Genomic DNA, 57,671 nt, shown 5'->3' on the forward strand with positions numbered 1-57,671 from the left:
AAAAAGATATCGCAGTATTGGAAGAATACGGCGTTCCCTACCGTTTGCTCAGTAACCCCCAACAATGCCTTGATTACGAACCCGCATTAAAACATATCGCCCCCAAACTGGCAGGCGCTTTACATCTGCCTAACGACGGTACGGGCGACTGCCATCTGTTTACCCGCAACCTTACCGAATTATGCCGTAGCAAAGGCGTTGCATTCGAGTTCGGACAAAGCATCGGGCGCATCGAACACAACGACAAACAAATAACCGCCGTTTATGCAGGCGGACGCCGCTTCGAGGCCGAGCGTTATGTGTGCGCGTTGGGCAGTTTCAGCCGCCCCGTATTGGCAGACTTGGGTTTGGATTTACCGGTTTATCCTGTCAAAGGCTACTCGCTTACCATTCCGATTACGGATCCCGATGCCTCCCCCGTTTCTACCGTATTGGACGAAACTTACAAAGTTGCCCTTACCCGCTTTGACAACCGTATCCGCGTAGGCGGTATGGCGGAGCTTTCAGGCTATAAAATCAAGCTAGACCCCAAACGGCGCGAAACACTCGAGCTGGTTGTTAACGACCTCTATCCTAACGGCGGCGATTTAAGTAAAGCTTCATTCTGGAGCGGGCTACGTCCGATGACACCCGACAGCACCCCGATTATCGGTGCCACCCGTTTTGACAACCTGTTTACCAATACCGGCCACGGTACGCTGGGCTGGACAATGGCGCTCGGCTCAGGCAAGCTCGCCGCCGATTTGGTTTCCGGCACCTCCCCGGAAATCCGTTACGACGATTTGGGTATGGCACGCTACACCCGCTAAAAATACCTAAAAAATTTTTCAGACGGCATGAACGGATTCAAAAAAACAACTGTTCCGCCTATAATCAAAATCCGGCAGCAAGCCTTGATATAAAGCTTACCGCCGGCTGCCGTTTTTCATACATATCATTCAGAAAGGCCGACCATGCGCCCTTTGCAAGCCCAAATCCGCCTCGACCACCTGCGCCACAATTATCAAACCCTGAAAAATATCCACGGCAACAAGCTGCTGGCCGTTGTTAAAGCCAATGCCTACGGCCACGGCGCGGTTCGTTGCGCCCATGCACTGGCCGATTTGGCCGACGGTTTTGCAGTCGCCGCTATCGAAGAGGCAATCGAGCTGCGCAAACACGGTATTACCAATCCTATTGTCTTACTTGAAGGCGTATTCGAAGCGGCCGAATACGGGTTGGTAGACGAACACCGTTTATGGCCGGCCGTATGCAGCCAATGGCAATTGGAAGCCCTGTTGAAACATACTTGGCAGCATCCCGTAAAAGTTTGGCTGAAAATGGATTCGGGCATGCACCGCGCCGGTTTTTTCCCGCATAACTACGCTGCGGCCTACACCGCCCTGAAACAATCTGCCTGTGTCGACAGTATTGTCAAATTCACCCACTTTTCCTGTGCCGACGAAGCCGAGCGCGGCTCCACCGAAATGCAGATCGAGGCTTTTGATTTAGCCTGCGAAGGGCTGGAGGGCGAAGAAAGTATGGCCAACTCCGCCGCTTTACTGGCCTACCCCGAAGCGTGCCGTGATTGGGGGCGGGCCGGTATCGCACTATACGGTGCCAGTCCGTTCGGCGGCACCGACGAACGACTGAAGTCTGTTATGCGGCTGGTTACCGAGGTGTTCGGCGAACGTGTGCTGCAACCGCATTCGCCCGTCGGCTACGGCGCGTCGTTCTATACCAAAAAATCCACTCGTGTCGGCCTGATTGCCTGCGGCTACGCTGACGGCTACCCCCGTGCTGCAAGCACCGACACACCCGTTGCCATTGGCAACCACCGAAGCCGTATTATCGGCCGCGTCTCCATGGATATGATTACCGTCGAACTCGATCCTTCCAACGAAGGATTAGGTGATGAAGTAGAGCTGTGGGGCGATGTTGTACACATTAACGAAGTAGCGGCCGCGGCAGGCACTATCGCCTACGAAGTACTGTGCAACGTCAAACGGGCGAAATTTACTTATTTCGAATGAAAAGCTTGGCAAAACAGGCGATAAAGGCTATAAATAAGCTTTCAGGCCGTCTGAAAAATTTCAGACGGCCTTTCGCATCAGCAACCCTATTTATATTTTTATAATCCTAAATGATGAGCGATACCCAATCTCTGGCTCTAGCCAAACAACTGATTGCCGAGCAATCGGTAACTCCCGACGATAAAAACTGTCAAACTATTCTGGCCGAGCGCCTGCAAAAAGTCGGCTTCCGTATCGAAGAAATGCACTTCGGCAATACCAAAAACATCTGGGCGCGGAGAGGTGGCAGCGGCCCCTTAATCTGCTTTGCCGGGCACACCGATGTTGTTCCCAGCGGGCCGATTGAAAAATGGGATTCGCCGCCTTTCCAACCCACCGAGCGCGAAGGCCGCCTATTCGGCCGCGGTGCCGCCGATATGAAAACCAGCATCGCCTGCTTCGTAACCGCCTGCGAACGTTTTATCGCACAAAATCCCGACCACAACGGCAGCATCGCTCTTCTGATCACTTCTGATGAAGAAGGCGATGCGCATGACGGCACCACCAAAGTGGTGGATATTTTGAAGGCACGCGGCGAAACCATCGATTATTGTATTGTCGGCGAGCCTACCGCCGTCGACCAACTGGGCGACACCATTAAAAACGGCCGACGCGGTTCGCTCTCAGGCAACCTCACCGTTAAGGGTAAGCAAGGTCATATCGCCTATCCGCATCTGGCGGTTAACCCTATCCACACCTTTGCCCCTGCATTAGCCGAGCTCACCGCCACCGTATGGGACGAAGGCAACGCCTATTTCCCGCCGACCGGCTTCCAAATTTCCAACATCGCCGGCGGCACAGGCGCAACCAATGTGATTCCCGGTACGCTGAACGTCAAATTCAATTTCCGTTTTTCCACCGAATCCACCGATATCGGCCTCAAGCAACGGGTACACGACATCTTGGACAAACACGGTGTTACCTATGATCTCGAATGGCAATGCTCCGGCCAACCCTTCCTCACCGAAGCGGGCAAACTTACCGAAGTAGCCCAAGCCGCGATTGACGAAATATGCGGTATCCGTGCCGAACTCTCCACCAGCGGCGGCACTTCAGACGGCCGTTTTATCAAAGCCATCGCCGCCGAACTGATCGAATTGGGCCCGAGCAACGCCAGCATCCACCAAATTAACGAAAACGTATTGCTCGAAGATATCCCCAAGCTTTCGGCCATATACGAAAATATTTTGAAAAAATTGCTGTGATTCTCGTGAACAATATAACAACATAAACCCCAGAGGCAGAAAACCATGAATCTGAAAAACCGCCATTTCCTCAAGCTTCTTGATTTCACGGCAGATGAGATCCAATACCTGCTTGATTTGTCGACCGAACTCAAAGCCGCCAAAAAAGCCGGCCGGGAAGAACAAAAGCTGCGCGGCAAAAACATTGCTCTGATTTTTGAAAAAACCTCTACCCGCACCCGCTGCGCATTTGAAGTTGCTGCTATGGATCAGGGTGCGGGCGTTACCTATCTCGAGCCGGGCGGCAGCCAAATCGGCCACAAAGAAAGCATTAAAGATACCGCCCGCGTATTGGGACGGATGTACGACGGTATCGAATACCGCGGCTACGGACAAAGTATCGTAGAAGACTTAGCACGTTATGCCGGCGTCCCCGTATTCAACGGCCTTACCGATGAATTCCACCCTACCCAAATGTTGGCCGACGTACTGACCATGTGCGAACACTGCGCCAAGCCGCTCACACAAATTTCCTATGCTTATGTGGGTGACGCCCGTTCGAACATGGGCAACTCGCTGCTGCTGATCGGTGCGCTATTGGGTATGGATGTACGCATCGGCGCACCCAAAAACTTATGGCCGTCTGAAGAGCTGATCAAACACGCTCACGAATTGGCCGCATCCAGCGGCGCACGCGTTTTGCTCACGGAAAACCCGCAAGAAGCCGTGAACGGTGTTGATTTTATCCATACCGACGTTTGGGTCAGCATGGGCGAACCCGAGGCCGCATGGCAAGAACGCATCAAACTGCTTTCGCCCTTCCGCGTTACCCCCGAGCTAATGGCGGCCTCCGGCAACCCAAACGTTAAATTCATGCACTGTCTGCCCGCCTTCCATAACCGGGAAACCAAAGTAGGCGAATGGATTTACCAAACCTTCGGCTTGGATGGCGTAGAAGTAACCGAAGACGTATTCGAAAGCCCAGCCTCTATCGTTTTCGATCAGGCGGAAAACCGTATGCACACCATCAAAGCCGTATTGGTAGCCTTATTGGCCGACTAAAACCGCTAACGAAACAGGCCGTCTGAACACATTTTCAGACGGCCTCTCTGATTCCAGATTTTTTCCTGCAATTACCTCCATATCATGATTTTCCTGATTATCAGTATTTTATGCAGCGTATCCGTTTCAGTGCTTCTGAAAGTGGCACGCAGTAAGAAAATCGACATCGAACAAGCCGTAGCCGTCAACTATCTGGCCGCCATTGCCTTGTGCATGTGGCTGCTCCAACCCGATCTATCACAATGGCGTGCTTATCTGCCCACATGGTGGCTGTTTGCCGCATTGGGCGTGCTCTTACCCGCCGTATTTATCATCATGGGGCGTGCCGTACAACAGGTAGGCATTGTCAAATCAGATGCGGCACAGCGGCTGTCTCTGTTTCTGCCGATTACCGCCTCATTTTTGATTTTCGGCGAAGAATTGTCGCCAAGCCGCCTTATTGGTATCTCACTGGCTTTTGTCGCCCTATTTTGCCTACTATGGAAAAACGAAGGCGGCAAAAAATTGGGCAACTTCACCACGCAGGTGATGCTTTTACTGGGCGTATGGGCAGGCTATGGTTTGATAGACATATTATTCAAACAAGTCGCCAAAAGCGGTACGGCCTTTTCCGGCAACTTACTGGTCGCATTCTGCCTTGCCGCGGCTTTAATGTTCGGCTATCTGTTTTACAAAGGCAGCAAGTGGACAATAGCAGGCATTACCGGTGGCCTACTTTTAGGCTGCCTGAATTTTGCCAATATCTGGTCGTATGTACGTGCCCACCAAGCCATGAGCGACAATCCGGCTTTGGTATTTGCAGGAATGAATATCGGCGTGATTGTTTTGGGTACATTAGTCGGAGCAGTGGCTTTTAAAGAAAATCTGAGCCGCATCAATGCAGCCGGAATCGCCGTAGCCGTATGCGCTATCGGCTGCCTGTTTTATTGGCCCCAATTGGCAAAACTAATGGGTATTTGAATTAAGTACTTACTATCCAAACAATTAATGCCGTCTGAAAAATTTCAGACGGCATTTGAATATCCGGCATATAACACCCCAAAATAAAAAAGCCCGCATGGCTAATCCTTGCAGGCTTTTTTATTTTGATCGTATTGGCTCGCTTACTCTAGCGATACTTCAATATTATCAATCAAGCGGGTGCTGCCTAGGCGGGCGGCAGCCAATACGACTAAATGCTTATCTCCTGCATGGGCCACTTCGAGGCTTTCGGCATGGCGTACTTCGATATAATCCACCACCCAGCCCGCAGCCGCCAAATTATCGGTAGCCCAGCGTTCCAAATCGGCATAGGCAAGATTTCCTTGCGCTATCGCTTCTGCTACGGCTTGCAGTTCCCGATAAAGATGCGGTGCTTCGGCACGTTCGGTTTCGCTCAGATATTGATTGCGGCTGGATAGGGCCAAGCCGTCGGCTGCACGGCCTGTATCAACGGGCACGATTTCGATATTGAAATTCAAATCTTCTACCATGCCTTTGATTACAGCCAGCTGTTGGTAATCTTTTTTGCCGAAACAGGCCACGTCGGGGGTAACGATATTGAACAATTTGCTCACTACCGTTGCCACGCCTCTGAAATGGCCGGGGCGGAACTTGCCGCACAATTCGTTTTGCAGATGCGGTGGTTCGACATTATAACGTTGTGCAACACGGGGATAGAGTTCGCGCTCATCGGGAGCGAATACGACTGCTACGCCTGCATCTTTGAGTTTATCGGCATCTTGCTGCAAGGTACGCGGATAACGGCCGAAGTCTTCGCCTTGCCCAAACTGTAAACGGTTGACAAAAATGCTGACGACAACATTATCTGCACGCTTTTGTGCTTCATGCACCAAGGCCAGATGGCCTTCGTGGAGATTGCCCATTGTCGGCACAAAAGCCACCCGCCCGGCAGTTTTGCGCCATGCGCGTAATTCTTGAATGGTATGGATAATTTGCATAGTTTTGTTTTAAAACGGCTTGAAAGAAACGGCCATAATAGTGGCGCAACTATGCCGCCAATGCAAGGCTGCAATACTTAACAGCTGTCCCATATATGTTTTCTATTTCTACTCGGATACGCTATTGGCTTGTTTCCAATCGTATTTCAGACGGCCTGAGTATTTTCGGGGCCGTCTGAAAAATTAGGGGTAAAAATCATACACTGTTTGCAACGGAGAAAACATTATGAGCCAAATGTATGCTCGGGGGCGGGGAATGTTTTGTTTTTAACCGCATCCACATAGGCTTTTACCGCTGCTTGAACACTGGTTTGCCCTTCCATAAAGTTACGCACGAATTTGGCGGTTTTGCCCGGGAAAATACCCAGCATATCGTGCATCACCAATACCTGTCCGTCGCAATCCACACCGGCACCGATGCCGATGGTCGGACAGCGCAGTCGTTCGGTCACTTGTTTGCCCAAATCGGCAGGAACGCACTCCATCAGTACCACAGCGGCTCCCGCCTGCTCGTGTGCGACGGCATCATTTAGCAAAGCCTGTGCTTTATCGCCCTTACCCTGCACTTTATAACCGCCGAAAGCATGTACCGACTGCGGCGTAAGCCCGATATGGGCGCATACGGGAATACCGCGCAACTGTAAAAACTCGGTGGTTTCCGCCATCCAAACACCACCTTCGAGTTTGACCATATGCGCACCCGCGGCCATCAATTCGGCGGCGGCGGCAAAAGCCTGTTCTTTGCTTTGCTGGTATGCGCCGAAAGGCAAGTCGCTCACAATCATGGCATTTTTCGTACCACGCGCCACAGCGGCGGTGTGGTAGCACATATCGCGCAGGCTAACCGGCAAGGTAGATTGTTGTCCTTGAACCACCATGCCCAAAGAATCGCCGACCAAAAGCACATCTACGCCAGCTTCGTCCATCAAAGCGGCAAAACTGGCCTCATACGCCGTCAGCATGGCGATTTTTTCACCCTCTGCTTTCATTTTCTGCAGGGTATTAACTGTAATCATCTTAGTCTCTTTACAGATAAAATTTCGTTTCCGCTATATGGTTACAACGGCCTTTGTTTTCAAGCGGCGACAAACTGATAAACCCATATACCCCGCTGAAAATATTTCAGACGGCCTGAGCCGCACCCACGCCGTCTGAAAAATCTTTTTTATTCCGATCAATCTACTAGATTCAAATAATGACGGCTACCCTGCATATTGCTCATGGCACGCAACAGCATTTCAAAATGGTCGTCATTATCCGCAAAGTCCATTTCGTCTGCATTGGCAATCAGCAGCGGGGCATTTTGGTAGAGATGGAAAAAACGCCGGTATTCATCGTGAATCTGCTGCAAGTAACCGCTGGGAAAGAGATTCAATGTACCGTCGTTACGCTTTTGCAAGCGTTTATGTGCCAATTCGTCTGAAGTTTGCAGATAGACCACCAAATCGGGAACGGGAATTTCCGGCATCACTTTGTGTTTTACTTCCCAAAACAAAGTTTGCTCGTTACCCGGATCACTACCTTTGAGTACCGTCGGTACAAAAATCTGGTCTTTTTCCAACAAAAAATCAGCCACGATACGGCCGTTACGCTCTTCTTCGGTATTGATGATTTCAACCGCTTCGGCTCGGCGCATGAGAAAGTACAGTTCGGTAGCCAGCCCGTGATTGGCCGCATTGAGATAAAACTGCTCGAGAAACGGGTTACGCTCCGGACTTTCGGTAAGATACAGCGCATCAAAATAAGCGGCCAAACGCTGGCTGAGCTCTGATTTGCCGCTGCCTATCGATCCTTCTACAACAATATAACGGTAATCCATACTGCCTTCCCTAAATAAAACCGCACGCTTCGACCTGTATTTCAGCTCCTGGATGTGGCGGATTTTTTGTTATGCCAACAATCTTATACCGCCGTTGCCTAATTTCTCTGCCAACTCTGTCGCCGTACCGTGCATGCCCAAGGAATAATCTGGCGCAATTTCCGCCAAAGGCCGCATTACAAAACTACGCTCGTGTGCACGGGGATGAGGCAAAATCAAACGCGGATGCTCACTTATTTCGCCCGCATAGTCGATAATATCCAAATCTAATGTCCGCGGGGCATTACGGAAAGTACGCTCTCTGCCGAAATCGGCCTCTATACCGTTCAAAGTATCCAACAATTCCATACCGCTTAAAGTGGTGGAAACCACGCAAACGGCATTCACAAAATCGGGTTGGTCGGTATAGCCTACCGGCTCGGTGACATAAAAAGAAGAAACCTTTTCCACTCGGATTTGCGGATGTGCAGTAAGGGCATCCAATGCACCGCGTAATTGTTCAGCGGGATTTTGCAGGTTACTGCCCAAAGCAATAACGGCTGTTTTTGACTCTTGCATAATTCAGACGGCCTCTTGTTTAGAATGGTCTGAACCACACCAAATACAGAATACCGGCCAAACACAACATGCTGAGCGAATAGCCCGTATTGGCTTTGTTGCTGCGAGGAGGAGCTTTGAGAGTAACGATACCGATAGCGATATAGGCCAATAGCAACAGGATTTTTACACCCAACCAGTTTGCATTGCCGAACGGCGTCAAATGGGTGATTTTCATCAACCAAAGGCCGGTAAACAATAACAAAGTATCGTTAAAATGCGGCAATACTTTCAATATGCCCGCCAGTGGTTTTTCAGGGCGTGCGAAACGCAGCCAAAAACGCAAGTTAAACAGTAAAATCGTGATTGCCACAAACAACATGTGACTGTGTTTTACGGCCAAATAAGACATTACGCCAAACTCCCAGTGTTTTTTCAGACGGCCTGAAGTTGAGACACACTAACAACAATTTATGCCGAAGCGGTTTTGATTAGCAGAAACTGCCAAATCAATCCCTAGCTTCAACGTTGTATTTTAAACGAAATAATTATTAATTTGTGAATTTTTCCACTGCCAACAAATAAGGCGGACGGTTTTGCCGATTGGTAAAACCGTAACGTAAAACCGCATATTGCCGTTGCGGCAGTTGTGCCGCCCATACTTCAACGGCTTCTGCTTCATACTGTCCGGCTTCATGACCCGGGTACAATGCCGCAACCAAGAGCCCGCCCTCTTTCAGCAAACCAAGTGTGGCAGACAGTGCGCTGATACTGGTTTGTGATTCTGTGGTCAGGCTTTTGTCGCCGCCCGGCAGCCATCCGAAATTGAATACCGCAGCATCCAGCGGTTCATGGATATGTCGTGCAACATGTTCGTGGCTGTCTAAAACCAAAACCACACGCGCCGACACCCCTGCCGCCGATAAGCGGTTGCGGGTATTTTCCAAAGCCTGAGCCTGTACATCAAACGCCCATACGCGCCCTGTCTCTCCCACAGCCTCGGCCAACACCAGCGTATCATGGCCGTTGCCCGCCGTACCGTCTAAGGCACGTCCGCCCTCACCAATGGCGGCACGTAACAGCTTGTGTGCAAACGGCAGGATATTGTCGAGATGCTTCATCGGCTTTGTCTTATAAACCCAACTCGCGCAGGAAACGCACGTCGTCGGCCCAACCGGATTTCACTTTCACCCATACTTTTAAGAAAACTTTGGTGTCGAACAGTTTTTCCATATCCAACCGCGCTTCGGTCGAAATTTTCTTCAGCCGCTCGCCGCCTTTGCCGATTAAAATCGCCTTCTGGCTGTCTTTATCCACCAAAACGGCGATATAAATCCGATACATGCCGCTTTCTTCTTCCTCAAACTGCTCTACCTCCACGTTCATGGCATAAGGCAGTTCCTCACCCAAATAGCGGAACAGTTTTTCACGAACAATCTCCATCGCCAAAAAGCGGCTGGATTTGTCGGTAACCATATCCTCGGGATACATCGGAATACTTTCGGGCAGAAACGGCTTGAGGGTTTCGAGCAGGTTTGCAATGCGCAGACCGTGTTTGGCACTCACCACCTCCACGCCTGCAAAATCAAACTCAGTACACACCTCGGCAATAAACGCATCCAATGCCAATTTGTCCTTGGCTTTGTCTTTATCTATCTTATTCACCACCAGCAAAACCGGTGTGCGCTTGGGCAATTGCTGCAATACGATGCGGTCGGCATCGCTAAAACGCATCGCCTCCACCACGAAAACGATTACGTCTACGCCGCTGACGGCTTCGGTAACATTCAGATTCAGCCGGTCGTTGAGCGCGTTACGGTGATGGGTTTGAAAACCCGGGGTATCAACAAACACAAATTGCGCCGTATCATCGGTATAGATACCGGTTACCTTATGGCGCGTGGTTTGTGCTTTTTTACTGGTAATGCTGATTTTTTGACCGATAAGGTGGTTCATTAATGTTGACTTACCGACATTCGGCCTGCCTACTATCGCCACGAAGCCACAGCGATAACCGTTGGCATCCGGAATTTGAAATTGGGTATCGTCCATATTCATAAAATGATTTTCCTGTTTCCAGACGGCATGCTCTCAAATCAAAGCTGTCTGAATCATGATTTTTTACTTTTCTTTGGTGAACGGTGCTGCTCAAGCCAAGCCAATGCTTCTTTTGCCGTACTTTGCTCTGCCGCCTTACGGCTGCCTGCCTCGGCGTAACAGATAAAACCAAGCTCGCCCAAATCGCAAGATACTCTGAAAATACTGTCGGCGCCTTCACCGGTTTGCTTTTCAATACGGTATTTTGGCAAAGCTAGGCGTTGCGCCTGCAAAAACTCCTGCAACAGGGTCTTGGCATCTTTACCTTGGTTTTTAAAATCTACCGTTTTCACCCGCTCGGCAAACAAACGGCGCACCACTTTCTCTGCCGCGGCAAAATCCGCATCAAAGCTGACGGCGGCAAACAAAGCCTCCAACGCATCGGCCAATATGGAGGGACGGTTGAAGCCGCCGCTTTTCAATTCGCCCACACCGAGAAACAAGGCATCTCCCAGTTTCATTTCTACGGCGATTTCCGCCAATACCGCTTCGTTCACCAAATTCGCTCTCAAGCGCGACAACTCACCCTCGCTTAATTTGGGAAAAGCATCAAATAGCATTTTGGCAACGGTATAATTCAAAATCGCATCGCCGATAAATTCGAAGCGTTCGTTATTGTTGGCTGAGAAGCTGCGGTGGGTCAACGCCCGTTCAAGCAAGGAGCGGTCGGAAAAACTATAACCCGCCTGCTTTTCAATACGGGCAAAATGGTTTTGCTGCAAAGTTCTGCGGTTCATAATGGCTGTAAAAATAAAAACATTAACCGGAACTGCTCTACAGCTCCGGTATAGATAGGCTGCTATTGTACCGCATTCACACCATACATAGCTGAGAAAATCACTTCGGCACGTTCTCCCATCCTATATTATATAAACACACAAAACCAAAATTTATTCCAATCTCCTCTTCGCCCCCGTTTGCAAACAAAAGGCCGCCTGAAAATTTCAGACGGCCTTGATAACAAATAACACTCTACATCACAAAACCGCTAAAGCAGCCGTATAGTCCGGTTCATGGGCGATTTCGGCAACTAGCTCGCTATGCAATACCCGATTGTTTTCATCCAGTACAACCACTGCACGGGCAGTCAAGCCTTGCAACGCACCGGAGACCAAAGCCACACCGTAATTTTCAGGAAAATCACTGCGGAATGTAGAGAGCATGGATACGTTTTCAATGCCTTCGGCACCGCAAAAACGTGCTTGGGCAAACGGTAGGTCGGCAGAGATACATAATACGGCCGTATTGGCCACAGCGGCTGCTTGTTCATTAAATGTCCGCACAGATTTGGCGCATACGCCGGTATCCACGCTCGGAAAAATATTCAGAATTTTGCGCTTACCGGAAAAATCAGCCAGGCTTTTTTGCGACAAATCCCCGGCAGTCAAACTGAAATCCGGCGCGGTTTGGCCTGCTTGTAAAAAGTTACCGGCCACTTCTACCGGTTTGCCCTGCAAAGTTACTTGAGACATGCTGCGATCCTTTCATCACGATATTAAACCGCTTTACACACAGGCAAAGCGGCAGGATAAACCGATACTTCGGTTTGGGTAAGCGCAAACAGTTTTTCCAACTGCAACTGCGCCTGATTTTGTGCGTGCTCCAAAATACCCGCTTTGCAAGCGCTGGTTAAAACCTGCCGCCTACCCTCCGCTTGTACGGTTTGGAAAACAGTTTTATCTACCGGATGCAAACCAAGCGAACCGGTTTTTAAATCATAAACTTCTATATCGTCTAAATTCACACTTAAAATTTCTACCGGCGGCAAACTGATAATCACCTTGTTATCCACCACATTCACATGTTCGGGCGTCAGCTTGTTCAAATCCACTCCGGCCACCACCCGGCCCTTAGCTAGAAACAAACCTCGTTGCGCATCCTGCCACAAAGCATACCAATTGCCCTGCTTTTCGGTTTTGATAATCGTGTCGATATAAAACGCCGTACTTTCAAGACGGTTTAAGTCTTGAATCTGGGTAAGCACACCTTCGCGCGTTAATACCTTTGTATTTTCAGACGGCTTCAAAGCACCATAATGCAACCACATTGCATAAGCACCTGCTGCCAACAATACCGATACGGCCAAGCGAAATAAAATCTTCATCACTGATAAGCAAGATAATTCAGTTGTTTAAGTTTTCTATATATGATCACACTGCGGCCGATTTCAACACCGCCGCCGTGTAAATTCGTGTATGGCACGAAAACGTTTGCGATTCCTATCACCGCGCCTTGTCCGTAAAAATACCGCTAACCGTATATGTGCAAATAAGTTTGGCCGATGTTACGCAGATACTTTGTTAAAGGCCGTCTGAAATATATTTCAGACGGCCTTTTTTTATCAAACGTATGTTTTTGAAATAGATATTTCATACGAAAGCAATAAAAAAGCCGCCCGAAATATTCAGACGGCCCCGATACAAACTACATCACATCCAGTGTTTCAATACCCAACAAACCCAACCCCTGCTTCAGTGTTTCGCCCGTAAGTGCGGCCAATTGCAGGCGGCTGTTTCGCGTACTTCCTTCGGCTTTCAGAATCGGACAAGCCTCGTAGAAACGGCTGAACAAAGTTGCCACTTGGTAGAGATAGGCCGCCAAATAGTGTGGATTCAGCGTATCGGCCACGCTTTGCAACACGTCTTCAAATTTCAGCAGTTCAACGGCAAGCTGTTTTTCCAAAGGTTCGACCAACTCGGGCTTGGTATTTTCATCCCATTCACCCGCTTTACGGAATACGCTTTGTACGCGGGTATAGGCGTATTGCAAATAAGGCGCTGTATTGCCTTCGAAGCTGAGCATTTCATCCCAGTTGAATACATAATCGCTAAGGCGGTTTTTACTCAAATCAGCGTATTTTACCGCACCAATGCCGACGACTTGACCTATTTGCGCAGCTTCTTCGTCACTTAAATTGGTATTTTTACTTTTTACTAAACCTATTGCGCGTTCAACTGATTCGTCCAGCAAATCCACCAGCTTCACCGTATCACCACTGCGGGTTTTAAACGGTTTGCCGTCTTGCCCCATCATGGTACCGAAACCGATAAACTCTGCCTTTACATTTTCAGGCAGATAGCCTGCCTTGCGCGAAGTGGCAAATAGTTGCTCGAAGTGTAGTTTTTGACGGGTATCCACCACATATAACAAACGGTCGGCTTTCAAGTTGCCTACACGGTAACGCACGCAGGCCAAATCGGTACTGGCATATAAAAAACCGCCGCCTTGTTTTTGCACGATAAACGCTGCCGGTTCGCCGTCTTTGTTTTTGAACTCGTCCAAAAACACGACTTTGGCACCTTCATCATCCACCGCCAGATTTTTCGCAACCAAATCATCCACAACGGTTTGCAAATCATCATTGTATTTAGATTCACCCGCCACATCCGCCGGCGTTAGCTTGAGCCCCAAAGTATCGTAAACGGCTTGGGCATGCTTAAGCGAAATCTCTACAAACTGCTTCCATAACGCCAATACGGTTTCATCACCGCCTTGCAGTTTCACCACATATTCACGGGCGGTATCGGCAAAAGCGGTATCTTCGTCAAAACGCACTTTCGCGGCACGGTAAAACTGCTCTAAATCGGCCAATTCAAACTCGGCATTTTCCTGTTGCTGCTCCACCATATAAGCCACCAGCATGCCGAATTGTGTTCCCCAATCGCCCACATGGTTTTGGGCAATCACCTTATGGCCAAGGTAAGACAATACGCGGTTGAGGCTGTCACCGATAATGCTTGAACGCAAATGGCCTACATGCATTTCTTTAGCCAAATTCGGAGAAGAATAATCAATCACTACTGTTTGCGGATCGGAACAGGGGCTGACGTTCAGATGGCCGTCTGAAAGTGCCGCATACACCTCTTCTGCCAAAAATCCGGCTTTCAGTCGCAAGTTGATAAAACCCGGGCCTGCAACTTCGGCAGACTCTATCACGCTGTTTTGCAATAATGCATCGGCAACTTTTTGGGCCAACTCGCGCGGGTTTTGCTTACTTTTTTTGGCCGCACCCATCACGCCGTTAATTTGAAAATCTCCGAAATCGGCATTTTTTGCAGGTTGCAATACGATCGGCTCACCGCCGATACCTGCCGTGTTAAAAGCTGCTTCTACATGCTTTGCTACAGTCTGATGTAATTTCATTATGTATCCGTCTTAATATCATTATGCCGTCTGAAAAATGGCTGCCGCCGAAATGATCGGCGGCAATCTGTCGAACGGCTGAAATTTATATTCGCCGAAAATCGGGCTTTATTTAATCAATCGGCCAAAAGATGCAATGCCTCACGATATTTGGCTACGGTTTTTTCCACCACATCTTCCGGCACTTTGGGAGCGGGAGCCTGTTTGTTCCAGCCGCTTTGCAACAACCAATCACGCACGAACTGTTTGTCGAAAGACGGCGGATTGCTGCCCACACGGTATTGGTCGGCAGGCCAAAAGCGGCTGGAATCAGGAGTCAAAACCTCATCCATTAGGGTTAACGTACCATTTTCGTCCAAGCCAAATTCAAATTTGGTATCGCAAATAATAATACCCCTTGTTTTAGCATATTCTGCGGCTTCCATATAAAGCTGAATGGCTTTGGCACGAACTTCCGCCGCCAACTCTTTACCGATAACGGCCTCACACTCTTCAAAACTGATGTTTTCATCATGGTCGCCCACCGCCGCCTTGGTAGACGGAGTAAAAATCACCTCAGGCAACTGCTGCGCCTCTTGCAAACCTTCCGGCAATTTGATGCCGCATACTGCTCCTGTTTGCTGGTAATCTTTCCAACCGCTTCCGGCCAGATAACCGCGAACAATCGCTTCTACTTTCACCGGTTCGAGTTTTTTGGCTACTACGGCACGCTTTTCCAACAATTTCGCTTCCGATTCGGGTAATACATCATAAACCGTCTCCCCCGTGAAATGGTTAGGCATTATATGGCTGAGTTTCTGGAACCAGAAATTGGAAATTTGGGTAAGAATCTCACCTTTGCCGGGAATAGGATCATCTAAAATAACATCAAAAGCAGACAAACGGTCTGAAGCAACCATCAGCATACGCTTGTCATCTATTTCATAAAGATCCCGCACCTTACCTGAATAAATTTTTTTCAGACTGATTTCACTCATGGCTACCCTACCCGGAAAATTGAATTTAAGCGCGTATTTTACTTGATTTTAAGACGATTGGCACACCGACTTGAGGAGATGCCTTACACCCATGATATTACTATAATCATTTTATCAGAAACCATACCCTGCTTTTTCCCAATCAGAATTCCCTATAATATAATCAACACAGCATTAATTCATACCCAATCAAACAGGCCGTCTGAAATTTTCAGACGGCCTGTTGGCAAGCTCCGTAGTCCGAATATAAAAAACCGCCCGAATCATCGGGCGGTTAAGCATTACTGCACAGTATTCATACTAAATTATACGATACCATGGGTTTGCAGTTGGTTTTGGATAGCGTTGCTGTCCCAAGTGGTGTTGCTTGAAGTGAATACGAAGCTTTCCACTTTATTATCAGCACCTGAGAACCAATCAGAAATGGTCAGACTATCATCGGTCGGGTTATTTTTGAAATTGATAACCAAGTCGTTACCGTCGGCTTTGAACAACAAATCTGAAGCCTTGATGTCAGAACCAAATTTCAGCACGTCGTTACCACCATTATCAACGATGGTGTCGTGGCCATAGCAGAAGTCGTAGAAGTAGGTATCATTACCCAAACCACCGTTCAGAACGTCATCGTCCGAACCGCCATCCAAGTAATCGTTACCATTACCACCGATCAGAGTGTCTTCACCGCCTTTGCCATACAAGGTATCGTTACCGTCACCGCCATTCAACACGTTATTACCTGCATTACCGGTGATTACGTTGTCCAGAGAGTTACCGGTACCATTCAAGTTAGAATCGGTCAGCAAAGTCAGATTTTCAACATGATCGGGCAAGGTGTAGTCGATAACGCTGTAAACCAAATCAGTACCTTGGTTTTCAAACTCTTTAACCACATCACCGGGTTGATGTACAACATAAACATCATTACCGTAACCGCCCAGCATGATGTCATCGCCAGGACCACCGTTGAGGTAGTCGTTACCATCGCTACCTTGCAGGTAGTCTTTACCATTACCGCCGTACAAAGAGTCACCGCCAGGGCCGCCGATAATGGTATCGTTACCGTCGCCACCGTAAATCACATCGGGGCCGCCTGCGCCGAAAATAACATCTTCGCCGTCAGTACCGGTAATGGTGTCTTTTTCTTCAGAACCCCAGTAATAACCGTTTTCATCGGCATTCATGTCGGAAACATGCAAAACATTACCCGGATTGGTATCAGTACCACCGTATTGGTTGCTTGGGTTCGGATCAACATCTGAGCAGTCTACGCAAGGCTTGGCAGGCTCAGGCTTTGGTTCCGGTTTTGGCTCGGGTTTTGGTTCCGGTTTCGGTTCCGGCTTAGGCTCAGGTTTAGGACAATCGGGAGTTGTCGGTTTTGGTTCGGGCTTCGGAGTAACAGTAGCCTTCGGATAGCACCAGTAAACAGGATTAAGGATTTTAATCAGGCTCGAGAAAGAAAAGCACAAAGCAGGTTTTACAATCGGTTTAATTACCACGCTGCATTTGCTGCCCCAAGTGCTTCCCGTGCTCCAGCTTCCACTGGTACCGCAACTGGTTGAGCCGTAGTATTTAGAGCCGCTGTAGCTAGAGCCACCATAGCTATAAGATTTCCCGCCGTAGCAGGCTGTACCGTAATAATAAGTCATCATTTACTCCAAGGTTATCCACATCATGCAAGGTTTCAGGCAGAATACTTTTCCCGCCTGAGCTAAAGGGCGGCAAAAAAACAACCACCCTAATGACTTACATTCTAGTGCGACTCAAGATGTCGATAGCATGGAGCTGGAACAACGGTATTTAATCAAGATGAACGGCAATAATATGTATTTTTTTTCATCTTTTAAAGCAGAAAATACTGTATATTATTAAAATAACAGTTACAAAAGTTACAAACTATATTAATACATAACCTCTTTTACCATATTACATAAAATCCTTCACTTCTCTAACAGATGCATGCTTATCTTGCCGTCTGAAGTGATACTCAAATAACCGCCTTTGCCGTTTTCCCAATCTTGCAGCACATAACGATGCACACAGCCTTCTTCTGTCTCGTGAACATGTACTGCCGGGCGGTGGGTATGACCGTGAATCAATACCTCAATGCCTTTACCTCGATGTTGGCTCAACAAAGCTTGAATACCGGCTTCAGTGGCATCAGAGATTTCGCTTTTACCGTCTTCGGCTTTTTTGATTTCGCTCATCATACGTATTTGCCCGGCCAACATACGGCGTTCTGCCAAGGACTTGGCCAAAACGGCAGCCTGCCACATCGGATTGCGCGATTGCAGACGGAATTGCTGGTATGCCAAATCATCCGTACATAATTCATCGCCGTGTACCAATAAATAAGGTTTACCGTAAATCTCAGCTATATACTGCTCAGGCAACATCTGTACACCACTTTTCTCGGCAAAAGCATTACCCAATAAAAAATCGCGGTTACCATGCTGGATAAATACGGGTGTTTCGGCAGTAAAATCTACCAAAGCCTGAACAACACTATTGATAAACGGGTTCTCGTCATCGTCTCCTACCCAAACATCGAAAAAATCGCCAAGGATATAGAGCGCGTCGATTTTGCCTCGCCATTCTGCCAAAGAGTGAAAAAACAATTCGTTTAATTCCGGCACATCTGCGGAAAGGTGCAAGTCGGAAATAAAAATGGTTTGTGTATTCATATATTTCATTATTTTCTAAAAAATGATTCGTAATCGACAATCTGAAAACCGGCATGATAATGGCCATCTATATCGGCTATGGGACGTTTGATTAAACTGGGTTGGTCTACCATTAAAGCAATGGCGGCATCATGGTTTTCTACTGATACTTTCTGTGCTTCATCAAGCTTTCTCCAAGTAGTACCACGCTTATTTAATAATACTTCCATTGGAATATCTGCCAACCATTTCTCAATTAAAGCCTTATCCGGCGGCGTCTTTTTGAAATCAATAAATTCATAGGCCACTTGGTTTTCTTCTAACCAGCGCCGGGCTTTTTTGACCGTATCGCAATTCGGAATGCCGTAAATTTTTATCATGATTTCCAAATCAATTTTATTAAAAGAATCCAATTGTACGTTTTCGCAACATAGTTGTCATGCTTCAAATATATGGCAACATAAAATTTAGCAAGTAAAAAATTTGGAAGACTATCTAAAAAAAGTTATGCTTATTTTAATAAACACCTTTGCTTTGATAGAAGGCATTCAAAAACAGCAGGAGAACTACCGATATGAAAAAAGCCATCATCACCGCTATTGCCGCTGCCGCCATGCTTACCGCATGCGGCGATAAAAATTCCGCCAGTAATACGCAATTTAAAAAATCGATTGAACGATATGCAGAGCAAAATCGTTTTTGTCTGCCTTTGAGCCTGGATATCCAATCACCGGAAAATGGCGACAGCTCCGGTATCATGTTGGGCGAACCTGTAATTAAAATTGCCGAACAAAACCGAAACGGCCAGGAAATCAATGAAAATAATCTCAAACAAATGCGTCTGCTAACCAATGAAGGATTTTACGAACGCCAAAAAACCGAAATTACCGAAGACGGAGATGAAAACATACGTACGCAAGTTTTCCAACTTACCGAAAAAGGTAACAGACAAGTTCGCCCCAGCCCCCATGGCCCGTTGTTTTGCTTAGGTGTCCAAACGGTCGACAAAATCAATTGGTACACCGAACCGACACCTTCAAACGGTGTAACAGTTTCACAAGTTTCCTACGAAGCGGAATTCAAACCTGAAAGTTGGGCCCGCAAGCTGATCAAACAAGGCGGCGACAGTTGGGCCGATATTGAGAAAACACGTACTCAAAGCGCTACGCTTATGCAAACCAATGATGGTTGGCGCGATATTCGCGAGTTACAATAAATAATACGCCAGATAATCAAAAGCACCCTTAAAGGGTGCTTTTTTACTACCTAATTCCAATCTACCCTCTGCCGTGCAAAAAAGACAAAGCCGCTAAAAAATGCTATGCTTGGCCTTTAGCTATTATTAAATTCGACGCAATGAAAAAGCTTCTGATTGCCATCTCGGCCACCATCATCATCCTTTTGGCAGTGCTGTTTTTAGGTCTGCCTTACTATTTAGGTACAAAAGCCGAAGAAAATCTCAACGAACAACAAAAAATACTCGCCCAATCAGGCTTTCTAACCGTCGAATCCCATAATTATGAACGGGGCTGGTTCAACGCTACCGAAACTACAGTTATCCGGCTGAAACCTTCTTTGCTCCACAATACCCAGCAATATTTACCCGAGAATTTAAAAACCGTACTGAACGAGCCCATTACGCTCGTCAACCATATCCAACATGGCCCCTTTGCCGGCGGCCTGACTCCCGTTCGGGCACGCGTGGAAACCGAGTTCAAATACAACCCGGAAACAGAAAAAGTATTGGCGCGCTTTTTCGGCAATCAGGCGCCAGTAAGTATGAGCAATACTGTTTACTTAAGCGGTTCGGGCAATATCAGTTTCAAAGTCCCCGCTTTCGACTATGAAGAGCTTTCCGGTATCAAACTGGATTGGAAAGGTTTAAGCGGCAATACTGCCTACACCAAAGGCTTCGACAGCTATAATAATGATTACACCGCTCCCTTCCTTCATATCAAATTAGCCGACAAAGGCGATGTAGTACTGCAAAATCTGAATATCCATACCGAAACCAAAGACGGTGGCAACCGTCTGGCATTGGGCAACAGCAGTTTCAAACTGGATAAATTCTCCATCCAATGGAAAGAAGGCATCGACTATAACGTCAAATTAAACGAATTGGTCAACTTGGTAACCAACCTGCAAATCGGCGCCTTTATCAATCCCACCGGCACAATCGCACCTTCAAAAATAGAAGTCGACAAACTAAGCTTCGACACGCAAACCGATGAAGCGGGAGAATGGATCAACAGTAAAGGCCGCTTCCAATTTGCCAACCTCACCTACGGCGACGAAAAATACGGTCCTCTTGATATTGATGTTGCGGCAGAACACCTCGATGCCAAAGGCTTGCTGGCCGTTAAAAACAAACTTGCCGAATTAGCTGCACGCGAATTAAGCGAAGAGCAGATCCGTGCGGAACTGCTGCAAACCGTCAAAACCGATGCAGCCGGTCTGTTTACTCAAAATCCGGTATTAAAAATCAATACATTCGCCTTTACCATGCCGCAAGGAAAAGTAGACGTGAAAGGCGAGCTTCGCTTTAACGGCCTGCTGGCAGCTGATTTAAATGACTTTTCCGCTATGATGAGAAAAACACAGGCACAATTTGATATGAACGTGCCCCAAAAACTGTTGGAACAAATCGCCATCAACCAAGCAAGCAACCTCTTTAGCGTGAACCCCGAAGATTTGGCAGAAGGCCGCGCCAGCTTGGACGATATCAATGAAACTCTCCGCCTGATGGTAGACAGCACCGTACAATCGATGCAGCGTGAAAATTATCTCACCCTCGATAACGGCATCATCCGTACCCGCATAGATTTGACTGACAACCAACTCAAGCTCAACGGTAAAATATTTGAAAGCGAGCCGGAACCTGAGTTTACCGAAGCCGATATGTTGCCTGAATCAAACATACCGGATCAGGCGGCTTCGGAGCCTGAAACCATTCCCGACAGCGCAAGCGCACCTTAAAGAATATAATTCTTACAAATCAGGCCGTCTGAAAATTTTTCAGACGGCCTGATTTCATATGCAAGGAATAAATCAAAATGAATTTCCCCTATCCCAAAAAATTACCGTAACCACCAATTCCGAAAGCACTCATTCAACAAACAAATTAAATTCCATAAGCATAAATTCGTAAGCCGATAACCTTTTGGAAAGCAGCACATATCAATATGTTGCACCAGAGGAGTAGTAACCCACAATAGCTACCCCCGCCAAAATCTATTTCATTTTTTTGATTTATTTAACCTTTTTCATCCCAAAGAGGCTTTCAGGCCGTCTGAAAAAGGCGTAGAATCAAAACCGCTTATCTGACACAAGCCGCCTTTGGGCGGCTTAACGCTTTCATTACTATATTATCCATCATGACAAATACGGTTTCCACCCCTACCCTTACCGACAAACAAATGGCTCTGCTGCTTGCCCTTCTGGTCGCCATTATGCCTTTCTCGGTAGATGCCTATCTTCCTGCTATTCCCACCATGGCAGCACAACTGGGCGCAGATATCCACCGTATCGAACAAAGCCTCAGCTCTTTTATGTTTGGTGTGGCGGCAGGACAGCTTATCGGCGGCTCTTTGTCCGACTTAAAAGGCCGCCGTATTGTAGCCTTATCGGGCTTAGCAATATATTTGGCAGGCGCTGTCGGCTTGGTTTTCATACAAACCGCAGGAGAGCTCTTTTTTCTACGTATGGTTCAAGCCTTCGGTGCCGGCATGGCGGTTGTGGTAGTAGGCGCAATCGTACGGGATTACTACGAAGGGCGCCAAGCAGCACAGATGTTTGCACTTATAGGCATTATCATGATGGTCGCCCCGCTGGCAGCCCCTATGCTCGGAGCACTATTGAAAAGCTTGGGCGGCTGGCGGGCTATTTTTATTTTTCTCTCCGTGTACGCTTGTGCGGTATGGGGATTGCTGTTTCGTTTTTTAGCCAAGCCGGCACAAACCGAACCTATTGACCGCTCGGTCTTCCAAACCGTGATCAGGCGGTATCTGCATGTCTTACGTACACGTTCTGCTTTGGGTTTTCTATTTTTCCAAGCATTCAGTTTTTCCTCGATGTTTGTCTTTCTCACCGAATCTTCATTCGTTTATATGAAGCTTTACGGCATTTCCGCCCACCAATATGCTTGGTTTTTTGGTATGAACATCATTACCATGGCCGCATTTAACCGCATTACGGCTTGGCGTTTGAAAACAGGCAGTCATGCTCAAAATATTTTGAAATGGGGTATCGCCATTCAATTTTTGGCCAATCTGCTGATGCTTTCCGCCGTTTTATTGACAAAACAACCGCATATGGCATTTTTGGTAGGTTGTGTTATGTTATCTGTCGGTACGCAAGGCTTGATTAATGCCAATACCCAGGCCTGCTTTATGAGCTATTTCAAAGAAGAAGGCGGCAGTGCCAATGCCGTATTGGGCGTCTGCCAATCGTTGATTGCGGCAGCCGTCGGTATGCTGACTACCTGGATGCACAATGGTACGCCGCTGACCATGGCCGGTATGATGCTGCTCTCTACCATATGCGGTATGGTTTTGCTGTGGCTGTTTTCCGGCAAAGTTTTATTTGGCAACCGCCCGCTTTTTAAGCCCGCAAGATAGATTTATTTTTGATACTGCGTATCGGTTAGATGCCATACTTTTACCCGAAAGGCTGCCTGAAAGTTATATTTTCAGACGGCCTTTCTTTAATGTTAAAATAAGCGGGCGTTATATACGAAAATAACAAGTTAACGCACTGGATATGCCGATATCGGACAGCAAAAACACATGGGCTGTTTTCTATTTTGCCGCTTACAAGCCCAATCTTTCAAACGCACACAACCCAATCTCTATAAAGGAATACCATGTCTGCCGACGACAAACTGCTTCCGCACCGAAAAGCCATTGACGAAATAGACGCCACTATTTTACGTTTGCTCAACGATCGTGCAGGTCATGCCCGTGCTATCGGCGAACTCAAAGGTACGGGCGTGGTATACCGTCCCGAACGCGAAGCGGAAGTATTGCGCCGCATTCAAAATCTCAACCGCGGCCCTCTTCCCGATGAAGCCGTGGCACGTTTGTTCCGCGAAATCATGAGCGAGTGTTTGGCGGTAGAGCGTCCGCTTACCATTGCTTATCTCGGTCCTGCCGGCACATTTACCCAACAAGCAGCCATCAAACATTTCGGCCATGCTGCCCATACCCAATCATGCGCCACAATAGACGAGGCATTCCGCATGGCCGAATCCCGTCGGGCTGATTATGTGGTCGCTCCGGTAGAAAACTCTACCGAAGGTTCCGTCGGCCGTACTTTGGATTTATTATCCGTATCGCCGCTAAAAGCCTGTGGTGAAGTTGTTTTACGCATACATCATCATTTACTACGTAAAAACAACGGCAGCCTAAGCGGTATTACCCATGTCTATGCGCACGCGCAAGCTCTTGCGCAATGCCATGAATGGCTCAGCCGCAATCTGCCTGACGCCGTCCGTATTTCCGTATCCAGCAACGCCGAAGCCGCCCGCATGGCTTCCGAAAGCGATGATCCCGGCGTAGCCGCTATTGCCGGCCAAACTGCTGCCGAGTTGTACCAATTGACCAAAGCCGCCAGCAGCATCGAGGACGAACCGAACAACACCACCCGTTTTCTCGTTCTCGGCCATCAAGATACCATTCCCAGCGGCCGTGATAAAACATCGCTGGTCATCTCCACCCCCAACCGCGCTGGTGCCATGAACGCCCTGCTCAAACCCTTTACCGAACAAGGTATTTCCATGACCAAATTCGAAAGTCGCCCCAGCCGCTCAGGACTATGGGATTACCTGTTTTTCATCGATATTGAGGGGCATCGCAATGATGAAAAAGTTACCACCGCCCTGAGCGGTTTGGAAGAGCGTGCATCGTTTGTCAAAATTATCGGTTCCTACCCGCTGGCGGTTTTATAAGCGGCAAATATTTATTGCCTGGCTATTTCGCTTAAACCCCGCAAACAGATTTTTTAGAGAGAATAAATGCAATCCATAGTTGTTTACTGCGGTTCGAACTACGGCAGTATCCCCGATTACTACCGTACCGCACAAGCCATGGGAACCGCCATCGCCCAACGCGGCAGCACTTTGGTTTACGGCGGTGGTAAAGCCGGCCTGATGGGCACCGTAGCCGATGCCGTATTGGCAGCAGGAGGCGAAGCCGTGGGCGTAATTCCTACTTTCTTGCGCGAAAAAGAAGTTGCACATCTCGGCCTGAGCCGTTTGATCGAAACACCCGACATGACAAGTCGGAAAAACAAAATGATTGAGCTCGGCAGTGCCTTTATCGCTCTACCGGGCGGATTAGGCACTTATGAAGAACTGTTTGAAGTTTTATCCCAAGCACAACTCGGCCTACACCACAAACCGGTAGGCGTGCTCAATACCAACGGCTTTTTCAATCCTCTACTGGCCATGCTGGAACAAACCGCACAAGCCGGATTCATGCCTGAAACCAACCTCAACTTACTGTGCTGCGCAGATACTCCGGACGAGCTGCTGAAAAAAATGGCCGCATACCGTTTTGTAGAAACCAAAAAATGGAGCCGCCCCGCCTGGCTCGACCAAGAGGCCGTCTGAAATGTACGCACCCGACAGCGCAATTTTAGGGCTGGGTTATCTCGGCCGCCCGTTGGCAGAAAAATTAGACCAACACGGCAGCCGTATCGCCGCCCTGAAACACCGCCTCACATCAGATGAAATCAACCTTCCCATACAGCTCAGTTGCGCCGATTTAAACGAAGCCGAAAGCCTAAACGCCCCTTTCTGGCAACAATACTGGGCAGACAAACCCGTATGGTTCTGCCTGCTTCCCCCCTCTCCTTTCGGCAACCGCTATAACAGCATTTTGGAACAATGGCTCAAGCTTGCCCAAACATACGGTATACAGCACATCATCTACGGCAGTAGCATCAGCGTATACGGCAATAGTCCACGTGAATGCGACGAAGATACCGTGCCCGATCCCCAAACCGAAAGTGCGCGCAACATCTGTACCTTTGAGCAACAATTACTGGATAGCTCCATTCCGAATATCGACATTCTACGCTTGGGCGGCCTCTATTCCGCCACCCGCCATCCGCTCAACAGCCTGCTAAAGCGCAATAACATCAGCGGCGCATACGCACCCGTCAATATGTTGCACCAAGACCGCGCCGTTTCCGCTCTCTTTTATGCCGCCTGCAATCCGCAAGGCAAACGCATCCGCAATCTTGTCGAGCCCGAACACCTGCCGAAATATCAATTTTACCGAGCCGAAGCCGCCAAGCTCGGACTCCCCGAACCTATATTTGATATGGATGACTTGGCACAAGGCAAAATTGTCAGCACGCTATACAACGACTTTGCCCATATATTGACCGAATAATCAGGCCGTCTGAAGCATACGTACAGACAACCTACCCGAAAGAAAACCATGCTTGCCCTATCCGCACTTAACCATCTGATCCGACAAAATCCGGAAACACGCGCCACACTTGGCGGCTACAACGGTATCACCGTCTGCATTCAAGCCGCCGGTTTGTCGATAAAAGGCCGTATTAATGCCGAAGGCTATTTGGAAAACACCGAGCACGCCGCAGATACCGTGCTGATTTTCCACAACAGCGCGCTGCAAAAAGCCCTTCAAGGACAAGTGCCCGGCGTGGGCGACATCGCTTTAGAAGGAGATACGGCCATGGGTATGGCTCTGCTGCCTCTTTTCGGCAGCTTGCGCTACTACGCCAACGACGACCTCGCCCGCCTGTTCGGCGACGCGTTGGCGGGCAGCATTGCCACACGCGCCGCACAAGTCGGCCATACACTCAAACAAATCGGGCAAAACCTGATGGCACAAATGGGCGATTATGCCCGCGAACCCGATTCAGCCGTCATCACCCGCGAAGAATTTGATGCTTGGACAGCCGAAGTGGACCGCCTGCGCGACGATATCGCACGCCTCAACGCCCGCCTAGACAAACTAAGCCGATCCAAACAACCGTAAAAAACGCCGTCTGAAAATTTCAGACGGCGTTTTCATATTTTATCTTTTTAATTTTAACGGCTCGCTTTACAAATTATCCTGATCTGCCTTGCTCAAGCTCTCAACCCTATCCCGCTCAAACTCGCCCCACATAGCAATCATAACCGCCAGCAAAACGGCAAAGCCCAATCCCAAAATCCATGCGAAATACCACATTTTAAAAATTCCTTTCCGTTTTCAGACGGCTCTTTCTAAAAACAAACAGGCCGTCTGAAATTCTGATTATTCAATAAGCGCTATGATTGTTTTCACGCACGTATTCAGCGGTCACCTTGCCTCGCATAATGCGGAATGCCCAAGAAGTATAGGCCATTACCAACGGCAAAAGTATGACGGTAACAAAAAACATAATCACCAAGGTCAAATGGCTGGACGTAGCGTCCCAAACGGTCAGGCCGGAACGCAAATCACTGCTGCTGGGCAATACAAAGGGGAACAACGATACGCCGAAAGTAGCGACAATCGCGGAAATCCCGATTGCCGAACATGTGAATGCAGCCAACGTTTTACCCGAGCGTGCCAATAATAAAGCCGCGACGATACCGATATAAGCCAAAACCGGAATCGCTATGGTGAGCGGCCAACGTTGGTAATTCTGCATCCATGCACCGGCTTGGCGCACAACTTCTTTATTTAACGGATTAGCCAAGCCGTCAGGTTGCAATCCGGCAGCCACAACATAACCGTCTATACCGTTTGCCACCCAAAAACCCAACGCTCCGAACAAAACCAAAGTAAGCAGCGCGCTGCCCAACAGGGTTTTACGGGTACGCGCATAAACCGTGCCCTCCGTTCGGTGCATCAGATATACGCCGCCGTGAAAAACCAACATGGCTACGGAAACCACACCGCATAATAAAGCAAACGGATTGAGCAACGCCCAAAAAGAGCCGGTATAAAAAGAGCGCATAGTATCATCGAAATGGAAAGGCACGCCCTGAACCACATTGCCTAAAGCCACACCGAACAACAAAGCCGGGAAGAACGAACCGACAAACAAACACCAATCCCATGTCCGCCGCCAAGTATCGTTTTGAATCATACTGCGGTATTTAAAGCCGACCGGGCGGAAAAACATTGCCCAAAGCACCGCCAACATCGCCCAATAAAAACCGGAAAACGCAGTAGCGTAAACCATCGGCCAAGCAGCGAAAATAGCGCCAGCACCCGTAATCAACCAAGTTTGGTTACCTTCCCAATGCACACCGATACTGTTGATGACGATACGCCTTTCTTCATCAGTTTTGGCCACAAAAGGCAGCAAAGCGCCAATTCCCATATCATGGCCGTCCATAACCGCAAAGCCGATAAGCAAAAAGCCGATAAACAGCCACCAAATAAATTTCAATGTGGCATAGTCGAAAAAATTTACGATATCCATATTTTTGATTCCTCAGTGTGCTTGTTCATTGTCATAACGCCCTGTTCCCAACGACCCCGGGCCAATGCGGATATATTTCTGCATCAAATACACTTCGACAATCAGCAATACGGTATAAAAAGCCACAAAACCGCCCAGCGAGCCCATCAAAGAGCCTACCGACAATGAAGAAGCAGAAAGGTGGGTAGGCAACACACCGTAAATCGTCCACGGCTGGCGGCCGTATTCCGCTACAAACCAACCCGATTCTATTGCCAGCCACGGCAGCGGCAGCGACCAAAACACCATTTTCAAAAGCCACGGTTTTTGACCGAAAGTACCTTTTACCGAGCTCCAAAAACTCAAACCGAATACCAACAACATCGCAAAGCCGCAAGCCACCATAATCCGGAATGCCCAAAACATCGGCCATACTTTGGGTACGGAATCGCGTGCTGCCTGTGCCACTATCTCCGAGCCTGCCTGGGCAACGTTATCGGTATATTGTTTCAACAACAATCCGAAGCCCAAATCTTCCTGATGCCGACGGAAAACCTCCTGCGCCTCGGTATCGGTATGGTCTTTACGCAAACGTTCCAATGCGGTAACCGCATGGCGGCCGGATTCTATACGCAAGGCATTTTCAGCAATGATATCTTTGATACCGGGAATCGGGGTATTCAGGGAACGCGTGCCGATAATACCCATCACATAAGGAATATGGAGGGCGTAATCATTTTTCATCTCACGCTCATTGGGAATAGCAAAAAGGCTGAAAGATGCCGGCGGCGGCTCGGTTTCCCACATCGCCTCGATAGCCGCCATTTTGGTTTTCTGCGCCTTACCGATGCTGTAACCCGATTCGTCACCCAATACAATCACGGATAAAACCGAAGCCATACCGAACGCCGCAGCAATACGGAAGCTTCTCTTGGCAAACTCCACGTCCTGTTTGCGCAGCAGATACCACGACGATACCGACAACACAAACATCGACCCAGCCACATAGCCCGCCGACACGGTGTGTACGAATTTGTTTTGCGCTTCGGGATTAAAAAACACTTCGGCAAAGCTGGTCATTTCCATGCGCATGGTTTCAAAATTAAACACTGCTCCGACAGGATTCTGCATCCAGCCGTTGGCAACCAAAATCCACAAGGCGGAAAGATTGGTACCCAAAGCCATAAATATGGTAACCAGCAGATGCTGTCGGCGCGACATTCTTTCCCATCCGAAGAAAAACAATCCCACCAGTGTGGCTTCCAAGAAAAAGGCCATCAAACCTTCGATAGCCAACGGCGCACCGAAAATATCCCCCACATAATGCGAGTAATACGACCAGTTGGTGCCGAATTGAAACTCCATGGTGATACCGGTGGTAACCCCCAAAGCAAAGTTAATACCGAAAAGTTTGCCCCAAAATTTGGTCATATCACGGTAGATCTGTTTACCCGTCATCACATACACGGATTCCATAATCACAAGTATCCACGACAAACCCAGAGTCAGCGGTACAAACAAAAAGTGGTACAAGGCCGTAACGGCAAACTGAAGCCGTGATAATTCCACCAAGTCCATAATAAACGCTCCTTGCGTACAAAGGCTTATAAAAAATATCCGTCTGCTCGGCCAAACATTTCCGCAGCAAGTTTTATCCGTATAAATTTTTCAGACGGCCTTCTAGTTTAGAATTGTATTAATACAAAATAAATTTTGTTTAATACAATTAAACGCCGATAAACCGTGCTTGTCAATAACCGTGCCGATTAAATATTTTTAATCCGACTTCAATACCAATCTTTGTACCCGTGCGTTCGCTAATACGTTCTGATGACTGGCCACCACCAGCACACCTTCGGATTGTTCTTGTAATAAAACGACTGCCAGCTTCTCACGCGTTTCCGTATCTAATCCGGCAAAAGGTTCGTCTAAAATTAATAAGGCACGCGGTTTTAACAAAATCCGAGCCAATGCAATCCGCCGCGCCTGCCCGCCCGACACCTCCGTACCGTACTCGCCCAAACGGGTAGCCAAACCTTGGGGCTGAGTCCTTACCCATTCTGCCAACTGTACTTTTTCTAGCACCTGCCACAAGGCCTCATCATCGGCATGTTCGTTGCCCAAGCGCAGATTTTCTGCCAAAGTCAGGTCAAAAATATCCACTTGCTGCGCCAAATAGCCTATCGCATCATCTGCTTGAAACGATGCAAAATCCTGCCCGTTTAATTTCAGACGGCCTTGCATAGGCAGCAACTCGCCCGCCAAAACATCTAATAAAGTCGATTTGCCCTCACCTGAACGCCCCGATACCCACAGCACCCCGCCTTTGGGCAAAACAAACGACACATTATCCGGGCCGTTCAAGGCACCGTTCTGGCGTGCACTCACGTTTTCCGCTCGCAACTCCCATATATCTTTCGGCCAAACGGTTATAGCCGACACAGAACGACTGGAAGAATCTGTAACCCGCCCCAATTCGTTCAAACGGTCGCGGGCGGCCATACTGAATCCGAGTGCCATAAATTGCGACACCAGCGGCGACAACACTTCATTCAAACCGAATACAGCCAACACCACCGCCAACAAAAGTGGTACGCCCAATGTACCGTCTGACAACAAAGGTTGCGCCTGCCACAAAACTAAGCCCAGCAAAGCCGCTAAGGCCGTCTGCTGCATCCAAGCATACAGGCTGGCCAAATGCTGCTGCCTCAGCTGCAAATACCCGTATTGCCGATCAGCCTCCAAAAATACTTTTTCACAGTCATGCCAACGCCGCCATAGCAATAACGCCGTCATCACACTCAAAGGTTGTAATAATCGGCGGCGGCGTATTTCCGAAGCTTCGGCATCTGCTTTCGCCAATGAGATTCCGCGGCAGGCGGCGAATACAGGCAAAACTATCCCTGCCAGCGGCAAAGGCAGCAGTACGTAAGCGGGCAGATCAGGAACGGCAAGCCGCAGCCAAACGGCAAAGACAGCCTGAAGCAGCAATGCCCATAACCACGGCATAAAAAAACGCAAAGGCAGCTGATCGAGCAAATCGATATCCTCGGTGAGCCGGTGCATCACGCCGTCTGAAGCCATATTCATCTTGGTGTTCGGTACCACCCCCAATCGGGCAAAGAAACGGCAGCGCAAATCGTGCAGCAACGACAGCACTGCCTGATGAGAGGCCAAACGTTCACCGTAACGCCCTGCCGTACGGGCAATCGCCAACGTACGGATAACGGCGGCAGGACGAAAATAATCGAATGTATAAGCACTTGCCAAAGCCGTAATACCTGCCACTGCCGCCGCACTGATAAACCAGCCCGATATTGCCAGCAATGCTACCGCAGCCAATAAAGTAAGCGCGCCTAATGCCCAAGAAAACGCCCACATGCTTTTTCTGCCGCCGAGCAAATCCCGCAAACGCAAGTCCCGCTTATCTGCCACGGCTGCCTCCTTCTAATACAACTACCGTATCCAACCAAGGAACCGCCGCCAAATCATGACTGACCAACAAAACCGTTTTGCCGCGGCTTATTCGCTCCAAAACCTGATAGAGTGAGGCAGCGGTTTCTTCGTCCAAATGGGCGGCCGGCTCGTCAAGCAGCCATAAGGGGGCATCACGCAACAGCATCTGCGCCAGTGAAAGCCTTTGCTGCTGCCCGCCCGAAAGGCCTTTTCCGCGTTCCCCCAACACAGTATCCAAACCTTGCGGCAAACGCTCTACCAAATGCCATAAATCCACCGCCTCCAATACCTGCCGCATTTTTGTATAATCGGCGTCGGCATCGGCGAGTTTCAAATTATCGGCAATACTGCCCGGCAGCAACGTAGCACTTTGGGCAAGGTAAGCGGTATACCGTTGCAAACTGCTTTTGTCGTAAGCCGCAATGTCTTCACCGTTAATCAAAATACGTCCTTCGTAATCACCAAAACCGAGCAAAGTCTGTAATAAGCTGGATTTCCCGACACCGCTCCTACCGCCGATTCCGATACGCACTCCTGCCTCTACCGCCATATCGGTTTCATCCAAGCGGATGCGGTTGTCTTTGCCGTATATCCTCAGTTTTTCCAACTTCAACGCCGGTGAGCCATTCAAAAGCAACGGCGCAATAGGCAAGCTTTTGTTTTCAGACGGCTTAAACTCGGGTTCTACTGCATCCAATAACGGCTGCAACGCCTCTGCAGCTACCGAAGCTTGTGCTTTCGCATGGTAGTCGTTACCCAGCTGCCGCAACGGCGCATAAAACTCCGGCGCCAGCAATAAAATAAACAACGCGCTTTGATAGGGTACGGGAACTTCACCCTGTGCCCATGGCAATACCCCTATCAACCCCAAACCCAAATACAACGCAACCAGAGCAATCGCCAGAGAAGCGAACAGCTCCAATACCGCCCCCGAAAGAAAAGCCAAAGCCAACACACCCATCGTGCGTTCTTGATACGCTTTGGCCGAAGCCGAAACCTGAGCCTGCGCCTGCGGTACCGCCCCAAGCCTTTTCAGCGTGGCCATACCGCGCGCCAAATCGAGAAAACGCCCGCCCAGCTGCGCCAAAGTATCGAGCTGGCGACGGCTTTTATCAGCAGCTGCACTGCCTACCAAAACCATAAACAAAGGTACCAACGGTGCGGTAACCAGCATCAATACGGCAGCTAATTTACTGTGTGCCAATACTGCCGCCGCAATCACCAAAGGTGTCGCCACCGCTATCGTACGTTGCACATAAAAGCGGCTGATGTAGCCGTCTAAAGCATCCGTCTGCTCCAAAACCTGCATACTCAACGCCCCGTCGCTCCCGAAACGGCTACGCTCCGGCCCCAACTTCGCCAATACGGCCAGCAACCTTTGGCGCAAGTTATGGCGGATTTCCAAACTCAGGTTTTGCAAAATCCGCTCTTTTACAAGCGATAAAAAAGGCCGCAACAACAAGCAGCCGATAATCCACGGTAACAATTCATACAGCCGGGCAATTTGCAGAGTCTCCCCGTTTGCGGTACTGTCTAGCCAAGCAGCAAACAAATCCGCCAATAAGGCGCTTTGTACTACCAACAGCCCCACTGATAACAAAGCCGGTAACAGTGCCGACCAAAAGCGGCGACGGTAAGGGCTGACAAGGGAATCAAGGGCAGAAGGACGTGCTGGGCGCATAGCGGGATACTGTGATTTGATACAATATTAATAAAAGAAAAATTTACAACACGCCCATATACATATAATAAAGGCCGTCTGAAAAACAAACAGATAAATATCTCATCCGATTATAGCAGCGGCATTTGTCAAAAAAGCCTTGCCTTGCCAAGGTTTACAAGAATTAAGAATAACGGCACATCTGTTTACAGCATGATACGGTTCTGCTTCGCTTTGCTTTTCAGACGGCCTGATTATCCTGGCCACCTTTATTGAAACGATAATAAAATATTTAAAAATTAAATATCTTTCAAATTCTTAAAATAAACTATGGTATATTTTTAGGTGCAAATTAATAATCTTAAAGTACCACCTTTATACGGATACCCTTCCTTGCCAAGCCCCATGCCCTACCTATACCGGCCCTATCTCATCCGTCTCACGACACTCCTTTAAAACCAAACCGGTTTGGCTTTACGGATAAAATCCCATCACTTACTGTCTCATATATCTATATACCCGCCCCTACAGGAGAAAAATATGGAATTCATTAAAACACGCGCCGCCGTTGCTTGGGGCCCCAACCAACCGCTTACAATTGAGGAACTTGATTTAATGCCGCCGCAAGCACATGAGGTGCTGGTTCGGATTGTAGCCACAGGTGTTTGCCATACCGATGCCTATACGCTCAGCGGCCAAGACAGCGAAGGCGTTTTCCCCTGCGTGTTGGGGCATGAAGGTGCGGGTATAGTGGAAGCAGTAGGCGAGGGTGTTACCGATTTTCAAGTGGGCGATCATGTCATCCCGCTCTATACCGCCGAATGCGGCAAATGCAAATTCTGTACATCGGGCAAAACCAATTTATGTTCGGCCGTGCGCGCCACTCAAGGCAAAGGGCTGATGCCCGACGGCACGGTACGCTTTTTTAAAAACGGCCAGCCGATTTACCATTACATGGGCTGTTCTACTTTTTCCGAATACACCGTAGTTTCAGATGTTTCGCTGGCGAAAATCCAAAAAGAAGCCCCGCTGGAAGAGGTTTGCCTGTTGGGTTGCGGTGTGACTACGGGCATGGGCGCAGTGATGAATACTGCAAAAGTAAAACGCGGCGAAACCGTTGCTATCTTTGGCTTGGGCGGGATCGGACTGGCTGCCGTTATCGGTGCGCGGATGAGCGGTGCTGCCCGCATTATCGGTATCGACACCAATCCTTCCAAATTCCCTTTGGCAGAAAAATTAGGGGCTACTGAGTGTATCAACCCCAATGATTTTGACCGGCCAATCCAAGAAGTAATCATTGAAATGACTGACGGCGGCGTTGATTTTTCGTTTGAATGTATCGGCAACGTGGACGTCATGCGCGCGGCACTTGAGTGCTGTCACAAGGGCTGGGGAGAAAGTATTATCATCGGTGTTGCCCCTGCCGGTGCAGAAATACGCACCCGTCCGTTTCAATTGGTTACCGGTCGCGTATGGCGGGGATCGGCCTTTGGCGGCGTAAAAGGCCGTAGTGAGTTACCCGGCATCATCAGCCAATATATGCGCGGTGATTTTGCCCTTTCCGATTTCATCACCCATACCATGCCGTTGGAAGATATCAACCGTGCATTCGATTTAATGCATGAAGGCAAATCTATCCGCACCGTGATCCACTATTAAAGTAACAAGCCGTCTGGACAAATACTTATCCATACTTTGTTCAGACGGCCCCAATCTTTTTTATCCCTTTACCCTCAATCGGCATATACGGTATTGCTTTGATCAAACCGAGCTTATTGTGTTCCGGCAACAAGCCAACCACCATTTCAAAGACAAAACACTTAAGGTCATTCCCTCTCAGAATGTCTTAATCAGCGCTTTTATTACTTTTAACAAACCACAGCTTCAATTAGCTATCGCTTAAAATGACATAGCTTGTAGCCCCTATCCAACTGTTTTAAAGAAAAAAATATTGCTTATACATGCGGATAACACTATGGTTTATCAAATGAAACCTTTTCTCAATAATCAAGCCGTCTGAATTTTCAGACGGCTTGATTATTTCATTTGCCCAAATACCTATCGGATCGATTTACAATGTTTCCGGAGTCGAGTTACCGACAAACGAAGTATCACCCACACTCAGAATACGCCATACACCGTTTTCATAATCTAAACGAGACACCGAAGCGTTAGGCACGCTTTGATAGGGAGTACTGCCCGGATCAATCAGTTTCAAAAGTGCCGTAATCGCCATCCCATGAGAAACCAGCAAAACCTTTCCCTCTTCGGGTGATTTAGAAACCAGCTCCGCCATACCTTGACTCAAGCGGCTGAGGAAAGCAGCCTCGGTTTCGGCTTTACCTTCGGCATCCATACGGCTGACACTTTCAATCAGCAAATTATGTTCCGCTGTACGGTAGTTCGCCAACCAAGTTTCCACATCCTGCGCACCACTATTCTGTGCTACTTGGCGGTACACATCGGCAATCAACTCACCTTCGAAACTGCCGAAAGAATACTCACGTAAATCAGCAATTTTATGCAACGGCAAATCTTCTTGGCCTTTGTTTTCAAGAATCAACCGGGCAGTAGTTTCTGCACGCGGGCTGGTGCTGGCGAAAGCCGCATCAAATACGATACTGGCAGCACCCAATGCCTTGCCCAACTGCTCGGCCACAGCACGGCCCTGCGGCGTTAGCGGGGCATCTCGCCAGCCCTGCAAACGCCCTGCCTCATTATATTCCGTGCGCCCATGACGAACCAGATAAAGCTGCAAACCCATTATTTATCCTCTACTTATTATTTCAGACGGCCTATTTGCAGAAAGCTTTCTCAATATTGTTTTCAATACTGCCGCGATAAATTAAATATTTGATGCTAAATATTATTTTAAATAACCATCACACTTTGTTATTCTTTTTAATCCGCCATATTTGCCAACAACTCTGCCTGATGCTCGGCAATTAATGCACCCGTCAGCTCTTCCAAATCACCATCCATGATGAAATCCAGTTTATGCAACGTGAGGTTGATACGATGGTCAGTAACACGCCCTTGCGGGTAGTTATAAGTGCGGATACGCTCGCTGCGGTCACCGCTACCAATCAAGCTCTTACGTTCGGCAGCTTCTTTTGCTTGGGCTTCTCGTTTTTGAACATCATTCAAACGCGCCGCCAATACCTTCATCGCTTGTGCTTTATTGGCGTGTTGCGAACGCCCGTCTTGGCACTCCACCACCATACCCGTAGGCAAGTGGGTAATCCGCACCGCAGAATCGGTTTTATTGATATGTTGGCCGCCGGCACCTGAGGCGCGGAAAGTATCGATACGCAAATCGGCCGGATTCAATTCGATATCCTCCAGCTCATCCGCCTCAGGCATCACCGCCACAGTACAAGCGGAAGTATGGATACGGCCTTGACTTTCGGTGGCGGGAACACGCTGAACACGGTGCCCTCCCGACTCGAATTTCAATTTACTGTACGCACCCAGACCGATAATACGCACAATCACCTCTTTATACCCACCCAAATCGCTTTCATTGGCAGAAATCAGTTCGATCTGCCAACGGTTACGCTCGGCATACCGGCTATACATCCGCAACAAATCTCCTGCAAATAAAGCCGCCTCATCACCGCCCGTACCGGCACGCACCTCGATAAAAATATTTTTATCATCATCTGCATCTTTGGGCAGAAGCAGTTTTTGCAGCTCAATTTCCAATGTATCAATCGTTGCTTTCGCCGCTTCGATTTCTTCTGCGGCAAAGTCTTTCATTTCCGGATCGGTAAGCATTTCCTCCGCATCGGCCAAATCACCTTGTGCTTGACGGTATTTTTGAAATACTTCCACTACGGGCGTAATTTCAGCATGCTCGCGGGTCAGCTTGCGGTAATTATCCATATCCTCGGTTGCCTCGGGCGAACCCAGCAAATGCGTTACCTCTTCCAAGCGCTCGGCTAATTGTTGCAACTTCTCTAAAATAGACGGCTTCATCATATTTTTATTCCGACAATCCAAGAAAGGCCGTCTGAAAAATTCAGACGGCCTGAAATCTTTTTTCAAAATATCAGGCAAAAACTACCTTAATATCCGATATTACCGAAGCTCGGCAAAAAGCCAAACACAACCTATCAGCCGATTATGGATCCACAAACAGCTGTTTTCCCATGTTTGGCAATTAAATAAAAAACCAGCCCGTTTCCGAAGCTGGTTTTTGAATTTTTTGGTCGGAGTGAAAGGATTCGAACCTTCGACCCCTTGCACCCCATGCAAGTGCGCTACCAGACTGCGCCACACTCCGACTCAAAGAAAACAAAGATTATAAAACCGGAAATTTTAATTGGCAAGTGTTTTTTCAATCTCTGCCAACATTCTTTCCAATTCAATACGCATTTCTTCTGCTTTAATGGCCGGATTACCAGAGGTATCCAACGCATTACGGTTGAATTCATCAACAAAAGGCGCAAACGTATCTTTTAACTGGCGCACCTTCACTACATCGCTACGTGTGTAGTGCTTGCCGCCATAACCCACTACCACCCCGTGGTTATGTTGCCAAGCGGCAAACTGGGCAGGGCTGATTTGGGCCAGCTCGCACAATTCATCCAAACTGAAATAACGTTTGGCCGGAATAACCGGCAGATCAGCTGCGTTGTTTGTCATAATAATGCTCCACCATGCCTTTTAATTTTTGGCTTGCGTGGAATGTTACCACACGGCGGGCAGAAATAGGTACTTCTTCACCGGTTTTCGGGTTACGGCCCGGGCGTTGAGGCTTGTCACGCAATTGGAAGTTACCAAAACCTGAAATTTTGATTTCTTCTCCGCGTTCTAAAGTGGTGCGAATCTCTTCAAAAAACAATTCAACAATTTCTTTGGCATCATTTTTGGTAACACTGCTTACTTTTTCCACCAAAATGTCGGCCAATTCTGCTTTTGTTAAAGTCATGTTTTAATTACCTTCTTATATTTTTTGCAAGGGGCTGATTATCACTAATTTCCAGCTTAAATTCAAGTTTATATTGAAATTTCCAACTATTTTTACGTTTATGATCTCAACTGCGCACCCGCACATGCGGCCGCTTGAATCAATTTCTGCATCAGGGGTTCAATGACTTCATCAGTCAATGTAGCCTCCATATCCTGAAGCAAAACTTTTACCGCCATACTTTTCATTCCTTCCGGCAGCCCTGCACCCCGATAAACGTCAAAAACACTGATTTCCTGAATCAAATTACTGCCTACAGTATCGAAAGCAGCAATTAATTCATCATGTTTCATATCTTCGGGCATAACAAAGGCCAGATCACGGCGAACAGCTTGGAATTTTGACACAGGACGGTACGCTACTTTTTCTTGAGCCAAAACGGCAGTCATGTCGATTTCAAACACTAAAGGCGCTTGCGGTAAATCGTACTTTTGCAACCATTGAGGATGAAGCTCACCAATAAAACCTATTGTTTTGCCATCCTGTACGATTTCTGCGGTACGGCCCGGATGAAGTGCCGGATGTTCGGCTTTTACAAAACGGACTTGCTTTCCTGCCAACAGAGTTTCTACATCTGCTTTAATATCGTAAAAATCTGCTGCTCGCGTTTTCTCGCCCCACTGCTCCGGCAAAACCGAACCGTAAATTAAACCGCCGACACGCTCTTTCTGAACAAAACTACCATCCGATGCTTTGGTAAACACACGGGCAATTTCAAATATGCGTACACGATTTTGCTTACGGTTAAGATTATTCTGCAAAATTTCGACCAAACCACCAATCAATGTAGAACGCATAACGGCATACTGAGCTGCCAGAGGATTTTGCAAACGGATAGGATCGTGATTGCCGCCGAAATCTTTTTCCCATTGTTCGTCTACAAATGCGTAACTGACTACTTCCTGATAACCTCTTTCTGCAAGGCGGTTGTAAATAGCAAAACGAGGCTGCTTAGTTTCGGGCAGTGCCAACATTTTCAGACGGCCTGAGGTGTAATCATCAGGAATATTCTCATAGCCATATACACGCCCCACTTCCTCAATCAAATCTGCTTCAATCTCAATATCGAAGCGGAAGCTGGGCGAAGATACTTCAAAGCCTTCCGAAACCGCTATAGGATTCAAACCTAAATTACGTAAAATGGTTTCTACCGCTGATGCTTCAAGCTTGACTCCCAATACCTGTTCGATTCTGGCCATCCGCAAGTTTACACGGCGGGCATTCGGAAGATTACCGACGGCCTCTACCACTTCCCCGGCTGCACCACCGCAAATAGCCAATACCAACTCGGTCGCCCGCTCTATAGCATCAACCTGCAATGCTGTATCAACTCCCCGTTCAAAACGGAAAGAAGAGTCAGAACCAAAACCATACTGGCGCGATTTACCGGCAATTATCTCGGGAGCAAACCAAGCCGCTTCCAAAACGATATTACAGGTTTTATCGGATACAGCACTGGGTTCCCCCCCCATCAGCCCTGCCAAGCTTAAGACACCTTGCTCATCTGCAATTACCAAAGTGTTTTCAGCCAGTGTTATTTCTTTTTCATTTAAACAGGCCAAAGTTTCACCGTTTTTTGCACGGCGTACGATAATACTCCCTGTCAATTTATCGGCATCAAAAACGTGCATAGGTTGGCCAAGCTCCATCATCACGTAATTGCCGATGTCGACTAATGCGGAAATACTGCGAATACCGCTACGGGCCAAGCGCTGCTTCATCCAATCCGGTGTAGGAACCTGTGCATTGACATTTTCAATCACTCGGCTCAAAAACCTACCGCAATCTTCAGGAGTGTCTATTCGAACAGGCTGTTTTCGCGCAGAAGTAACCGTAGCTTTTGCAATCTCGGGATATTTTTTCTCACATTGGGACAGTGCAGCCACTTCGCGCGCCAGCCCTTTAATACTCAAACAATCGGCGCGATTCGGAGTGATTTTCAAAGTGATCACCGCATCGTCCAGATCCAAGTAATCACGTAAATTACAGCCGACAGGCGCATCTTCGGGCAAAATATGTAAACCATCCACAGCGTCATCAGGAAGACCTAATTCATCGGTGGAGCACAACATGCCGTTTGAAACCTGCCCTCGCATTTTGGTAGGCTTGATTTTAAAATTTCCCGGCAATACGGCGCCTGGCAAAGCACAAGGTACTTTAATGCCCGGTTTTACATTCGGTGCACCGCATACAATTTGAATCAGATCACCCGTACCTGCGTCTACTCGGGTAATATTTAAACGATCCGCATCAGGGTGTTTGTCTACCGATTTCACCTCAGCAACCACCACGCCGCTAAATTCAGGAGCAGCCGGATTGACTTCTTCGACTTCTAAACCTGCCATTGTCAACAAATGTGACAATTCATCGGCAGAAAGATTGGGATTGGCTTGGGTTTTCAGCCAGTTGTAAGAAAATTGCATAATATTCTCTTAATTCGGGTTAATTCAGGCCGTCTGAAACCGCCTAAAAAATATTTCTCTAACACTATTTTTTAAATCAGACGCTTATTTAAATAAACTGCCTTAAGAAATTCAAATCATTATCAAAGAATAACCGCAAATCATTCACTCCGTAGCGCAGCATAGCAAAGCGGTCAAGACCGATACCGAAGGCAAAGCCTGTATATTTTTCCGGATCAATGTTAACGTTTTTCAACACATTCGGATGTACCATACCGCACCCCCCAACTTCCAGCCATTTGCCGTTGTCACCCATAATATCAATTTCAGCAGAAGGTTCGGTAAATGGGAAAAACGATGGGCGGAAACGCACTTGTAAATCATCACGTTCGAAAAAACGACGGATAAAGTCGGTAAATACCGCTTTCAAATCAGCCATGGTTACACCCTCTTCCACCCATAACCCTTCAGCCTGATGAAACATCGGCGAATGGGTAGCATCGGAATCTACACGATACACGCGACCGGGAGCGATAATTCGAATAGGCGGATTTTTCTTATCCAGCATATAGCGGATTTGGATAGGTGATGTGTGCGTACGCAATACATCGCCGTTTTCCACATAAAAAGTATCTTGCATAGCACGTGCGGGATGATTTTCAGGAATATTCAAAGCTTGGAAATTATGGAAATCATCTTCAATTTCAGGGCCGTCCGCCACATCAAAACCCATGCCATGAAAAAGTGTCACCACCCTCTGCAAAGTTAGCGTTACAGGATGCATTCCCCCTGAAGGCTGACCGCGGCCAGGTAAAGTTACATCTAAAGCTTCCGCAGCCAATTGGGCTTGTAATTTGGCCTCATTCAGGGCATCGCGCTTTGCATTAAATGCTTCCTGAAAACGGTTTTTACATTCATTGATATGAGCCCCTACTGTTTTACGTTCCTCCGGAGACATTTGCCCCAAAGTTTTCAGCAAACCGGTTAGCTCACCGGTTTTACCCAAATAACGGGCTTTAACCTGCTCCAAAGCACTGAAATCACTTGCAGCATCTATAGCGGCAATACCCTCTGCAACAATACGGTTTACATTTTCCATGATAGTTTTGCTTTAAATTGCCTGTGAAAGAAGGGAGCGGTAAATTCGATTCATTATAAAACAGCCTTCGATATACCAATAAAATAACGAAGGCCGTCTGAAACCGATTCAGACAGCCGCACAGTTGGCTTCCGCTTCATTTTTTTAAAGTAATGTATTTTAACGCAACAACACCTAAAAAAACAGGGATTCAAAGAGAAATGAGAAAAAATCCACAGCACTCACATTTATAATGTCGGTCAACGCAAAAAAGGAAACCGACTTGCAGTTTCCTTTAAATACAAAATAAGTATTATTTAAGCCAAAGCAGCTTTTGCTTTTTCAACCAGCTGTGCAAAAGCAGCTTTATCAAATACTGCCAAATCTGCCAACACTTTACGGTCAATTTCAATTGCAGCTTTTTTCAGGCCGTTCATGAATTTGCTGTAAGACAGACCATTTTCACGAGCACCTGCATTGATACGCACGATCCACAATTGACGGAATTGGCGTTTACGTTGGCGACGGTCACGGTAAGCATATTGTCCTGCTTTCATCACCGCCTGTTTGGCTACACGGTAGACGTTTTTACGACGACCACGATAGCCTTTGGCTAACGCTAATACTTTTTTATGACGGGCACGAGCGGTTACACCGCGTTTTACGCGTGGCATAGTTTAACTCCTTAAGCGTAGGGTAACATTTTAGAAACTGAAGCCATATCACGCTCGTTCACCATAGAGGTGCCGCGTAATTGGCGTTTATTTTTAGTGGTTTTTTTGGTCAAAATATGACGCTTGAACGCATGAGCGCGTTTCACACCACCGTTACCCAGTACTTTAAAGCGTTTTTTCGCGCTCGACTTGGTTTTCATTTTTGGCATGGGAATACTCCATATCATTTATTAGATAAGGTATAAGGGGGTTTGCAAACAAACACTTGAGCCCGAACACCACGGTTTTTTTTGCCGCTTTAACGTAACCCACCCGCACGGCAATCGGGGGAGCCCATAATTATAGTTTTATTTTTTCTTTGGCGCAATCATCATAACCATTTGGCGACCTTCCATCTTAGGAAATTGCTCGACCGTGCCAATTTCAGCCAATTCTTCTTTTATACGCTCCAAAAGCTGAGCGCCCAACTGCTGGTGCGCCATTTCTCTACCACGGAAACGCAAAGTAACTTTTACCTTATCACCGTCGTTTAAGAAACGGACAATATTACGCATCTTGATTTGATAATCACCTTCATCAGTACCAGGACGGAATTTAATTTCCTTCACTTGTACCAACTTTTGCTTTTTCTTGGCCTCATCACGCTTCTTGGCTTGTTCGTACTTATATTTACCAAAATCCATCAGCTTGCAAACAGGAGGTTTGGCGGTAGGGGAAATTTCCACCAAATCCACATCCTGTTCTTCAGCCATAACTAAAGCTTCTTTGACACTTACAACACCAAGCTGTTCGCCTGAGCCACTGATTAAACGCACTTCTTTGGCAGTAATTTCGCCGTTAATACGTGCTTCGCGTTCTTGTGCGATGATAAAACTCCTTCTGTTGGATTAATCTTAAACCAATGCCAAAGCAATTTCCTGCTTAAGGTGGGCAATAAAATCATCCACACCCATTGCGCCTAAATCTTCCGCTTTACGGCGCACGGCAACTTGGTTGTTTTCTTTTTCACTCTCCCCCACCACAATTTGATAGGGGTAACGGTATTGGCTATTATCTCGGATTTTGTAACCGATCTTTTCGTTACGCAAGTCTAATTCAACACGAAAACCTTCTGCGCGCAGCTTTTCTACCACACTACGGCAATAATCGGCCTGCTTCTCGGTAATATTCATTACCACCATCTGCACCGGCGCCAGCCACAGCGGGAAAGAGCCTGCATAGTTCTCAATCAAAATACCGATAAAACGCTCGAGTGAACCACAAATGGCACGATGCAGCATCACCGGGCGTGCACGACCATTATCTTCGGTCACGTATTCGGCATTCAAACGCTCCGGCAACACAAAATCAAGCTGAATCGTGCCGCATTGCCATGAGCGGCCGATTGCATCTTTAATATGATATTCTACTTTAGGTCCATAGAAAGCTCCCTCCCCGGGCAACTCTTCCCACTCGATACCGCAGGCAGTCAGCGCATCACGCAAACCTTGCTCCGCTTTATCCCAAATCTCATCGGAACCAGCACGCTGCTCAGGTCGCAAAGACAACTTGACATCAACCTGTTCAAAGCCAAATTGCTTGTAAATTTTCATTACCAAACGGTTAAATGCCTGTGCTTCCTGAGTAATCTGCGCCTCAGTACAAAAAATATGCGCATCATCCTGCACAAAGCCACGCACACGCATCAAGCCGTGCAAGGCACCCGAAGGCTCGTTTCGATGGCAAGAACCAAACTCTGCCAAACGCATAGGCAGGTCACGATATGAACGCAAACCGTGGTTGAAAATCTGCACATGACCGGGACAGTTCATCGGCTTAACCGCATATTCGCGCTTTTCCGATTGGGTTGTAAACATATTGTCTTTATAGTTTTGCCAGTGGCCAGATTTTTCCCAAAAGGTTTTATCCATAATCTGGGGAGTTTTCACTTCCTGGTAACCGGCTGTATCCAGCTCTTTGCGCATATGCTGTTCGATAGTTTGCCATAATGCCCAACCACGGGGATGCCAAAATACCATACCCGGGGCTTCGTCTTGCAAATGAAATAAATCAAGCTGCTTACCAAGTTTACGGTGATCTCGTTTTTCAGCTTCTTCCAAGCGGGTAAGATAAGCTTTGAGATCTTCTTTATTTGCCCAAGCAGTACCATAAATACGCTGGAGCATTTCATTATTGCTATCGCCGCGCCAATAAGCGCCGGCAACCTTCATCAACTTAAATACTTTCAACTTACCGGTAGAGGGAACATGAGGACCACGGCAGAGATCTGTAAATTCACCCTCTCGGTACAAGGACAATACTTCGCCTTGCGGTATGCTCTCAATGATTTCCGCTTTGTAATCTTCACCAATGCTTTTAAAATAAGCAACAGCATCATCTCTGCTAAGTTCGTATCTCTCAACAGGAATATCTTTTCTTGCCAGCTCGTTCATTTTACTTTCAATTGCCGCCAAATCCTCAGGAGTAAACGGGCGTTTGTAAGCAAAATCGTAGTAAAAACCATCTTCGATGGTCGGGCCGATAGTAACCTGTGCTTCAGGAAAAAGCTCTTTAACGGCATACGCCATCAGATGTGCAGTAGAGTGGCGGATAATATCCAACCCATCTGCATCTTTACCGGTTATAATCGACAAAGCCGCGTCTTCGGAAATCACATATGAAGTATCTACCAACTTACCATTGACCTTACCGGCCAAGGCCGCCTTAGCCAAACCCGTACCGATAGAAGCAGCCACATCGTAAACCGACACCGGTGCTTCGAACTGACGGACCGACCCGTCGGGCAAGGTAATGTTCAACATTAAAATACTCCAATAACCGAAATGCGCAGAACCTGAATCTCAGGCAATAACTATTTTTTCACATCATAAAAAAAGCAACAAAAGCATACTGCTTTTGCTGCATACACAGTATGGTAGGCATGATTGGATTCGAACCAACGACCCCCACCATGTCAAGGTGGTGCTCTAACCAACTGAGCTACATGCCTGTTAAAGCAGCCATAACAGATATACGGCAAAGGCGTTATTTTAGCTGATTCGCGCTTTGCTTGACAAGCAGTCTATTTTGCAATGAGCCGCCATGCGCCGTCTAAAACCGCATAAATACAGCAAATCCGCTATAATTGCGATTATGATAACTTTTCAGAGTATGCTCTGCTGTAATATATGTTGAAATTTACCCTTCACAAAACCGATGGCTATGCGCGCCGCGGCACACTCGAACTCAATCACGGCAAAATTGAAACTCCCGTTTTTATGCCCGTAGGTACTTATGGCTCGGTAAAAGCCATGACACCCCAACATCTGCACGATATAAAAGCACAAATCATTCTAGGTAATACCTACCATCTTTGGCTGCGGCCGGGCTTGGAAGTTATTGAGCAATTCGGCGGTTTGCACGACTTTATCGGCTGGAACAAACCCATCCTTACGGATTCCGGCGGATTTCAGGTTTTCTCGCTTTCGGATATGCGTAAGCTGACCGAAGAAGGCTGCACCTTCAAAAGCCCGATTAACGGCGATAAATTGTTCCTATCGCCCGAGATTTCAATGAAAATCCAAACCGTATTAAATTCCGATATCGTCATGCAGCTAGACGAATGCACTCCGGGAGAAGCTTCTCATTCGCAAGCACAAAAATCGCTGCAAATGAGTCTGCGTTGGGCAGAACGATCCAAAAAGGCTTTTGAAGATTTGAACAATCCCAACGCTCTTTTTGGCATCGTACAAGGGGCAATGTATGAAGACTTGCGCGAAGAGTCGCTGCGCGGCCTAGAAGAATTCGACTTCCCCGGCTTAGCTATCGGTGGTCTTTCCGTGGGCGAACCCAAACCGGAAATGTACCGTATGCTGCGAGCGGTAGGACCGATACTCCCTGCACACAAACCGCATTATCTGATGGGTGTAGGTACACCCGAAGATTTGGTTTACGGCGTAGCTCACGGCGTTGATATGTTTGACTGCGTGATGCCGACACGCAATGCCCGCAACGGTTGGTTGTTTACCCGCTTTGGCGATTTAAAAATCAAAAATGCCAAACATAAACATGATCCCCGGCCTATTGATGAAAGCTGTACCTGCTATGCCTGCCAAAACTTCAGCCGCGCTTATCTGCACCACCTGCACCGTGCGGGAGAGATCTTGGGCGCACAGCTCAATACCATCCACAATCTGCATTATTACCAAGTATTGATGACTGAAATGCGTGAAGCCATCGAACAAGGTAAGTTTGCCGAATTCCAAGCACAATTCCATAAAAATCGGGCACGCGGCAGCTAACTGTATCTATATGTATAGCCATTTCTATCTGCAAGGCCGTCTGAAAATTTTCAGACGGCCTATTATTATAATTTAACGGGCATTCTTATTAGTTCATTACACACCATATAAGCTTCCCAAACGTACCCATAAACTGGATAAGCAGATACTGAATAAAACAACTATTTCAAGCAAGGTTCAAGATAGCGCACCAATATCCTGCCGGACTACTACTGTGGAATATTCTGCATATTCAATAAATATTCTTTGCATATACATATTATCCGTATATTAAGAAACGCCGTCTGAAAATTCAGACGGCGTTTCTTAAATTATTGAGAACCCGTTTACGGTATGTATATAGCTAAATATAGTCTGCACATCCTCAGTCAATATCAGATCTCTCAAAAGAGGTTATATCCTGGATAATTCCCGTTGCAAAGCTTGGATATTTTGCTGGCGGTCTAGCACACTGCCTTGCAAGCGACTGATATGCTGTTGGTCGAGATTGCCTGATTTAGCGGTTCGCGCCGCAGCCAAAGCTTTTTGTTCGTTAGCCAATGCCTGGCGCTCGTTGGCCAACTCTTGCTCCAAAATAGAACGACGCCCGCCTGTGGAGGATACTTTAGGAGCAGCAGGTACAACAGGTGCTGCTTGAGAGGCTATTTGTGTCCGCTTAACCGGCACGGCGGCAGGCTTTGCTTTAGCAGTATTTTGATTGGTATTTTTTTGAGCCTGCTGGCTTTCCGCACTACGTACCGATGGCGTGTCATAACGACTGGTGCTGTAACGGCCTATCGGCGGCAAATCTGCCGAAGAGCAATTACGACCGGCCTTTGATGTATACACTGTCTGGCCGTTTATCACGCAGGTATAAATTTTTGCAGCATGCGCTGTCTGAAGGGCTCCCACCGACAGAGCAGCCAATATACACAAAACGGATACTTTTTTCATACAACCGAATGTTTCATTTATCATTTTGATTTTTTTGGGCATTTCTGCCCACTTTCCCCGACGGCATGTATTATTTAAGATCAGCGAATTCCGCATCAACAGCTTGATGGACACGCTCCAACTCTTCCTGCCACCCCAGCCAGTTTTCTTCCAAACCGTTCAATTTTACTTTGACTTCGGCCAATCGTGCGAGCATTTGCTGTAATTCAGCTTTATTTTCATCCGCATAAGCGGATTCTTGTGCCAAAAATGCTTCACACGTACTTTGTACTTCGGCCAAAACGGCCATTTCTTTTTCGGCTTTTTCTATTTTCTGCTGAAGCGGTTTTGTACGACGCGCCCGCTCCTGCCGTATTTGAGCTTCCAAACGTTTAATGTCTTTTCGACTTTGAGACTGTGCCGATGCTGCCGGTGCCGTAGCGGCATTTTCTTGTGCTAGGCGCCATTGTCTGTAATCGTTCAAATCACCATCAAATTCTTTCAGACGGCCTTCACTAATCAACAAAAATGAATCAGTAGTCGCCTCAAGCAAGCTCCTGTCATGTGATACGACAATCAAAGCCCCCTGAAAACTTTGCAACGCTACGGTAAGCGCATGGCGCATATCCAAATCCAAATGGTTGGTCGGTTCGTCAAGCAGCAATAAATTAGGTTTTTGCCACACCATCAAGGCCAAAGCCAACCGCGCTTTTTCACCACCTGAAAAAGGTTCGATTTTTTGGGTAGCCATATCACCAATAAAGTTGAAGCCACCCAAAAAATTGCGGATTTCCTGCTCACGCACTTGCGGTGAAAGCTGTTGGATATGCCAAATAGGGCTTTGATCTGCCCGCAAGGTGTCAAGTTGGTGCTGGGCAAAATAGCCGATATTGAGTTTGTCTGATTTCAACAGCTGCCCTGCCATTGGCTGCAATTCCCCGGCCAATGCTTTAATGAATGTAGATTTACCACTACCGTTCACACCAAGCAAACCGTAACGTGCCCCGCTCTCAATAGAAAGATTGACACCGCTAACAATACTCTTACCCTCATATCCCAAATCTGCGGCATCCAATTTCAATAAAGGGTTGGGCAGATGGGTTGGCTGTTCGAATTGGAAAGAAAATTCACTATCCAAATGAGCGGGCGCGATACGCTCCAATTTGGCCAAGGCTTTCATACGGCTTTGCGCTTGCGTAGCCTTAGTCGCCTTTGCTTTAAAACGGTCAATAAACGATTGCAAATGTTTGATTTGGGCCTGTTGTTTTTGATAGGCAGACTGTTGCTGAGCCAAACGCTGAGCACGTTCGGTTTGATAAAAATCATAATTCCCGCCGTATAGCGTAAGCTTCTGATTAGATAACTCAACAGTTTGCGTAGTGGTGGCATTTAAAAAATCACGGTCATGCGAAATGATGATTTGCGTGCAAGGTAAGGAAGCAAGGTGATTCTCCAACCATAATACGGTTTCCAAATCCAAGTGGTTGGTCGGCTCATCAAGCAGCAGCAAATCGGCGCGGCACATAAGCGCCTGCGCCAAATTCAAACGCATTCTCCATCCGCCGGAAAACGATTTAACCGGCATATCGTGTTCTTGTTGCGAAAAACCCAAACCGTTTAGTAATTTCGCCGCACGCGCAGGAGCAGTATAGGCATCGATTTCCTCTAATTTAGCGTGGTATTCCGCCTGCTTCATGCCATCGTTATCGGTCTCGGCCTGCATCAAAGCTGCCTGAAAATATTGTAATTCGCCATCTCCTTGCAATACATAATTCAAAGCAGTGATATCCAACGCCGGAGTTTCCTGCGCCACCGCCGCTAACTTCCAATGCTTGGGAATTTGGATATCTCCGCCATCTTGCGTAATTTCACCTTTAATCAGAGAAAACAGACTGGATTTACCCGTACCGTTTTTACCGATTAAGCCTACACGCTGATTTGGGGTAATAGTAAGCGAAGCCTTATCAAGTAAGACCTTTAAACCACGCTGGAGAGTCAAATTACTGATTTCTATCATATTTACCTTACAAGCACCAAATTAAGATATCGCCCGCAAGCGCCATATCTCACGCCTTTCATAACATAAAACCCAAAATCGCTATGAGAAGCTTATATTTTAATGTGTTTACCGGAAATAAAAGCCAACAAGGCGGCTTATGCCGCCTTGTGCTTTACTGCGCTTATCTATCTAGAAGCAGGCAGAATTTGTATTTATTGCTCGACAAACGCGCGCTCAATTACATAATCCCCACGCTGGCCCATTTTCGGAGAAACTTTCAAGCCAAAATGGTTTAGCACCCCACTGGTATCTTTTAACATCTCAGGGCTGCCGCACAACATGGCACGGTCATGCTCGGGATCTAGAGTCGGCAAGCCGATATCCTCAAACATTTTACCGCTCATCATCAAATCAGTGATATGACCGCGATGCGGGTATTCTTCGCGAGATACCACCGGATAGTAAATCAGCTTTTCCTTTACCAAGTCACCCAAATATTCATGTTCGGGTAATTCTTTGGTAAAACGGTCATAATACGCCAAGTCTTTTTTATAACGAACACCGTGAACCATAATGATTTTTTCGAATTGCTCATATACTTCCGGATCTTTGGTAATACTCAAGAACGGTGCCAAACCGGTACCGGTACTCAAAAGATAAAGGTTTCGGCCGGGATTCAAATCGCCGCAAATCAATGTACCGGTCGGTTTTTTGCTGATCAACACCTCATCACCAGGTTTGAGATGTTGTAAACGGCTGGTCAAAGGACCATCCTGAACTTTAATACTGAAAAACTCGAGATGCTCTTCCCAGTTAGCACTGGCAACGCTGTATGCGCGCATCAGAGGCTTGCCATCCACCATCAGGCCCACCATCACAAACTGGCCGTTTTCAAAACGTAATGACTCGTCGCGCGTGCAAGTGAAGGTAAAGTAAGCGTCTGTCCAATGATGAACCGACAAAACCGTCTGAGTATTAAATGCTGCCATGTTGTTTTCCTATTTAAATATTTAAGAGGCCGTCCGAACCGTTTCAGACGGCTTTTCATCAAATTGCAGATTATGCAAGTCGGCATAACGGCCGCCACGGGCTATCAATTCTTGATGCGTGCCCTGCTCTACGATACGGCCCTCATGCATAACTACGATAGTGTCCGCTTTCTCAATAGTCGACAAGCGGTGGGCGATCACGATGGTTGTGCGGTTTTGCATTAATTTTTCCAATGCCGCCTGAACCAAACGTTCGGATTCGTTATCCAATGCGCTGGTGGCTTCATCCAAAATCAAAATCGGAGCATTTTTCAACAACGCTCTGGCAATCGCAATACGCTGACGTTGGCCGCCGGAAAGCTTCAAGCCGTTTTCACCCACCTCGGTATTTAATCCTTGGGGCATTGCCTGAATAAACGACCATGCGTTAGCAGCCTTTGCTGCTTGGATGATTTCTGCTTCGGTAGCCTTTCCCAACTGGCCGTAAGCAATGTTACCGGCTACGGTATCATTAAATAACACCACATCCTGACTCACTAATGCCATTTGACTACGCAAACTTTCCAGTGTGTATTCACGGATATCCGTTCCGCCGATACGTACTTCGCCGCCACTAGGGTTGAAAAAGCGAGGTATCAGATTTGCCAAAGTCGTTTTGCCACATCCCGAAGCGCCAACCAATGCCACCACTTTACCCTGCGGTACAGTCAAATTGATACCGTTTAAGCTGTTTTTCTCTGCCTCCAGATAGCGGTGTACGATATCGATAAATTCGATCGTACCCGGATTAACCAGCTGCTGGGTACCGCCGTCCGTTTCTTCAGGCTCATCCAAAAAGCCGAATACACTTTCCGCCGCTGCCAAGCCGCGTTGGAGCGACTGCATCACACTGGTCATACGCTTGATGGGGTCAAACATCATAATCATGCTCGACAAAAACGACATAAAGTCGCCCGCGCTAAAGCCGTCACTATGTGCTTCCCGGGCCGCCATATACATAATCGCCGCCAAAGCGACGGAAGCCATAATTTGGGTAACACTTGTACCGATAGAACTGGCAGCTGCCTGCTTGACATTATTACTGCGAACCCCGCCCGCGGCATTTTCAAAGCGGCCTGTCTCCCGCTTTTGGCCGCCATAAACCTTGATAACACGGGCCCCGTCTATACTCTCGTTCAAAACCTGCGTCATCTGGCCTAACTGCTGTTGGTTGCTGTGCGAAAGGCTGCGCAGACGCTTGCTGACCATACGCACACATACAGCCACAATCGGCAACACTGCAAAAGTAATCAGCGTCAACCGCCAGTTGAGATACATCAGCAGGCCAAGCAAACCGATAACGCTGACACCGTCTTTCGCTAACACGGTAATCACGTTGAAGCCGGCGTCTGCAATTTGGTTTGCATCATTCAACACGCGCGACATCACCCGCCCGCTGGCATGATTACTGAAATACGAAGAGGGCAAGCGCATCATCTTGCCGAACATCTGCTCCCGCATTTGCTGAACCAAATGACTGGAAAGATAACTGGTGCAGTATTCGTTGATAAAATTGAAGATGCCGCGCACGATAAAAAGTGCTACGATGGCCAAGGGCAGCCAACTCATCTTCTGCATATTTTTATCGACAAAGCCTTCATTAATCAAAGGCTTGAGAAGATACCCAAACAAAGGCATGGTTGCCGCCACTATTAACATGGCGAAAACGGCAACGGTGAAAACTTTCCAATACCCTTTCAGGTAAACTGCCAGCCGCTTATAAAGCTGCCAAGCCGACTGGTCGGTGCTTTGATGCATATCGATTCGCAATTTTAGAGCAAACATCCGATTTTAAACAAAAACGCTTCTCAAATCAATGTTCGCTGTTTTTAAAACAAACCAATGCCATCTGAAAAATTTCAGACGGCATTGCTCCTGATTATTTATGCAATGTTTCCCGAATAATACTTTTCACTACTTCGGCATTATTAGGCACGGTTTGTACGCGTTGAGGCAGTGCTTCCAATCCTGCCAAGCCTGACGGACGCGCAACAGCCACTTCACCTACCGCCTCGCGGATAGCCTCTTCAAACTTGGCTGCCAAGGCAGTTTCCAAGCATACGATTGTTTCACCAGCCTCACGCACTTCGCGGGCGACTTTCACACCATCGGCCGTATGCGGATCAAGCAGCTCGCCGTCGGCACGGTAAACTTCGGCAATGGTAGCCAAACGGTCTTGGTGTAAGCTTTTACCCGACACGAAACCGTATTGGTTGCGGATTTTACCCAACTGCAAGCTCAAATCGAAACCTTTACCAATACCGACTTCTGCCCACAGGGCTTCGATTTGTACCGCATCGCGCTCCATCAGGTCGAATATGAAACGCTCAAAGTTTGAGGCTTTGGAAATATCCATAGAAGGGCTGGATGTTACATAGGTATCGGCTGTGCTGCGCGGGCGATATTCGCCGGTTTTGAAAAACTCATCCAGCACATCATTTTCATTAGTCGCCACAATCAGGCGGTGAATAGGCAGACCCATTTGACGGGCAATATGGCCGGCGCACACATTACCGAAATTACCGCTGGGCACACAGAAGCTGACTTTTTGACTGTTGTCTGTAGTAACATTGAAATAACCGGCAAAATAATACACCACCTGAGCTACAATCCGCCCCCAGTTAATGGAGTTTACCGTGCCGATTTGATATTTTTCTTTAAAAGAAGCATCGCTTTGTACGGCTTTTACAATATCCTGACAATCGTCAAACATACCTAAAACAGCGATATTATGGATATTCTCATCTTGCAGGCTATACATCTGCGCGCGCTGGAAAGCACTCATTTTACCTTCCGGCGACAGCATAAATACATGGATACCCTTCTTACCGCGCAAAGCATATTCGGCTGCCGAACCGGTATCTCCGCTGGTTGCTCCCAAAATATTTAATGTTTTACCCTCTTTGGCCAATACATATTCGAACGCATTGCCCAAAAACTGCATCGCCATATCTTTAAATGCCAAAGTAGGCCCGTTTGATAAGGCTTGGATTTTAATACCGTCACTCAAAGTACGAACCGGAGTAATCTCACGACTACCAAAAACCTCTTCGGTATAAGTGCGGTTGATGATATCGCGCAAATCATCAGCAGGAATGTCGGTAATAAACAGACTCATCACCTCAAAGGCCAGCTCCTGATAGCTCAAGCCACGCCAAGCCTCAAGCGTTTGCTCGCTCACATGAGGATAATGCTCAGGCAGCATCAAACCGCCATCGGGAGCCAAGCCCATCAATAAAACCTCACTGAATGCCTTATGTGCCGTTGCGCCACGGGTGCTGATATATTTCATAAACCTGTTTTCCGTTTTCTGAAAATTACGGGATAAAACCAAACATTCAGACGGCCTGCATTACAAAAGCGGCCGTCTCAAACCTTGTTGTCTTACTTATAAAGCCGCTTTACACATGCGGTGACTGTTTTTGCCGTTACACTGGCAACTGCCTGAGTACGGGTAGCGGGGCTAACAACCTGCATTAATTCCGCCGCACTCATTTGATTCGGCGCCTCTTCGCTGGCGCAACCGCAAATTTTATCTTCCCACGCCTGCTGCTGTTGCGCGCTTACTGCCAACATAGCCAAACGCCATTCGTTGCGGTTATTGAGCTCGGTGCGGCATTGGTTGTCGATAGCCGCTTTTACCAGTGAATTGCCGACACCCATACCGGTATCGAAACCACCGTTGCCGCTTGCACAGGCACCCAAAGCCAAAACCGCAGCAATAGCTGCTAAAAATTTCTTCATGATTCTCTCACTTTACTATTTACGCCATGCCAACCGGCAAAACCCGTTGATACGCTCACGGAGCATACCGAGAGGTATAACGTGAACACAACGGCAACACCGCTATTATCACCGATGCTCCCCCCGCCTACAACCCACTCTGGCAGATAAACCTGCTGATGTGCCTGAAACAACCTACACAATCTACGCTGGGGATTATGCAATAATAATGCAAAAAAGCGGCCCGTTCCGATTAAGGCTGCCTTAAAACTACCGAAACCAACATAATTCCGGTCATTATCATTTTAGAAATACGCTTCAAAGCAAGGCTATAAGTTATGCCGGCCATATCAAAATTATGCAAACGGCCGTCTGAAAAAGATTGTTTCCTTTCAAAACTCTGTAGGGCTTGCGCTATAATTCATTAATTTTGTATCTCTTCCGCCCACGGAAACAGTTATGTCCGACCTTTTTTCCCGCAGTCCTGAAGCTCCTCTGGCCGAACGTCTCCGCCCCCAAACATTGGACGACGTCATCGGTCAACAACATCTTATAGGAATGGGTAAACCCCTGCGTGTGGCCGTAGAAGGAGGCAAGCCTCACTCTATGCTGCTATGGGGGCCTCCCGGTGTCGGCAAAACCACACTGGCCCGTATTCTCGCACAAAGCTTCAATGCCAAATTTTTACCTGTTTCCGCCGTTTTCTCAGGTGTAAAAGACATTCGTGAAGCCGTTGAAAAAGCCGAACTCGCCTTACAGCAGGGGCAGTCTACTATTTTATTTGTTGATGAAGTGCACCGTTTCAACAAAGCCCAACAAGATGCTTTTCTTCCCTATGTGGAAAGTGGTCTGCTTACGTTTATCGGAGCCACTACCGAAAATCCTTCGTTTGAAGTCAACCCGGCCCTCCTTAGTCGTGCGCAAGTCTATACCCTTCAGCCTCTTTCGCCTGAAGACTTAAACCAGCTATGTAAAAAAGTATTGATATTGCCGGAATACCTGGGAATGAGGCTGACAACCGAAGCACAAAACTTGCTTGTCCACACTGCCGACGGTGACGCCCGCCGCCTGCTCAACCTGCTCGAACAATTGCTTCGTGCCGCCAAAACACAAAACCTTACCGAGCTTTCCACCGATTTTTTGGCAAACAGCCTCGGTACGCAAATCCGCCGATTCGATAAAGGCGGCGAAAGCTTTTACAACCAAATTTCCGCCCTACACAAATCCGTGCGCGGTTCCCACCCCAATGCTTCCCTGTACTGGTTTTGCCGTATGCTAGACGGCGGAGCGGATCCGCGTTATCTGGCGCGGCGCATCATACGCATGGCTTGGGAAGACATCGGCCTGGCCGATCCACGCGCAATGCAGATCGCCAACGATGCCGCCTCAACATTTGAACGCTTAGGCTCGCCAGAGGGCGAACTCGCACTGGCACAAGCCGTGCTGTATCTGGCCGCCGCTCCAAAATCCAATGCCGGTTATAAAGCCTATAACCAAATGCGCGATTTTGTGAAAAAAAATTCCAGCGACGAAGTGCCCGTCCACTTGCGCAATGCGCCCACCAAACTTATGAAAGAATTGGGCTACGGCCGCGAGTACCGCTATGCACACGACGAACCCAACGCCTATGCCGCCGGAGAAACCTATATGCCCGAGGGGTTGGATGAGCCCGACTTCTATCAGCCCGTACCACGCGGACTGGAAATCAAAATAGGCGAAAAACTGGCCTGGCTCAAATCTTTGGATGACGATGCCGTCTGAAATCTGCCTGAGAGTCCAATGATTTTACAATCAATATTATGTATATCAGCTTGCAAACTTCAGGCATCTTCATATCATAATTCTCAAAATATGATTTTACTTCAAATGCCGTCTGAAATTTTTCAGACGGCATTGCCTTAACCCTTCTCCAATTTCTAGAAAATATTTTTCATTAATTCAAAAAAGCGGTAACAGCCGATTCTTTTTACCTCACTCACAAACCGCCTCCCCATACCTTGCAAATTCAAAATAAACATTTGATTTCAAAAACCTTTGTTTACAATCATTCCAGCAAAATCGAGCCATCCTATTCAAAACAAACGCCTTTTTATGCCATAGGAATGTGACACACCCTATTAACTTGTGTTAAGGTAATTTAAACCATTCATTTGCATTGCTATTTTTTAGCAGGTTCAAATACACAAAATTCAAGAGACTTTTACAAAAATAGTCGATAAGAATGGCCACTTCAAACTATTGCGACACTCAACAGCCAGTGCAGCATAACTGTTTTTGTAAAGGTCCCCATCTGAAAACACCGGACAAAGGGAGCAGAAGCCATGACCTTACATACCGCCTACATCAACGGCAGCTATACCGCCGCCAATCCGCAAGCAGAAACCTTTGCCAGCATCAACCCCGCCAACGGCGAAACCTTGGCACTCATACAACAAAGCACACCTGAAGAAATCAACCAAGCCGTCGAAACCGCACACCAAGGACAAAAAATTTGGGCGGCTTATACGCCCGTGGAGCGCAGCCGTATTTTATTAAAAGCCGTCGAAATCCTACGTCAACGCAATGATGAGCTTGCGCGGATAGAAACACTTGATACCGGCAAGCCCCTCTCTGAGACCTTATACGTCGATATCGTTACCGGTGCCGATGTTATCGAATACTACGCTGGATTGGCACAAGCCCTAGAAGGCCGCCAAATACCTTTGCGCGAAACTGCTTTTGCATATACCCGTCAAGAGCCTCTAGGCGTGGTTGCGGGTATCGGTGCCTGGAACTATCCGACCCAAATCGCCATGTGGAAAGCCGCCCCGGCGCTTGCGGCGGGAAATGCCATGGTATTCAAACCCAGCGAAATTACGCCTTTGGGGGCGCTGAAACTGGCAGAAATATTCACCGAAGCCGGCCTACCTAACGGCGTATTCAATGTCGTACAGGGTGACTACCGTGTCGGCACCGCCTTAAGCGAACACCCCGGTATTGCCAAAGTATCCTTTACCGGTGGCGTGGCAACGGGTAAAAAAGTGATGGCGCAAGCCGCATCTTCTACATTAAAAGAAGTCACCATGGAATTGGGCGGCAAATCCCCTTTAATTATCTGTGAAGATGCCGACATCGATTTGGCTGCCGATATCGCCGTAATGGCCAACTTTTACAGCTCGGGCCAAGTATGTACCAACGGCACGCGCGTTTTCATCCCACAATCGCGCCAAGCCGAATTCGAAGCTGCCGTATTATCCCGCGCAGCACGTATCCGTGTCGGCGATCCGCTTGATCCCGATACCAATTTCGGCCCTCTGGCCAGCTTCGCACACATGGAAAAAGTATTGTCCTATATCGAACAAGGCAAGGCCGAGGGAGCTGTTTTATTAACAGGCGGAGGCCGTCTGAAAACAAACGGTTTGGAAAACGGCGCTTATGTCGCACCGACCGTATTCGGCAACTGCACTGACGATATGACCATCTGCCGCGAAGAAATTTTCGGCCCTGTGATGAGCATTCTGACCTACACCACCGAAGAGGAAGCGATTAGCCGCGCCAACGACACCGGATACGGCTTGGCCGCCGGGGTGGTAACCCCCAATCTCCAACGCGCCCACCGTATCATCGGCC

Annotated in this window: 51 protein-coding genes, 2 tRNA genes and 1 pseudogene (2 of these 54 cut by a window edge); 16 read left to right on the top strand and 38 right to left on the bottom strand. The window is 47.7% G+C overall.

Going from position 1 to position 57,671, the window contains the following annotated elements; genetic code table 11:
* From LVJ86_RS07720 to LVJ86_RS07740, 5 genes and pseudogenes are all read left to right on the top strand, one after another.
* Positions 1 to 809: pseudogene (locus tag LVJ86_RS07720) on the top strand (D-amino acid dehydrogenase) (its annotated part extends 511 nt beyond the left edge of the window); the annotation flags it as partial.
* Between the two features lie 144 nt (positions 810 to 953).
* A complete protein-coding gene (alr, locus tag LVJ86_RS07725) occupies positions 954 to 2,012 on the top strand; it encodes an alanine racemase (protein WP_047760324.1) in 1,059 nt (352 codons plus the stop codon).
* Positions 2,013 to 2,125: 113 nt separating this feature from the next.
* Entirely contained in the window at positions 2,126 to 3,256 is a 1,131-nt protein-coding gene (dapE, locus tag LVJ86_RS07730; protein ID WP_047760325.1) for a succinyl-diaminopimelate desuccinylase, read from the top strand.
* A 45-nt stretch (positions 3,257 to 3,301) separates the two neighbouring features.
* A complete protein-coding gene (locus tag LVJ86_RS07735; protein WP_047760326.1) occupies positions 3,302 to 4,297 on the top strand; it encodes an ornithine carbamoyltransferase in 996 nt (331 codons plus the stop codon).
* Positions 4,298 to 4,381: 84 nt separating this feature from the next.
* Positions 4,382 to 5,257: a DMT family transporter gene (locus LVJ86_RS07740; RefSeq protein ID WP_047760327.1), complete on the top strand. Its 876-nt coding sequence runs from the start codon at positions 4,382 to 4,384 to the stop codon at positions 5,255 to 5,257.
* Between the two features lie 143 nt (positions 5,258 to 5,400).
* Here the strand turns inward: LVJ86_RS07740 and panC are convergent, their stop codons facing one another.
* The 15 genes from panC to LVJ86_RS07815 all read right to left on the bottom strand — a co-directional run bounded on the left by panC (position 5,401) and on the right by LVJ86_RS07815 (position 18,850).
* A complete protein-coding gene (gene panC, locus LVJ86_RS07745) occupies positions 5,401 to 6,237 on the bottom strand; it encodes a pantoate--beta-alanine ligase (protein ID WP_047760328.1) in 837 nt (278 codons plus the stop codon).
* 224 nt (positions 6,238 to 6,461) lie between these two features.
* Positions 6,462 to 7,253 carry a 3-methyl-2-oxobutanoate hydroxymethyltransferase gene (panB, locus tag LVJ86_RS07750; RefSeq protein ID WP_047760329.1) on the bottom strand — a complete coding sequence of 264 codons (792 nt, stop codon included), beginning with the start codon at positions 7,251 to 7,253 and terminating at the stop codon, positions 6,462 to 6,464.
* A gap of 158 nt (positions 7,254 to 7,411) precedes the next feature.
* Positions 7,412 to 8,056 (bottom strand): deoxynucleoside kinase, encoded by a 645-nt coding sequence (locus tag LVJ86_RS07755; RefSeq protein WP_047760330.1) that lies wholly within the window; start codon positions 8,054 to 8,056, stop codon positions 7,412 to 7,414.
* 69 nt (positions 8,057 to 8,125) lie between these two features.
* A complete protein-coding gene (folK, locus tag LVJ86_RS07760; protein WP_047760331.1) occupies positions 8,126 to 8,614 on the bottom strand; it encodes a 2-amino-4-hydroxy-6-hydroxymethyldihydropteridine diphosphokinase in 489 nt (162 codons plus the stop codon).
* 19 nt (positions 8,615 to 8,633) lie between these two features.
* Entirely contained in the window at positions 8,634 to 9,005 is a 372-nt protein-coding gene (locus LVJ86_RS07765) for a SirB2 family protein (protein WP_047760332.1), read from the bottom strand.
* Positions 9,006 to 9,144: 139 nt separating this feature from the next.
* Positions 9,145 to 9,714 (bottom strand): tRNA 5-(aminomethyl)-2-thiouridylate-methyltransferase MnmM, encoded by a 570-nt coding sequence (mnmM, locus tag LVJ86_RS07770; RefSeq protein WP_047760333.1) that lies wholly within the window; start codon positions 9,712 to 9,714, stop codon positions 9,145 to 9,147.
* Between the two features lie 10 nt (positions 9,715 to 9,724).
* Positions 9,725 to 10,651 (bottom strand): GTPase Era, encoded by a 927-nt coding sequence (gene era, locus LVJ86_RS07775; protein ID WP_047760334.1) that lies wholly within the window; start codon positions 10,649 to 10,651, stop codon positions 9,725 to 9,727.
* Between the two features lie 53 nt (positions 10,652 to 10,704).
* Positions 10,705 to 11,427 carry a ribonuclease III gene (gene rnc, locus LVJ86_RS07780; protein ID WP_047760335.1) on the bottom strand — a complete coding sequence of 241 codons (723 nt, stop codon included), beginning with the start codon at positions 11,425 to 11,427 and terminating at the stop codon, positions 10,705 to 10,707.
* Positions 11,428 to 11,667: 240 nt separating this feature from the next.
* Positions 11,668 to 12,162, bottom strand: coding sequence for a thiol peroxidase (gene tpx / locus LVJ86_RS07785; RefSeq protein WP_047760336.1), 495 nt, complete (start codon positions 12,160 to 12,162; stop codon positions 11,668 to 11,670).
* A gap of 23 nt (positions 12,163 to 12,185) precedes the next feature.
* A complete protein-coding gene (locus tag LVJ86_RS07790) occupies positions 12,186 to 12,794 on the bottom strand; it encodes a DUF4230 domain-containing protein (protein ID WP_047760337.1) in 609 nt (202 codons plus the stop codon).
* Between the two features lie 320 nt (positions 12,795 to 13,114).
* Positions 13,115 to 14,833: an arginine--tRNA ligase gene (argS, locus tag LVJ86_RS07795; protein WP_047760338.1), complete on the bottom strand. Its 1,719-nt coding sequence runs from the start codon at positions 14,831 to 14,833 to the stop codon at positions 13,115 to 13,117.
* A 116-nt stretch (positions 14,834 to 14,949) separates the two neighbouring features.
* A complete protein-coding gene (locus LVJ86_RS07800; protein WP_047760339.1) occupies positions 14,950 to 15,810 on the bottom strand; it encodes a phosphoribosylaminoimidazolesuccinocarboxamide synthase in 861 nt (286 codons plus the stop codon).
* Between the two features lie 305 nt (positions 15,811 to 16,115).
* Positions 16,116 to 17,459 (bottom strand): calcium-binding protein, encoded by a 1,344-nt coding sequence (locus tag LVJ86_RS07805; protein ID WP_235284580.1) that lies wholly within the window; start codon positions 17,457 to 17,459, stop codon positions 16,116 to 16,118.
* 288 nt (positions 17,460 to 17,747) lie between these two features.
* A complete protein-coding gene (locus LVJ86_RS07810; protein ID WP_047760441.1) occupies positions 17,748 to 18,491 on the bottom strand; it encodes a UDP-2,3-diacylglucosamine diphosphatase in 744 nt (247 codons plus the stop codon).
* Between the two features lie 8 nt (positions 18,492 to 18,499).
* Positions 18,500 to 18,850, bottom strand: a complete 351-nt coding sequence (locus LVJ86_RS07815) for an ArsC family reductase (RefSeq protein WP_047760442.1) — start codon at positions 18,848 to 18,850, stop codon at positions 18,500 to 18,502.
* A 194-nt stretch (positions 18,851 to 19,044) separates the two neighbouring features.
* Here LVJ86_RS07815 and LVJ86_RS07820 point away from each other — a divergent pair, with 194 nt between their 5' ends.
* From LVJ86_RS07820 to LVJ86_RS07850, 7 genes are all read left to right on the top strand, one after another.
* On the top strand, positions 19,045 to 19,686 hold the full coding sequence (locus tag LVJ86_RS07820; RefSeq protein WP_047760340.1) for a hypothetical protein: 642 nt from the start codon (positions 19,045 to 19,047) through the stop codon (positions 19,684 to 19,686).
* A gap of 140 nt (positions 19,687 to 19,826) precedes the next feature.
* Positions 19,827 to 21,446 (top strand): YdgA family protein, encoded by a 1,620-nt coding sequence (locus LVJ86_RS07825; protein WP_047760443.1) that lies wholly within the window; start codon positions 19,827 to 19,829, stop codon positions 21,444 to 21,446.
* A 398-nt stretch (positions 21,447 to 21,844) separates the two neighbouring features.
* A complete protein-coding gene (locus LVJ86_RS07830) occupies positions 21,845 to 23,086 on the top strand; it encodes a multidrug effflux MFS transporter (RefSeq protein ID WP_200900158.1) in 1,242 nt (413 codons plus the stop codon).
* Between the two features lie 245 nt (positions 23,087 to 23,331).
* On the top strand, positions 23,332 to 24,414 hold the full coding sequence (gene pheA, locus LVJ86_RS07835) for a prephenate dehydratase (protein ID WP_047760341.1): 1,083 nt from the start codon (positions 23,332 to 23,334) through the stop codon (positions 24,412 to 24,414).
* A gap of 66 nt (positions 24,415 to 24,480) precedes the next feature.
* The gene (locus LVJ86_RS07840; protein WP_047760342.1) at positions 24,481 to 25,077 is read left to right on the top strand and encodes an LOG family protein; all 597 of its coding nucleotides are present in this window, start codon (positions 24,481 to 24,483) and stop codon (positions 25,075 to 25,077) included.
* 1 nt (position 25,078) lies between these two features.
* Complete coding sequence (locus LVJ86_RS07845) at positions 25,079 to 25,864, top strand: Rossmann-fold NAD(P)-binding domain-containing protein (RefSeq protein ID WP_047760343.1); 786 nt, start codon at positions 25,079 to 25,081, stop codon at positions 25,862 to 25,864.
* A gap of 48 nt (positions 25,865 to 25,912) precedes the next feature.
* Positions 25,913 to 26,479 carry a ubiquinone biosynthesis accessory factor UbiJ gene (locus LVJ86_RS07850; RefSeq protein WP_047760344.1) on the top strand — a complete coding sequence of 189 codons (567 nt, stop codon included), beginning with the start codon at positions 25,913 to 25,915 and terminating at the stop codon, positions 26,477 to 26,479.
* Positions 26,480 to 26,545: 66 nt separating this feature from the next.
* On the opposite strand, the gene cydX is transcribed toward LVJ86_RS07850, so the two are convergent.
* The 5 genes from cydX to cydD all read right to left on the bottom strand — a co-directional run bounded on the left by cydX (position 26,546) and on the right by cydD (position 33,015).
* Positions 26,546 to 26,674 (bottom strand): cytochrome bd-I oxidase subunit CydX, encoded by a 129-nt coding sequence (cydX, locus tag LVJ86_RS07855; protein ID WP_047760345.1) that lies wholly within the window; start codon positions 26,672 to 26,674, stop codon positions 26,546 to 26,548.
* A gap of 70 nt (positions 26,675 to 26,744) precedes the next feature.
* On the bottom strand, positions 26,745 to 27,899 hold the full coding sequence (gene cydB, locus LVJ86_RS07860) for a cytochrome d ubiquinol oxidase subunit II (RefSeq protein ID WP_047760346.1): 1,155 nt from the start codon (positions 27,897 to 27,899) through the stop codon (positions 26,745 to 26,747).
* Between the two features lie 12 nt (positions 27,900 to 27,911).
* Complete coding sequence (locus LVJ86_RS07865) at positions 27,912 to 29,456, bottom strand: cytochrome ubiquinol oxidase subunit I (protein WP_047760347.1); 1,545 nt, start codon at positions 29,454 to 29,456, stop codon at positions 27,912 to 27,914.
* Between the two features lie 198 nt (positions 29,457 to 29,654).
* Positions 29,655 to 31,313, bottom strand: coding sequence for an amino acid ABC transporter ATP-binding/permease protein (locus tag LVJ86_RS07870; protein ID WP_047760348.1), 1,659 nt, complete (start codon positions 31,311 to 31,313; stop codon positions 29,655 to 29,657).
* Positions 31,303 to 33,015 carry a thiol reductant ABC exporter subunit CydD gene (gene cydD, locus LVJ86_RS07875; protein WP_047760349.1) on the bottom strand — a complete coding sequence of 571 codons (1,713 nt, stop codon included), beginning with the start codon at positions 33,013 to 33,015 and terminating at the stop codon, positions 31,303 to 31,305. Before cydD ends, LVJ86_RS07870 begins: the two co-directional genes overlap by 11 nt.
* A gap of 519 nt (positions 33,016 to 33,534) precedes the next feature.
* Here cydD and LVJ86_RS07880 point away from each other — a divergent pair.
* On the top strand, positions 33,535 to 34,653 hold the full coding sequence (locus LVJ86_RS07880) for an S-(hydroxymethyl)glutathione dehydrogenase/class III alcohol dehydrogenase (RefSeq protein WP_047760350.1): 1,119 nt from the start codon (positions 33,535 to 33,537) through the stop codon (positions 34,651 to 34,653).
* Between the two features lie 412 nt (positions 34,654 to 35,065).
* Here LVJ86_RS07880 and LVJ86_RS07885 read toward each other — a convergent pair whose 3' ends face one another.
* The 12 genes from LVJ86_RS07885 to LVJ86_RS07940 form a co-directional block, all read right to left on the bottom strand.
* Complete coding sequence (locus tag LVJ86_RS07885; protein ID WP_047760351.1) at positions 35,066 to 35,758, bottom strand: histidine phosphatase family protein; 693 nt, start codon at positions 35,756 to 35,758, stop codon at positions 35,066 to 35,068.
* A 137-nt stretch (positions 35,759 to 35,895) separates the two neighbouring features.
* Positions 35,896 to 36,972 (bottom strand): peptide chain release factor 1, encoded by a 1,077-nt coding sequence (gene prfA / locus LVJ86_RS07890; RefSeq protein WP_047760445.1) that lies wholly within the window; start codon positions 36,970 to 36,972, stop codon positions 35,896 to 35,898.
* A gap of 230 nt (positions 36,973 to 37,202) precedes the next feature.
* Positions 37,203 to 37,279, bottom strand: a tRNA-Pro gene (locus tag LVJ86_RS07895).
* Between the two features lie 35 nt (positions 37,280 to 37,314).
* Positions 37,315 to 37,641, bottom strand: a complete 327-nt coding sequence (locus tag LVJ86_RS07900; protein ID WP_047760352.1) for a hypothetical protein — start codon at positions 37,639 to 37,641, stop codon at positions 37,315 to 37,317.
* Positions 37,622 to 37,927 (bottom strand): integration host factor subunit alpha, encoded by a 306-nt coding sequence (locus tag LVJ86_RS07905; protein ID WP_047760353.1) that lies wholly within the window; start codon positions 37,925 to 37,927, stop codon positions 37,622 to 37,624. Before LVJ86_RS07905 ends, LVJ86_RS07900 begins: the two co-directional genes overlap by 20 nt.
* 98 nt (positions 37,928 to 38,025) lie before the next feature.
* Positions 38,026 to 40,389: a phenylalanine--tRNA ligase subunit beta gene (gene pheT, locus LVJ86_RS07910; protein ID WP_047760354.1), complete on the bottom strand. Its 2,364-nt coding sequence runs from the start codon at positions 40,387 to 40,389 to the stop codon at positions 38,026 to 38,028.
* Positions 40,390 to 40,477: 88 nt separating this feature from the next.
* Positions 40,478 to 41,467, bottom strand: a complete 990-nt coding sequence (pheS, locus tag LVJ86_RS07915; protein ID WP_047760355.1) for a phenylalanine--tRNA ligase subunit alpha — start codon at positions 41,465 to 41,467, stop codon at positions 40,478 to 40,480.
* 296 nt (positions 41,468 to 41,763) lie between these two features.
* A complete protein-coding gene (gene rplT / locus LVJ86_RS07920; protein ID WP_047760356.1) occupies positions 41,764 to 42,120 on the bottom strand; it encodes a 50S ribosomal protein L20 in 357 nt (118 codons plus the stop codon).
* A gap of 11 nt (positions 42,121 to 42,131) precedes the next feature.
* A complete protein-coding gene (gene rpmI / locus LVJ86_RS07925) occupies positions 42,132 to 42,329 on the bottom strand; it encodes a 50S ribosomal protein L35 (RefSeq protein WP_047760357.1) in 198 nt (65 codons plus the stop codon).
* Positions 42,330 to 42,467: 138 nt separating this feature from the next.
* Entirely contained in the window at positions 42,468 to 42,989 is a 522-nt protein-coding gene (gene infC, locus LVJ86_RS07930; RefSeq protein ID WP_075968072.1) for a translation initiation factor IF-3, read from the bottom strand.
* A gap of 24 nt (positions 42,990 to 43,013) precedes the next feature.
* Positions 43,014 to 44,921 (bottom strand): threonine--tRNA ligase, encoded by a 1,908-nt coding sequence (gene thrS, locus LVJ86_RS07935; RefSeq protein WP_047760359.1) that lies wholly within the window; start codon positions 44,919 to 44,921, stop codon positions 43,014 to 43,016.
* 111 nt (positions 44,922 to 45,032) lie between these two features.
* A tRNA-Val gene (locus LVJ86_RS07940) sits at positions 45,033 to 45,109 on the bottom strand.
* Between the two features lie 178 nt (positions 45,110 to 45,287).
* Here LVJ86_RS07940 and tgt point away from each other — a divergent pair.
* A complete protein-coding gene (tgt, locus tag LVJ86_RS07945; RefSeq protein WP_047760360.1) occupies positions 45,288 to 46,400 on the top strand; it encodes a tRNA guanosine(34) transglycosylase Tgt in 1,113 nt (370 codons plus the stop codon).
* Between the two features lie 393 nt (positions 46,401 to 46,793).
* Here the strand turns inward: tgt and LVJ86_RS07950 are convergent, their stop codons facing one another.
* From LVJ86_RS07950 to LVJ86_RS07975, 6 genes are all read right to left on the bottom strand, one after another.
* On the bottom strand, positions 46,794 to 47,333 hold the full coding sequence (locus tag LVJ86_RS07950; RefSeq protein ID WP_047760446.1) for a hypothetical protein: 540 nt from the start codon (positions 47,331 to 47,333) through the stop codon (positions 46,794 to 46,796).
* 70 nt (positions 47,334 to 47,403) lie between these two features.
* Positions 47,404 to 49,329 carry an ATP-binding cassette domain-containing protein gene (locus LVJ86_RS07955; protein WP_047760361.1) on the bottom strand — a complete coding sequence of 642 codons (1,926 nt, stop codon included), beginning with the start codon at positions 49,327 to 49,329 and terminating at the stop codon, positions 47,404 to 47,406.
* Positions 49,330 to 49,523: 194 nt separating this feature from the next.
* Positions 49,524 to 50,300 (bottom strand): ferredoxin--NADP reductase, encoded by a 777-nt coding sequence (locus tag LVJ86_RS07960; RefSeq protein WP_047760362.1) that lies wholly within the window; start codon positions 50,298 to 50,300, stop codon positions 49,524 to 49,526.
* Between the two features lie 21 nt (positions 50,301 to 50,321).
* The gene (gene msbA / locus LVJ86_RS07965; RefSeq protein ID WP_047760447.1) at positions 50,322 to 52,097 is read right to left on the bottom strand and encodes a lipid A export permease/ATP-binding protein MsbA; all 1,776 of its coding nucleotides are present in this window, start codon (positions 52,095 to 52,097) and stop codon (positions 50,322 to 50,324) included.
* A 121-nt stretch (positions 52,098 to 52,218) separates the two neighbouring features.
* The gene (thrC, locus tag LVJ86_RS07970) at positions 52,219 to 53,631 is read right to left on the bottom strand and encodes a threonine synthase (protein ID WP_047760363.1); all 1,413 of its coding nucleotides are present in this window, start codon (positions 53,629 to 53,631) and stop codon (positions 52,219 to 52,221) included.
* A gap of 92 nt (positions 53,632 to 53,723) precedes the next feature.
* Positions 53,724 to 54,083, bottom strand: coding sequence for a hypothetical protein (locus LVJ86_RS07975; protein ID WP_047760364.1), 360 nt, complete (start codon positions 54,081 to 54,083; stop codon positions 53,724 to 53,726).
* A gap of 438 nt (positions 54,084 to 54,521) precedes the next feature.
* On the opposite strand from LVJ86_RS07975, the gene LVJ86_RS07980 reads away from it, so the two are divergent.
* Both LVJ86_RS07980 and betB read left to right on the top strand, forming a co-directional pair.
* Positions 54,522 to 55,823, top strand: coding sequence for a replication-associated recombination protein A (locus LVJ86_RS07980; protein WP_047760365.1), 1,302 nt, complete (start codon positions 54,522 to 54,524; stop codon positions 55,821 to 55,823).
* Positions 55,824 to 56,383: 560 nt separating this feature from the next.
* Positions 56,384 to 57,671: the 5' portion of a betaine-aldehyde dehydrogenase gene (gene betB, locus LVJ86_RS07985; RefSeq protein ID WP_047760366.1), read on the top strand. It continues 176 nt past the right edge of the window; 1,288 of the gene's 1,464 nt are visible here — the first part of the coding sequence; it begins with the start codon at positions 56,384 to 56,386; its stop codon lies off the right edge, out of view.

Origin of the sequence: Neisseria arctica, assembly GCF_022870905.1 — a bacterium.
Taxonomy (GTDB): Bacteria; Pseudomonadota; Gammaproteobacteria; order Burkholderiales; family Neisseriaceae; genus Neisseria; species Neisseria arctica.

Coding starts and splice junctions, on each gene's coding strand:
- alr (WP_047760324.1), top strand. CDS start 954: ATGCGCCCTTTGCAAGCCCAAATCCGCCTCGACCACCTGCGCCACAAT.
- dapE (WP_047760325.1), top strand. CDS start 2,126: ATGAGCGATACCCAATCTCTGGCTCTAGCCAAACAACTGATTGCCGAG.
- LVJ86_RS07735 (WP_047760326.1), top strand. CDS start 3,302: ATGAATCTGAAAAACCGCCATTTCCTCAAGCTTCTTGATTTCACGGCA.
- LVJ86_RS07740 (WP_047760327.1), top strand. CDS start 4,382: ATGATTTTCCTGATTATCAGTATTTTATGCAGCGTATCCGTTTCAGTG.
- panC (WP_047760328.1), bottom strand. CDS start 6,237: ATGCAAATTATCCATACCATTCAAGAATTACGCGCATGGCGCAAAACT.
- panB (WP_047760329.1), bottom strand. CDS start 7,253: ATGATTACAGTTAATACCCTGCAGAAAATGAAAGCAGAGGGTGAAAAA.
- LVJ86_RS07755 (WP_047760330.1), bottom strand. CDS start 8,056: ATGGATTACCGTTATATTGTTGTAGAAGGATCGATAGGCAGCGGCAAA.
- folK (WP_047760331.1), bottom strand. CDS start 8,614: ATGCAAGAGTCAAAAACAGCCGTTATTGCTTTGGGCAGTAACCTGCAA.
- LVJ86_RS07765 (WP_047760332.1), bottom strand. CDS start 9,005: ATGTCTTATTTGGCCGTAAAACACAGTCACATGTTGTTTGTGGCAATC.
- mnmM (WP_047760333.1), bottom strand. CDS start 9,714: ATGAAGCATCTCGACAATATCCTGCCGTTTGCACACAAGCTGTTACGT.
- era (WP_047760334.1), bottom strand. CDS start 10,651: ATGAATATGGACGATACCCAATTTCAAATTCCGGATGCCAACGGTTAT.
- rnc (WP_047760335.1), bottom strand. CDS start 11,427: ATGAACCGCAGAACTTTGCAGCAAAACCATTTTGCCCGTATTGAAAAG.
- tpx (WP_047760336.1), bottom strand. CDS start 12,162: ATGTCTCAAGTAACTTTGCAGGGCAAACCGGTAGAAGTGGCCGGTAAC.
- LVJ86_RS07790 (WP_047760337.1), bottom strand. CDS start 12,794: ATGAAGATTTTATTTCGCTTGGCCGTATCGGTATTGTTGGCAGCAGGT.
- argS (WP_047760338.1), bottom strand. CDS start 14,833: ATGAAATTACATCAGACTGTAGCAAAGCATGTAGAAGCAGCTTTTAAC.
- LVJ86_RS07800 (WP_047760339.1), bottom strand. CDS start 15,810: ATGAGTGAAATCAGTCTGAAAAAAATTTATTCAGGTAAGGTGCGGGAT.
- LVJ86_RS07805 (WP_235284580.1), bottom strand. CDS start 17,459: ATGATGACTTATTATTACGGTACAGCCTGCTACGGCGGGAAATCTTAT.
- LVJ86_RS07810 (WP_047760441.1), bottom strand. CDS start 18,491: ATGAATACACAAACCATTTTTATTTCCGACTTGCACCTTTCCGCAGAT.
- LVJ86_RS07815 (WP_047760442.1), bottom strand. CDS start 18,850: ATGATAAAAATTTACGGCATTCCGAATTGCGATACGGTCAAAAAAGCC.
- LVJ86_RS07820 (WP_047760340.1), top strand. CDS start 19,045: ATGAAAAAAGCCATCATCACCGCTATTGCCGCTGCCGCCATGCTTACC.
- LVJ86_RS07825 (WP_047760443.1), top strand. CDS start 19,827: ATGAAAAAGCTTCTGATTGCCATCTCGGCCACCATCATCATCCTTTTG.
- LVJ86_RS07830 (WP_200900158.1), top strand. CDS start 21,845: ATGACAAATACGGTTTCCACCCCTACCCTTACCGACAAACAAATGGCT.
- pheA (WP_047760341.1), top strand. CDS start 23,332: ATGTCTGCCGACGACAAACTGCTTCCGCACCGAAAAGCCATTGACGAA.
- LVJ86_RS07840 (WP_047760342.1), top strand. CDS start 24,481: ATGCAATCCATAGTTGTTTACTGCGGTTCGAACTACGGCAGTATCCCC.
- LVJ86_RS07845 (WP_047760343.1), top strand. CDS start 25,079: ATGTACGCACCCGACAGCGCAATTTTAGGGCTGGGTTATCTCGGCCGC.
- LVJ86_RS07850 (WP_047760344.1), top strand. CDS start 25,913: ATGCTTGCCCTATCCGCACTTAACCATCTGATCCGACAAAATCCGGAA.
- cydX (WP_047760345.1), bottom strand. CDS start 26,674: ATGTGGTATTTCGCATGGATTTTGGGATTGGGCTTTGCCGTTTTGCTG.
- cydB (WP_047760346.1), bottom strand. CDS start 27,899: ATGGATATCGTAAATTTTTTCGACTATGCCACATTGAAATTTATTTGG.
- LVJ86_RS07865 (WP_047760347.1), bottom strand. CDS start 29,456: ATGGACTTGGTGGAATTATCACGGCTTCAGTTTGCCGTTACGGCCTTG.
- cydD (WP_047760349.1), bottom strand. CDS start 33,015: ATGCGCCCAGCACGTCCTTCTGCCCTTGATTCCCTTGTCAGCCCTTAC.
- LVJ86_RS07880 (WP_047760350.1), top strand. CDS start 33,535: ATGGAATTCATTAAAACACGCGCCGCCGTTGCTTGGGGCCCCAACCAA.
- LVJ86_RS07885 (WP_047760351.1), bottom strand. CDS start 35,758: ATGGGTTTGCAGCTTTATCTGGTTCGTCATGGGCGCACGGAATATAAT.
- prfA (WP_047760445.1), bottom strand. CDS start 36,972: ATGAAGCCGTCTATTTTAGAGAAGTTGCAACAATTAGCCGAGCGCTTG.
- LVJ86_RS07900 (WP_047760352.1), bottom strand. CDS start 37,641: ATGACAAACAACGCAGCTGATCTGCCGGTTATTCCGGCCAAACGTTAT.
- LVJ86_RS07905 (WP_047760353.1), bottom strand. CDS start 37,927: ATGACTTTAACAAAAGCAGAATTGGCCGACATTTTGGTGGAAAAAGTA.
- pheT (WP_047760354.1), bottom strand. CDS start 40,389: ATGCAATTTTCTTACAACTGGCTGAAAACCCAAGCCAATCCCAATCTT.
- pheS (WP_047760355.1), bottom strand. CDS start 41,467: ATGGAAAATGTAAACCGTATTGTTGCAGAGGGTATTGCCGCTATAGAT.
- rplT (WP_047760356.1), bottom strand. CDS start 42,120: ATGCCACGCGTAAAACGCGGTGTAACCGCTCGTGCCCGTCATAAAAAA.
- rpmI (WP_047760357.1), bottom strand. CDS start 42,329: ATGCCAAAAATGAAAACCAAGTCGAGCGCGAAAAAACGCTTTAAAGTA.
- thrS (WP_047760359.1), bottom strand. CDS start 44,921: ATGTTGAACATTACCTTGCCCGACGGGTCGGTCCGTCAGTTCGAAGCA.
- tgt (WP_047760360.1), top strand. CDS start 45,288: ATGTTGAAATTTACCCTTCACAAAACCGATGGCTATGCGCGCCGCGGC.
- LVJ86_RS07950 (WP_047760446.1), bottom strand. CDS start 47,333: ATGAAAAAAGTATCCGTTTTGTGTATATTGGCTGCTCTGTCGGTGGGA.
- LVJ86_RS07955 (WP_047760361.1), bottom strand. CDS start 49,329: ATGATAGAAATCAGTAATTTGACTCTCCAGCGTGGTTTAAAGGTCTTA.
- LVJ86_RS07960 (WP_047760362.1), bottom strand. CDS start 50,300: ATGGCAGCATTTAATACTCAGACGGTTTTGTCGGTTCATCATTGGACA.
- msbA (WP_047760447.1), bottom strand. CDS start 52,097: ATGCATCAAAGCACCGACCAGTCGGCTTGGCAGCTTTATAAGCGGCTG.
- thrC (WP_047760363.1), bottom strand. CDS start 53,631: ATGAAATATATCAGCACCCGTGGCGCAACGGCACATAAGGCATTCAGT.
- LVJ86_RS07975 (WP_047760364.1), bottom strand. CDS start 54,083: ATGAAGAAATTTTTAGCAGCTATTGCTGCGGTTTTGGCTTTGGGTGCC.
- LVJ86_RS07980 (WP_047760365.1), top strand. CDS start 54,522: ATGTCCGACCTTTTTTCCCGCAGTCCTGAAGCTCCTCTGGCCGAACGT.